Annotated in this window: 53 protein-coding genes, 1 tRNA gene and 4 pseudogenes (1 of these 58 cut by a window edge); 38 read left to right on the top strand and 20 right to left on the bottom strand. The window is 61.9% G+C overall.

Translation table 11 applies throughout. The features are described 5' to 3' along the window. Positions 1–929, top strand: partial view of an MFS transporter gene (locus ASD99_RS09865; RefSeq protein WP_057143450.1) — the 3' portion only. It extends 250 nt beyond the left edge of the window; 929 of the gene's 1179 nt are visible here — the last part of the coding sequence; its start codon lies beyond the left edge, outside the window; its stop codon occupies positions 927–929. Positions 930–1013: 84 nt separating this feature from the next. Then, a complete protein-coding gene (locus tag ASD99_RS09860; RefSeq protein WP_057143510.1) occupies positions 1014–2069 on the top strand; it encodes a succinylglutamate desuccinylase/aspartoacylase family protein in 1056 nt (351 codons plus the stop codon). Between the two features lie 7 nt (positions 2070–2076). Here the strand turns inward: ASD99_RS09860 and ASD99_RS09855 are convergent, their stop codons facing one another. After that, positions 2077–2847 carry an isocitrate lyase/PEP mutase family protein gene (locus ASD99_RS09855; protein WP_057143449.1) on the bottom strand — a complete coding sequence of 257 codons (771 nt, stop codon included), beginning with the start codon at positions 2845–2847 and terminating at the stop codon, positions 2077–2079. Between the two features lie 319 nt (positions 2848–3166). On the opposite strand from ASD99_RS09855, the gene ASD99_RS09850 reads away from it, so the two are divergent. Both ASD99_RS09850 and ASD99_RS09845 read left to right on the top strand, forming a co-directional pair. Continuing rightward, positions 3167–5356 (top strand): anthranilate synthase, encoded by a 2190-nt coding sequence (locus tag ASD99_RS09850; protein ID WP_057143509.1) that lies wholly within the window; start codon positions 3167–3169, stop codon positions 5354–5356. A 5-nt stretch (positions 5357–5361) separates the two neighbouring features. Then, positions 5362–6309 carry a cation diffusion facilitator family transporter gene (locus ASD99_RS09845; protein ID WP_056595824.1) on the top strand — a complete coding sequence of 316 codons (948 nt, stop codon included), beginning with the start codon at positions 5362–5364 and terminating at the stop codon, positions 6307–6309. 156 nt (positions 6310–6465) lie between these two features. On the opposite strand, the gene ASD99_RS09840 is transcribed toward ASD99_RS09845, so the two are convergent. Continuing rightward, positions 6466–7569 carry a hypothetical protein gene (locus ASD99_RS09840; protein ID WP_057143448.1) on the bottom strand — a complete coding sequence of 368 codons (1104 nt, stop codon included), beginning with the start codon at positions 7567–7569 and terminating at the stop codon, positions 6466–6468. A 102-nt stretch (positions 7570–7671) separates the two neighbouring features. Between ASD99_RS09840 and ASD99_RS09835 the strand changes: the two genes are divergently transcribed. The 6 genes from ASD99_RS09835 to ASD99_RS09810 all read left to right on the top strand — a co-directional run bounded on the left by ASD99_RS09835 (position 7672) and on the right by ASD99_RS09810 (position 11308). Further along, positions 7672–8109 carry a DsrE family protein gene (locus ASD99_RS09835; RefSeq protein WP_056595829.1) on the top strand — a complete coding sequence of 146 codons (438 nt, stop codon included), beginning with the start codon at positions 7672–7674 and terminating at the stop codon, positions 8107–8109. A gap of 62 nt (positions 8110–8171) precedes the next feature. Then, positions 8172–8951, top strand: a complete 780-nt coding sequence (locus ASD99_RS09830; RefSeq protein WP_056595832.1) for an SDR family NAD(P)-dependent oxidoreductase — start codon at positions 8172–8174, stop codon at positions 8949–8951. Positions 8952–9013: 62 nt separating this feature from the next. Further along, positions 9014–9322: a putative quinol monooxygenase gene (locus ASD99_RS09825; RefSeq protein ID WP_057143508.1), complete on the top strand. Its 309-nt coding sequence runs from the start codon at positions 9014–9016 to the stop codon at positions 9320–9322. A gap of 161 nt (positions 9323–9483) precedes the next feature. Beyond that, complete coding sequence (locus ASD99_RS09820; protein ID WP_056595839.1) at positions 9484–9729, top strand: type II toxin-antitoxin system Phd/YefM family antitoxin; 246 nt, start codon at positions 9484–9486, stop codon at positions 9727–9729. Next, positions 9726–10112 (top strand): type II toxin-antitoxin system VapC family toxin, encoded by a 387-nt coding sequence (locus tag ASD99_RS09815; protein ID WP_057143447.1) that lies wholly within the window; start codon positions 9726–9728, stop codon positions 10110–10112. Before ASD99_RS09820 ends, ASD99_RS09815 begins: the two co-directional genes overlap by 4 nt. A gap of 95 nt (positions 10113–10207) precedes the next feature. Further along, positions 10208–11308, top strand: a complete 1101-nt coding sequence (locus ASD99_RS09810; protein WP_057143446.1) for an AbrB family transcriptional regulator — start codon at positions 10208–10210, stop codon at positions 11306–11308. A gap of 315 nt (positions 11309–11623) precedes the next feature. On the opposite strand, the gene ASD99_RS09805 is transcribed toward ASD99_RS09810, so the two are convergent. Further along, positions 11624–12400: an esterase family protein gene (locus ASD99_RS09805; RefSeq protein ID WP_057143445.1), complete on the bottom strand. Its 777-nt coding sequence runs from the start codon at positions 12398–12400 to the stop codon at positions 11624–11626. 4 nt (positions 12401–12404) lie between these two features. Continuing rightward, positions 12405–13571 carry an ATP-grasp domain-containing protein gene (locus tag ASD99_RS09800; RefSeq protein ID WP_057143444.1) on the bottom strand — a complete coding sequence of 389 codons (1167 nt, stop codon included), beginning with the start codon at positions 13569–13571 and terminating at the stop codon, positions 12405–12407. A 424-nt stretch (positions 13572–13995) separates the two neighbouring features. On the opposite strand from ASD99_RS09800, the gene leuA reads away from it, so the two are divergent. The 4 genes from leuA to ASD99_RS09780 all read left to right on the top strand — a co-directional run bounded on the left by leuA (position 13996) and on the right by ASD99_RS09780 (position 19397). Further along, positions 13996–15735, top strand: a complete 1740-nt coding sequence (leuA, locus tag ASD99_RS09795) for a 2-isopropylmalate synthase (protein WP_056595855.1) — start codon at positions 13996–13998, stop codon at positions 15733–15735. A gap of 184 nt (positions 15736–15919) precedes the next feature. Beyond that, positions 15920–17671 carry a tetratricopeptide repeat protein gene (locus ASD99_RS09790; protein ID WP_057143442.1) on the top strand — a complete coding sequence of 584 codons (1752 nt, stop codon included), beginning with the start codon at positions 15920–15922 and terminating at the stop codon, positions 17669–17671. A gap of 195 nt (positions 17672–17866) precedes the next feature. Further along, on the top strand, positions 17867–18670 hold the full coding sequence (locus ASD99_RS09785; protein ID WP_056595861.1) for an alpha/beta fold hydrolase: 804 nt from the start codon (positions 17867–17869) through the stop codon (positions 18668–18670). A 109-nt stretch (positions 18671–18779) separates the two neighbouring features. Next, positions 18780–19397 carry a hypothetical protein gene (locus tag ASD99_RS09780; RefSeq protein WP_056595864.1) on the top strand — a complete coding sequence of 206 codons (618 nt, stop codon included), beginning with the start codon at positions 18780–18782 and terminating at the stop codon, positions 19395–19397. Here the strand turns inward: ASD99_RS09780 and ASD99_RS09775 are convergent. Beyond that, positions 19381–20304, bottom strand: coding sequence for a metallophosphoesterase family protein (locus ASD99_RS09775; RefSeq protein ID WP_082583220.1), 924 nt, complete (start codon positions 20302–20304; stop codon positions 19381–19383). The genes ASD99_RS09780 and ASD99_RS09775 overlap by 17 nt on opposite strands. A gap of 71 nt (positions 20305–20375) precedes the next feature. On the opposite strand from ASD99_RS09775, the gene ASD99_RS09770 reads away from it, so the two are divergent. Next, positions 20376–20873: an NUDIX domain-containing protein gene (locus ASD99_RS09770; RefSeq protein ID WP_056595870.1), complete on the top strand. Its 498-nt coding sequence runs from the start codon at positions 20376–20378 to the stop codon at positions 20871–20873. A gap of 1 nt (position 20874) precedes the next feature. Here ASD99_RS09770 and ASD99_RS09765 read toward each other — a convergent pair whose 3' ends face one another. After that, on the bottom strand, positions 20875–21867 hold the full coding sequence (locus ASD99_RS09765) for a glutathione S-transferase family protein (RefSeq protein ID WP_056595873.1): 993 nt from the start codon (positions 21865–21867) through the stop codon (positions 20875–20877). A 272-nt stretch (positions 21868–22139) separates the two neighbouring features. On the opposite strand from ASD99_RS09765, the gene ASD99_RS09760 reads away from it, so the two are divergent. The 6 genes from ASD99_RS09760 to ASD99_RS09735 all read left to right on the top strand — a co-directional run bounded on the left by ASD99_RS09760 (position 22140) and on the right by ASD99_RS09735 (position 27058). Then, positions 22140–22676 carry a GNAT family N-acetyltransferase gene (locus tag ASD99_RS09760; RefSeq protein ID WP_057143440.1) on the top strand — a complete coding sequence of 179 codons (537 nt, stop codon included), beginning with the start codon at positions 22140–22142 and terminating at the stop codon, positions 22674–22676. A gap of 61 nt (positions 22677–22737) precedes the next feature. Next, positions 22738–23499, top strand: coding sequence for a 3-hydroxyacyl-CoA dehydrogenase (locus ASD99_RS09755; protein WP_057143439.1), 762 nt, complete (start codon positions 22738–22740; stop codon positions 23497–23499). 6 nt (positions 23500–23505) lie between these two features. After that, positions 23506–24681 (top strand): CaiB/BaiF CoA transferase family protein, encoded by a 1176-nt coding sequence (locus tag ASD99_RS09750; protein WP_057143438.1) that lies wholly within the window; start codon positions 23506–23508, stop codon positions 24679–24681. A gap of 30 nt (positions 24682–24711) precedes the next feature. Next, the gene (locus ASD99_RS09745) at positions 24712–25500 is read left to right on the top strand and encodes a HugZ family protein (protein ID WP_057143437.1); all 789 of its coding nucleotides are present in this window, start codon (positions 24712–24714) and stop codon (positions 25498–25500) included. A 145-nt stretch (positions 25501–25645) separates the two neighbouring features. Further along, entirely contained in the window at positions 25646–25990 is a 345-nt protein-coding gene (locus ASD99_RS09740) for an ArsR/SmtB family transcription factor (protein WP_056595887.1), read from the top strand. Between the two features lie 264 nt (positions 25991–26254). Continuing rightward, positions 26255–27058 (top strand): TrmH family RNA methyltransferase, encoded by an 804-nt coding sequence (locus ASD99_RS09735; protein WP_057143507.1) that lies wholly within the window; start codon positions 26255–26257, stop codon positions 27056–27058. 2 nt (positions 27059–27060) lie between these two features. Here the strand turns inward: ASD99_RS09735 and ASD99_RS09730 are convergent, their stop codons facing one another. Beyond that, on the bottom strand, positions 27061–28191 hold the full coding sequence (locus ASD99_RS09730; RefSeq protein WP_057143436.1) for a hypothetical protein: 1131 nt from the start codon (positions 28189–28191) through the stop codon (positions 27061–27063). Positions 28192–28442: 251 nt separating this feature from the next. Further along, positions 28443–28979, bottom strand: coding sequence for a DUF1134 domain-containing protein (locus tag ASD99_RS09725; protein WP_244483028.1), 537 nt, complete (start codon positions 28977–28979; stop codon positions 28443–28445). Between the two features lie 389 nt (positions 28980–29368). On the opposite strand from ASD99_RS09725, the gene chpT reads away from it, so the two are divergent. Further along, positions 29369–29998, top strand: a complete 630-nt coding sequence (gene chpT, locus ASD99_RS09720; protein WP_056595897.1) for a histidine phosphotransferase ChpT — start codon at positions 29369–29371, stop codon at positions 29996–29998. A 236-nt stretch (positions 29999–30234) separates the two neighbouring features. Further along, a complete protein-coding gene (locus ASD99_RS09715; protein WP_056595900.1) occupies positions 30235–30639 on the top strand; it encodes a response regulator in 405 nt (134 codons plus the stop codon). Positions 30640–30747: 108 nt separating this feature from the next. Here ASD99_RS09715 and ctrA read toward each other — a convergent pair whose 3' ends face one another. Then, positions 30748–31443: a response regulator transcription factor CtrA gene (gene ctrA, locus ASD99_RS09710; protein ID WP_006203583.1), complete on the bottom strand. Its 696-nt coding sequence runs from the start codon at positions 31441–31443 to the stop codon at positions 30748–30750. A 450-nt stretch (positions 31444–31893) separates the two neighbouring features. Here ctrA and ASD99_RS09705 point away from each other — a divergent pair, with 450 nt between their 5' ends. Then, positions 31894–32271 (top strand): hypothetical protein, encoded by a 378-nt coding sequence (locus ASD99_RS09705; RefSeq protein WP_056595903.1) that lies wholly within the window; start codon positions 31894–31896, stop codon positions 32269–32271. Between the two features lie 95 nt (positions 32272–32366). On the opposite strand, the gene ASD99_RS09700 is transcribed toward ASD99_RS09705, so the two are convergent. Next, positions 32367–32765: a winged helix-turn-helix transcriptional regulator gene (locus ASD99_RS09700; protein ID WP_023809911.1), complete on the bottom strand. Its 399-nt coding sequence runs from the start codon at positions 32763–32765 to the stop codon at positions 32367–32369. Positions 32766–32856: 91 nt separating this feature from the next. Between ASD99_RS09700 and ASD99_RS09695 the strand changes: the two genes are divergently transcribed. Then, on the top strand, positions 32857–33783 hold the full coding sequence (locus ASD99_RS09695; RefSeq protein WP_057143435.1) for an NADP-dependent oxidoreductase: 927 nt from the start codon (positions 32857–32859) through the stop codon (positions 33781–33783). 71 nt (positions 33784–33854) lie between these two features. Here the strand turns inward: ASD99_RS09695 and ASD99_RS09690 are convergent, their stop codons facing one another. Continuing rightward, positions 33855–34130, bottom strand: coding sequence for a DUF1153 domain-containing protein (locus ASD99_RS09690; protein ID WP_013529904.1), 276 nt, complete (start codon positions 34128–34130; stop codon positions 33855–33857). A gap of 287 nt (positions 34131–34417) precedes the next feature. Between ASD99_RS09690 and mnmA the strand changes: the two genes are divergently transcribed. Then, positions 34418–35608, top strand: a complete 1191-nt coding sequence (gene mnmA / locus ASD99_RS09685) for a tRNA 2-thiouridine(34) synthase MnmA (protein ID WP_057143434.1) — start codon at positions 34418–34420, stop codon at positions 35606–35608. Positions 35609–35793: 185 nt separating this feature from the next. Here the strand turns inward: mnmA and ASD99_RS09680 are convergent, their stop codons facing one another. Next, positions 35794–36753, bottom strand: coding sequence for a Gfo/Idh/MocA family protein (locus ASD99_RS09680; protein WP_056595914.1), 960 nt, complete (start codon positions 36751–36753; stop codon positions 35794–35796). Positions 36754–36993: 240 nt separating this feature from the next. Between ASD99_RS09680 and ASD99_RS09675 the strand changes: the two genes are divergently transcribed. Together ASD99_RS09675 and ASD99_RS33230 are read left to right on the top strand one after the other, a co-directional pair. Continuing rightward, positions 36994–37070 (top strand) — tRNA-Met (locus tag ASD99_RS09675). A gap of 218 nt (positions 37071–37288) precedes the next feature. Further along, on the top strand, positions 37289–37813 hold the full coding sequence (locus ASD99_RS33230) for a hypothetical protein (protein ID WP_156388961.1): 525 nt from the start codon (positions 37289–37291) through the stop codon (positions 37811–37813). Here the strand turns inward: ASD99_RS33230 and ASD99_RS09665 are convergent. Next, positions 37788–38938 (bottom strand): annotated as a pseudogene (locus ASD99_RS09665) (IS256 family transposase). The gene ASD99_RS33230 and the pseudogene ASD99_RS09665 sit on opposite strands and share 26 nt — an antisense overlap. A 194-nt stretch (positions 38939–39132) precedes the next feature. On the opposite strand from ASD99_RS09665, the gene ASD99_RS33225 reads away from it, so the two are divergent. From ASD99_RS33225 to ASD99_RS09640, 5 genes and pseudogenes are all read left to right on the top strand, one after another. Then, positions 39133–39846, top strand: coding sequence for a hypothetical protein (locus ASD99_RS33225; RefSeq protein ID WP_156388960.1), 714 nt, complete (start codon positions 39133–39135; stop codon positions 39844–39846). After that, entirely contained in the window at positions 39843–40406 is a 564-nt protein-coding gene (locus ASD99_RS09655) for a hypothetical protein (RefSeq protein ID WP_057143431.1), read from the top strand. The genes ASD99_RS33225 and ASD99_RS09655 overlap by 4 nt, the downstream gene beginning before the upstream one ends. 173 nt (positions 40407–40579) lie before the next feature. Next, positions 40580–41768: pseudogene (locus ASD99_RS09645) on the top strand (IS3 family transposase). A 7-nt stretch (positions 41769–41775) separates the two neighbouring features. Next, positions 41776–41997 carry a hypothetical protein gene (locus ASD99_RS35430; RefSeq protein ID WP_082583213.1) on the top strand — a complete coding sequence of 74 codons (222 nt, stop codon included), beginning with the start codon at positions 41776–41778 and terminating at the stop codon, positions 41995–41997. A 103-nt stretch (positions 41998–42100) separates the two neighbouring features. Continuing rightward, on the top strand, positions 42101–44674 hold the full coding sequence (locus tag ASD99_RS09640) for a membrane-bound PQQ-dependent dehydrogenase, glucose/quinate/shikimate family (protein WP_056596021.1): 2574 nt from the start codon (positions 42101–42103) through the stop codon (positions 44672–44674). Between the two features lie 201 nt (positions 44675–44875). Here ASD99_RS09640 and ASD99_RS35425 read toward each other — a convergent pair. The 3 genes and pseudogenes from ASD99_RS35425 to ASD99_RS09635 all read right to left on the bottom strand — a co-directional run. After that, a pseudogene (locus ASD99_RS35425) lies at positions 44876–45007 on the bottom strand (ubiquinone/menaquinone biosynthesis protein); the annotation flags it as partial. Beyond that, a complete protein-coding gene (locus ASD99_RS35420; RefSeq protein ID WP_413813928.1) occupies positions 44946–45131 on the bottom strand; it encodes a methyltransferase in 186 nt (61 codons plus the stop codon). The pseudogene ASD99_RS35425 and the gene ASD99_RS35420, both read right to left, overlap by 62 nt. A 321-nt stretch (positions 45132–45452) precedes the next feature. Next, positions 45453–46190: a Crp/Fnr family transcriptional regulator gene (locus ASD99_RS09635; protein ID WP_056595934.1), complete on the bottom strand. Its 738-nt coding sequence runs from the start codon at positions 46188–46190 to the stop codon at positions 45453–45455. 232 nt (positions 46191–46422) lie between these two features. On the opposite strand from ASD99_RS09635, the gene ASD99_RS09630 reads away from it, so the two are divergent. The 4 genes from ASD99_RS09630 to ASD99_RS09615 all read left to right on the top strand — a co-directional run bounded on the left by ASD99_RS09630 (position 46423) and on the right by ASD99_RS09615 (position 51368). Beyond that, on the top strand, positions 46423–47775 hold the full coding sequence (locus ASD99_RS09630) for a substrate-binding protein (protein ID WP_057143430.1): 1353 nt from the start codon (positions 46423–46425) through the stop codon (positions 47773–47775). Positions 47776–47952: 177 nt separating this feature from the next. Continuing rightward, positions 47953–48828, top strand: coding sequence for a branched-chain amino acid ABC transporter permease (locus ASD99_RS09625; RefSeq protein WP_056595940.1), 876 nt, complete (start codon positions 47953–47955; stop codon positions 48826–48828). A 12-nt stretch (positions 48829–48840) separates the two neighbouring features. Next, the gene (locus tag ASD99_RS09620; protein ID WP_057143506.1) at positions 48841–50673 is read left to right on the top strand and encodes an ABC transporter permease subunit; all 1833 of its coding nucleotides are present in this window, start codon (positions 48841–48843) and stop codon (positions 50671–50673) included. Continuing rightward, positions 50670–51368 carry an ABC transporter ATP-binding protein gene (locus tag ASD99_RS09615; RefSeq protein ID WP_056595944.1) on the top strand — a complete coding sequence of 233 codons (699 nt, stop codon included), beginning with the start codon at positions 50670–50672 and terminating at the stop codon, positions 51366–51368. Before ASD99_RS09620 ends, ASD99_RS09615 begins: the two co-directional genes overlap by 4 nt. 451 nt (positions 51369–51819) lie before the next feature. Here the strand turns inward: ASD99_RS09615 and ASD99_RS09610 are convergent, their stop codons facing one another. Genes ASD99_RS09610 through ASD99_RS09595 form a run of 4 tightly spaced genes read right to left on the bottom strand, consistent with a single transcriptional unit; the run spans position 51820 to position 55844 of the window. After that, positions 51820–52998, bottom strand: coding sequence for an ABC transporter ATP-binding protein (locus ASD99_RS09610; RefSeq protein WP_082583212.1), 1179 nt, complete (start codon positions 52996–52998; stop codon positions 51820–51822). Then, positions 52991–54133: an ABC transporter substrate-binding protein gene (locus ASD99_RS09605; protein WP_082525772.1), complete on the bottom strand. Its 1143-nt coding sequence runs from the start codon at positions 54131–54133 to the stop codon at positions 52991–52993. Before ASD99_RS09605 ends, ASD99_RS09610 begins: the two co-directional genes overlap by 8 nt. Continuing rightward, a complete protein-coding gene (locus tag ASD99_RS09600; RefSeq protein ID WP_056595947.1) occupies positions 54130–54969 on the bottom strand; it encodes an ABC transporter permease in 840 nt (279 codons plus the stop codon). The genes ASD99_RS09605 and ASD99_RS09600 overlap by 4 nt, the downstream gene beginning before the upstream one ends. After that, positions 54966–55844: an ABC transporter permease gene (locus ASD99_RS09595; protein ID WP_056595950.1), complete on the bottom strand. Its 879-nt coding sequence runs from the start codon at positions 55842–55844 to the stop codon at positions 54966–54968. The genes ASD99_RS09600 and ASD99_RS09595 overlap by 4 nt, the downstream gene beginning before the upstream one ends. A gap of 302 nt (positions 55845–56146) precedes the next feature. Here ASD99_RS09595 and ASD99_RS33210 point away from each other — a divergent pair. Beyond that, a pseudogene (locus ASD99_RS33210) lies at positions 56147–56266 on the top strand (IS481 family transposase); the annotation flags it as partial.

Genomic DNA, 56266 nt, shown 5'->3' with positions numbered 1-56266 from the left:
TCTGCGCCATCGCCCCCAACTACTGGCTCTTGATGGCGGCGCGCGTCTTCACCGCCTTCGGCCACGGCGCCTTCTTCGGCATCGGCTCGGTTGTTGCCGCGAGCCTGGTGCCACGCAACAAGCGCGCCAGCGCCATGGCGATGATGTTCGCCGGCCTGACCCTTTCAAACATCCTGGGCGTTCCCGCCGGCACCGCGCTTGGCGAAGCCTTCGGCTGGCGCTCCACATTCATCGCCGTGGTCGGCATCGGCCTGATCTCGGTCGCGGCCATCGCCTGGCTGGTGCCGTCCGATGTCGCTGAACCGAGCAGCGGCGGCCTGCGCGGCGAGCTGCGCGTGCTGGGCAAACTGCAGGTGTGGCTGGCGATGTTGATCGCAGCCCTTGCGTCGGCCAGCCTGTTTGCCGTCTTCACCTTCATCAAGCCCTACCTCACCGACGTCTCCGGCCTGTCAACCTCTGCGGTCACCTGGGTGCTGCTGCTGTTCGGCGCCGGCATGACCATCGGCAACATCATTGGCGGCAGGCTCGCCGACTGGAAATTGATGCCGACGGTGATCGGCACGCTGATTTCGATGGCGTTCCTATTCGTCGGTTTCATGCAGTTCGGCGCCATCGCGAATGTCGCTGTCGGCATCGTCTTCCTCTGGGGTCTGCTGATCTTCGTCGTCGTCCCGCCGCTGCAAATCCGCGTCGTCGAGGCGGCCTCGGAAGGGCCGAACCTCGCCGCCACGCTGAACCAGGGCGCCTTCAATGTCGGCAATGCCAGCGGCGCCTGGATCGGCGGCGTGGCCCTTTCCGCCGGCGTTTCCTATGCGAATCTGCCGCTGGTCGGCGCAGCACTTGCCCTGTTGGCGGTCACCGTCGCAGTGCTGTCGCAGGCGCTGGACCGGCGCGCGCCGGTCATTCCGGTTCAGGCTCCCGCGGAATAGCTGCGCCCATAGCGCGAGAGGCTGGACCAATCGACATCGGCAGCTTCAAATGGGCATGTCTTCTCGCTCTTGAAGGAGAAAGTCATGCAGAAATCGATCGAGCGCATCGCCGGCCAAAGCGAAGGGGTTTCTTACGAATTCCCGCTGTTCCGCTTCGCGGGCGCGGACAAGGCGGCCCCTTCGGCCTATCTGCAGGCAGCGCTCCATGCCGGTGAGTTGCCGGGCGTCGTCGCCATCGACGCGCTGATGCCGATGCTCGATAAGGCGCAAGCCGAAGGCCGTATCAAGGGTAACCTCACCATCGTGCCCTGGGCCAACCCGATCGGCCGGGCGCAATATCATTTCGGCGAGCATCAGGGCCGCTTTCATCTCGGTACCCGAACCAATTTCAACCGCGGCTTTCCGCTGCTCGCCGCCCCCGACACAGCCCTGTTGCCCGACACCACCCTTGGTACGGTTGACCAGCGGCTCAAGACCCGGCTGGTGCAATTGTCGCTCGGCCATGACATCGTGCTCGACCTGCACTGCGATGACGAAGGCCTCGCCTATCTCTACATCCACACCAGCCTGTGGCCGGCCATGGCCGATTGCGCCGCCGCCATGGGCGTCGACGCGGTCGTGCTGTGGAGCGAAGACACCGACGGCACTTTCGAGGGCGCCTCGATCATGCCCTACCAGAACGTTCCCGATGGCGTGGCCAAGCTTGACCGCCGTGTCGCCACCACGGTCGAATATCGCGGCATCCTCGATGTCGACGGCGCCCTGGCCGCCTCTGATGCCGAAGGCCTCTACCGGCTGCTGGTGGCGCGCGGTGTGATCACCGACAGCGCCGTACCCGCGCCGGGTCCCTTCACCGGCACCGTCGCGCCCCTGGAGAACATCGACATGATGCCGGCGCCCCGGGCGGGTGCTGTGCTCTACGATGTGAAGCCCGGCGACCGCGTCGCCAAGGGCGCGCGCCTCGCCACCATCGTCCATGCACCGGGTGAAACCGATGGCCGCACCGAAGTCTTCGCACCGCAGGACGGCATCATCCTGACCCGGCGCTCCCGCCGCATCATCCGCGCCGGCGAGGATCTTCTGAAGCTGGTCGGCGACAAGAAGAGCACCGACGCTCGATCAGGGACGCTGGAGGACTAACTCCAGCCTATCCGGAAATCGCCAGTCGCGCCTTGGCCTCCAGCCATTCCGCCATCTGCCGGTAAGGCACCGGGCCGTGGCTGATTCGGGCGACACCCAGTTCCGCCAGCCGCCGGCGCGACGGCACATGCGCCAGCGCGATGATGTTGACCGGCAACGCAATTGCCTTGCAGAGCGTCTCGATCAGGCCCTCATCGCCAAGACCCGGCGCAAAGAAGCCGTGCGCACCGGCTTTTTCGAAGGCCTGTGCGCGCTCGATGGCCTGGTCGAGCAGGACGTCATCATGCGCATCCGGTTTCGCCTTGAGGAAGATGTCGGTTCGAGCGTTGATGAACGCCGGTATGCCGGAGGCCTTGACGGCTGCCGCCGCTGCTTCGATGCGTTTTACCTGGACAGCAATGTCATGCAGGCCGCTGCCACCAACAATCTGGTCTTCGAAATTGAAACCAATGGCACCGGCCCGCAGTGCCAACGTTACCGTGCGAGCGACGATTTCCGGATCGACGCCGTAACCACCCTCGAGGTCCATGGTCACCGGCAGGTCGACGGCAGCGACGATGCGCTTGATGTTGTCGAGCGCCAGCTCCAGCGGGATTTTCTCGCCATCAGCGTAGCCGAACGCGGCCGCAACCGGCCAGCTTCCGGTGGCGATCGCCTTGGCGCCCGCCTTCTCGACGATCTTGGCCGAGCCCGGATCCCAGGCATTGTAGAGAACGATCGGATTTCCCTTGACGTGAAGGGAATGGAACGTCCGTGCGCGCTCGATCTGCTCGGTCATGGTTGTTGTCCCGTCTTCCTGTTGTTGAATGTACAATCTAGGCGGGACTGACAACTCTGGCGATGTGCCATGAAGTGCAGAAGGGGCGGCCACCGGACAGACTTTCAAACCTGTTGCGCATCCTCCTTTTCGCAGCTATGGATTTCGCCATGAACATGCGTTCGACCAAGACCATTTGGTGGTGGGCCTGCTGACAGCGGCCTGTTCGAACACGTGCGCGTGAAAAGAGAGGGTGGCCGCAACGGAAAGTCCGGGCGGCCATTTGTTTTTTTCAAGCCATTCCCGGGTCCGTTGCCCCAAGAAGCTGATGGAGACGGCAATGACGATGAAGGTTCTGGAAAACGGGGCGGAAAGTTTCGTGACCGCGGGTGGCATCACCATCACCCGCGAGCGCCACGATCGGCCCTATGCTGGCGCGATCGACTCCTATGTCGACGGCCTGAATTCACGCCGCGGCGCCGTGTTTTCCTCCAACTATGAATATCCCGGCCGCTACACGCGCTGGGACACCGCCATCATCGATCCGCCGCTGGTCATCTCAGCACGTGGCCGCGCCATGCGTATCGAGGCGCTGAACGGCCGTGGCGATGCGCTGTTGCCGGTCATCGGCAAGGCGCTCGCCAGCCTGGCCGATGTCACCATCGCCGAGACGTCGAAAAAACTCATCCGCCTCGACGTCGCCAAGCCTGGTCGCGTCTTCACCGAAGAGGAGCGCAGCCGCGTCCCCTCGGTGTTTACCGTGCTGCGCGCCATCACCGCTCTGTTCAAGACCGAGGAAGACGCCAATCTTGGTCTCTACGGCGCTTTCGGCTACGACCTCGCCTTCCAGTTCGACCCGGTCGACTACAAGCTCGAGCGCAAGCCGAGCCAGCGCGACCTGGTGCTGTTCCTGCCCGACGAGATCCTGGTCGTCGACCACTATTCGGCCAAGGCCTGGACCGACCGCTACGACTATGCCGGCGACGGGTTTTCGACCGAGGGGCTGCCGCGCGACGGAATTTCCGAGCCGTTCAAGAGCCCCGACCGCATCCCGCCGCGCGGGGACCATGAACCTGGCGAATATGCCGATCTGGTTCGCAAGGCGATGGATTCCTTCAAGCGAGGCGACCTGTTCGAGGTCGTGCCCGGCCAGATGTTCTATGAGCGCTGCGAGACGCAGCCATCCGAGATTTCGCGCAAGCTGAAGGCCATCAACCCCTCGCCCTATTCCTTCTTCATCAATCTGGGCGAAGGCGAATATCTGATCGGTGCCTCGCCGGAAATGTTCGTGCGCGTCAACGGCCGCCGCGTCGAGACCTGCCCGATCTCGGGCACCATCAAGCGCGGCGATGATGCCATTTCGGACTCCGAGCAGATCCTGAAACTGCTCAACTCGAAGAAGGACGAATCCGAGCTGACCATGTGCTCGGACGTCGACCGCAACGACAAGTCGCGGGTCTGCGAGCCGGGCTCGGTGCGCGTCATCGGCCGCCGCCAGATCGAGATGTATTCGCGCCTGATCCACACGGTCGATCACATCGAAGGCCGCCTGCGCGAAGGCATGGACGCCTTCGACGCCTTCCTGTCGCACGCCTGGGCGGTCACCGTCACCGGCGCGCCGAAACTGTGGGCCATGCGTTTCATCGAACAGAACGAGAAGAGCCCGCGCGCCTGGTATGGCGGCGCGATCGGCATGGTCAATTTCAACGGTGACATGAACACCGGCCTTACCTTGCGCACCATCCGCATCAAGGACGGCATTGCCGAAGTGCGCGCCGGCGCCACATTGCTCTTCGACAGCATTCCCGAGGAAGAAGAAGCCGAAACCGAACTGAAGGCATCCGCCATGCTCTCCGCCATTCGCGACGCCAAGACGGGCAATTCCGCCAGCACCGAGCGCACCACCGCGCCCGTCGGCGACGGCGTCAACATCCTGCTCGTCGACCACGAGGACAGTTTCGTCCACACGCTGGCCAATTATTTCCGCCAGACCGGCGCCAATGTCTCGACCGTGCGCACGCCGGTTCCGGAGGAAGTGTTCGACCGGCTGAAGCCCGACCTTGTCGTGCTGTCGCCCGGCCCCGGCACGCCGAAGGATTTCGACTGCGCCGCCACCATCAGACGGGCGCGCGCCCGCGACCTGCCTATCTTCGGCGTCTGCCTTGGCCTGCAGGCGCTGGCCGAAGCTTATGGCGGCGAACTGAGGCAGTTGCACATACCGATGCACGGCAAGCCGTCGCGCATCCGCGTCTCCAAGCCGGGCATCATCTTCTCCGGCCTGCCCAAGGAAGTCACCGTCGGCCGCTACCACTCGATCTTCGCCGATCCGGTGCGCCTGCCCGACGATTTCATCGTCACGGCCGAAACCGAGGACGGCGTCATCATGGCCTTTGAGCACCGCAAGGAACCGATCGCCGCGGTCCAGTTCCACCCGGAATCGATCATGACGCTCGGCCACAATGCCGGCATGCGCATCATCGAGAACATCGTCGCCCACCTGCCGCGCAAGGCCAAGGAAAAGGCCGCCTGACGACCATGGCTGGAGCCGAGAATACGATGGCGATCGCCGCCAAGGCGGCCGCGAGGCGCAAGGTCGCCAACCTTGCCTTCTGGTCGATCGTTGTCGCCTTTGTCGTGCTTGCTCTGAAACTTGCCGCCTGGTACGTCACCGGCTCTGTCGCGCTCTATTCGGACGCGCTCGAATCGATCGTCAACGTCATCGCCTCGGTCGCCGCCTTCTGGGCAATCCAGGTCAGCTACAAGCCGGCCGACCAGGATCACCCGTTCGGTCATCACAAGGCCGAGTATTTCTCGGCCGTGCTCGAAGGCGTGCTGATCGTGCTCGCCGCCCTTCTGATCCTCAACGAGGTCTGGCGCTCCTGGCAGACGCCGGCACCCCTCGAACAGCCTTGGAACGGCCTTGCCATCAACGGTGTTGCCACGGTCATCAATGCCTTCTGGGCCTGGACACTGATCCGCGCCGGCAGGGCCGAGAAATCGCCGGCGCTGGTCGCCGACGGCAACCACATCATGACCGACGTGGTGACCTCGATCGGCGTCTTCGGCGGCCTAGTCGGAGCGATCCTGACCGGCTGGCAGATTCTCGATCCGGCGCTTGCCGTCCTCGTGGCGCTGAACATCCTGTGGCAGGGCTGGCATGTCATCGGCTCATCGATGAACGGCCTGATGGACCGCGCCGTCGACACGGCAGAAAACATGCGCATCCGCGACGTCATCTCGGCCAATTGCAAGGGCGCTCTCGAGGTTCATGACCTCAAGACCCGCATCGCCGGCCGCGCCACCTTCATCGAGTTCCACCTAGTCGTCGACGCCGACATGTCGGTCGGCGCCAGCCACGTCATCTGCGATCGCATCGAGGACGCGCTGAAGGCCGAAATCCCCTCGGTGCGCGTCACCATCCATGTCGAACCCGACGACGAAGCCAAGCTGCCGAAGGGCACGACGGCCGTGCCCTTCGCATAGTCTTGCGCTAGCCTGAGGGCTGTCGAGATTCAGGTCAGGCCGAGCCGAGAATGGTGGCATCCGAGAACCGGAGCGGAGCGTACTTAAAGTACGTAAGCACCGGAAGCGCAGGAAGCCGCCGTTCGCAGGCCGGCATCACCTGAATATCGGCAGCCCTCAAGGCGCGCAGGCCGATTGCGGCATCGGCTGCAGCCGATAGACCTTGTCGTCGGATTGCGTCTTGCCGTCGGCGGCCTTCGAGCACAGGTCGACGATCGCCAGGCTGCCGTTGGGATTGGCCAGCATCATCGTGCCGTTGGCGCCGCGCTTGAGGAAAATCTCCTTCTGCGCGATGTCGCAGGAGAAATCGCTCATCTTCGAGCTGGCCGCACAGCGCCACTGGTCGGCCTCGCCCTGGCAGGAATAGGTCTGCGTGACCTTGGTCGATTTCTGCCGCGTGGTGACGGTAACGGCAATGTCGGCGCCGTCTGGCCAGTTGGCGGCGTTGCCGCCCGAGGCGAAGGATGCCAGTTCCACCGATCCGCGGAAGACCCGGATCGACTGCGTCAGCTGGTCGGGGTGCGAGCCGAGATGCGCTGCATCATAATCGCGCCCGTAGCAGAAGGCCTGGTCCGGCTTCAGCCGCTCGCGCAGTGGGCCCCCGAGTGCAGGGGCGATCGGATCGATGCGCGCGAACTCCGCCTTGCAGGTAGCCGCCGGCATCGGGTCGAGGCGGAAATTGTCGTCCTCCGAGCCGAGCGCTTGCCTGTCATATTCCGCCGCACCAAGCTCCTCTTCCGACCCGGCATCGAGATAAAGGTCGGGCTGCACATCGGTGACGATCAGCCTGCCCTTGTCGTCGACTTTCAGCGAAGCCATGGTGCGGTCACAATCCATGCCGCAACGGATCGGGCCGGACGTGCCGTCCTCGGACCCGTGATTGCACCAGCCGCCGGCCCATTCGGGCGCCTTGGCGCCCCGCACCGTGGTGGCGATAAAGCCATTATAGGACGAGTCGGAGTTTGTCGGCGGCTCCTCGTTCGGGCGGCTGACCGGGTCGTGCCCATAGAGGAAGAAGATTCGCGCCACTTTCTGCTTCGGATGCGCCTTGAGGTGCGTGGCGTCATAGACGCGGCCGAAACAGGCATCAGCGCCGTTCGGGCTGAGTTCGATGAGCTTCAGCGCATCGTCGGCGAAGGCGGAACCGGCAAGTGCGCCAAGCAGGGCTGCGCCAAACCCTGCGCCAGCGACTGCCTTGCATTCCCCTACCCTGAACGCCATGTGACCTCTCCTCCGCATCGACAGGACGTAACGTCAATTTATGCTAGTATTGCGGCCGCAGCCACGCAATTCGCGGTGAGCCGCCAAGCGGGGGAGGATGCCATGCGCCGGCGTGATATGTTCCGCGCGGTTCTTGCCGGAACCGGAACGCTTCTTGGCCTGCGGGCGGCGCAGGCCGCGGCGACAGAGCCTGCCAGGCAAAAGGTCGCCTATCACTTGAGCGATGTCGACAAGGTCAATTTCGTGCTCGGCAACATCAAGAACCACTATGACGGCACCGGCGGCAATGTCGACATCGTGCTGGTCGTGCATGGCCCGGCCTTGGCCAGCTTCAAGTCGAAAGGCATATCGGCCGCGATTTCCGGGCGTTTCGCCGGCCTGGTGCAGCAGGGGCTGGCATCCCATGCCTGCGCCAACACCATGCAAGGCATGGACATTACGCTCGCCGACCTGCTCGCCGGTTTCCATGCCGCCGACAAGGGCGGCGTCGTCAAGCTCGCCGAACTGCAAGGCCAGGGTTACGCCTATCTGCGCCCCTGAGGCTTGAACACCGGGGTGGCAAAGGCCTACGAAGGACAGGCAGAAATCCCGGAGGAAGAACCGTGCCAGCCACCCCACTCAGCATACCCGATCTTGCCGGCAAGGCAGTGCTAGTCACCGGTGCGTCGACCGGCATCGGGGCGGCGCTCGCGCTGGCCTATGCAGCGCAGAAATGCAAGGTGGCGCTGCACTATAATTCGAGTCAAGCCGCCGCAGAGAAGCTCGGCATGACGATCGCCGACAAGGGCGGCGAGGTGTTTCTCGTCCAGGGCGATTTCTCCGTTGCCGCCGATGTCGAACGCGTCGTCGAGGACGGCGCGCAGTATTTCGGCCGCCTCGACGGGCTGGTCAACAATGCCGGCGGCATGCTCGGCCGCATCCCCTATGCCGAGCAGACCGAAGCGCATTACGACGCGGTGATGGACCTCAACGCCCGTTCGGTGCTGACCGCCTCGCGCAAGGCGATCCCGTGGCTGAAGAAACAGGGCGGCTTCATCGTCAACACCTCGTCGATCGCCGCGCGCAATGGTGGGGGCGGCGGAGCCGGGCTTTACGGCTCGGCCAAGGCCTTCGTCTCCAATGTGACGCGCGGCATGGCCAAGGAGCTGATCGGCTTCGGCATCCGCGTCAACGCGGTGGCGCCCGGCACCATTCTCACCCCGTTCCACGAGCGCTATTCGACCGACGAGCAGATGAAGGGCATGGTCGCCACCATTCCGCAGGGACGCGCCGGTACGGCTGAGGATTGCGTCGGCGCCTATCTGTTCCTCTCTTCCGATCTTCTGAGCGGCTACATCACCGGCCAGGTTATCGAGGTGAATGGCGGCCAGTTGATGCCTTGAGCGGCTATCGGCATACTGGCGATCTGCATGTTCTTGTCGAAACCTCAGAGGGAGACAACAGAATGTACGGACTGATCGGCAAGATGCGGGCGGCACGCGGCCAGCGCGACGCGGTCATGGATGTGCTGCTGAGCAGCACCGGCGCCATGCCGGGCTGCCTGAGCTACATCATCGCCCGCGACCCCGCGGATGCCGATGCGATCTGGGTCACCGAAGTTTGGACCGACGCCGAAAGCCACAAGACGTCGCTGCAGCTTCCCGAAGTCCAGGCGGCGATCGCCAAGGCACGGCCGTTCGTCGCCGGCTTTGAATTCCAGGTCGAGACCCATCCTGCCGGCGGCGTCGGCCTGGCCGGCGCCAAGACCGGCTGATGCGCACGGACGGCTTGATGCCGAGGCGCGGTTCGCGCGTCGGTACAATATCGACAGGTAGACAATCTCGACCGCGCTGTCGCCAGCTCATTGCGCACCACTTGTAATTCTCTGAAAATGGACTAAGTTCTGTGGACTAAGTCCATCTGGAGCAACCTGCGATGCAGACCGTCAACATCCACAACGCGAAGACCAATCTTTCACGTCTCGTTGACCGAGCTGCCAAAGGTGAGCCGTTCATCATCGCCAAGGCGGGCAAACCATTGGTCAAAGTCGTGCCTATCGATCAGCCGGCCTCGTCGCAGGCGCGAAGGGTCGGTTTTATGGCCGGCCAGTTTTCCGTTCCCGACGATTTCGACCGCATGGGCGGCGAGGAGATTGAACAGCTGTTCGGTGTCAACACTTGAAACTGTTACTCGACACCCATTTGCTGCTGTGGGCGGCTGGTGAACCGGATCGGCTACCACTTGCGGCTCTCGCCGAGATTGAGAACCCAGAGAACGAATTGCTGTTCAGTCCTGCCAGCCTTTGGGAGATCGCAATCAAACGAGGACTTGGACGGGATGATTTCCAAGTCGACCCCCGTTTGCTCCGGCGAGGCCTATTCGACAATGGCTATCACGACTTGCCGATCACCAGTGAACATGCCCTCGCCATCGACGGACTTCCGGCGATCCACAAGGATCCCTTCGATCGAATCCTAATCGCCCAGGCAACCGTGGAAGGGATTGCCTTGCTGACGATGGACGATCTTGTCGCCCGTTATCCTGGTCCTATCCGAAAGCTCTAACACCTTGGTAAACTGCGCGACCTCGCGCGTCACACAGCTTCCTTTTCGGCAAAGCGGGGGTTCGCATCGTCTCGCTTAAAGTCTAAGACCGAAACATGGATTCCTCGGCCGAGCAGCCACCAGACCAGCCCGCCATCGAACGCATGGCGCGGATGCGCAAGCTCTGGCAATGGCTGGCCCTGCTGATCGTCTCCCTGCTGTTTGCCGGCGCGCTGGAACTCGCGGCCCTGCCGGCGGCGCTGCTGATCGGGCCGATGCTGGCGGCCATCGTCGCCGGCACCAATGGCGCCACGGTGCGCGTGCCGCGCCTTCTGTTCGGCGCCGCACAGGCGATCGTCGGCTGCCTCGTCGCCAGCTCGATCTCGGCCGACATCTTTCCGGTCTTCACCCAGGAATGGCCGCTGTTTCTCGGCGTCGTGGTGGCGACCGTCACCGCCTCCAGCCTGCTCGGCTGGCTGATCAGCCGCTGGCGCATCCTGCCCGGCACCACCGCCGTCTGGGGCTCCTCGCCGGGTGCGGCCACCGCCATGGTGCTGATGGCCGGTGCGTTCGGTGCCGATCAGCGTCTCGTCGCCTTCATGCAATATCTGCGCGTCATCCTCGTCTCGATGACGGCGGCACTCGTTGCCAAGATGTGGGTAGACACCTCGGGCGTTGAAATCCCCGCCATCATCTGGTTTCCGCCGATCGACCGCCAAGCCTTCGCCGCCACCATCGGCATCGCGCTTGTCGGCGGCCTGCTGGGGAAGCTGCTGAGGCTGCCCTCGCCCTTCTTCCTCGGCACCTTCGTCTTCGGCACCGTTGTCCATCTCGGCTTGGGCGTGGAAATGCAATTGCCGCAATGGCTGCTGGCCGTCAGCTACGCCATGGTCGGCTGGTCGATCGGCCTGAACTTCACAAGGGCGATCCTGCGCCATGCGACGCGTGCCTTGCCACAAATCATCGCCTCGATCGTGGCGCTGATCGCCTTCTGCGGCGGCCTTGCCTTCATGATCAGCCATCTCTTGGGCATCGACCCGCTGACCGCCTATCTGGCGACCAGCCCCGGCGGCATGGACAGCATCGCCATCATCGCCGCCGCCGCGCAGAACGTCGACATCTCGTTCGTCATGGCGCTGCAGTCGGCCCGCTTCCTGATCGTGCTGCTGGTCGGCCCGAGCGTGGCGCGGCTGGTGGCGAGAAGCTTGAGGCAATAGCCAAAGCTGCCTGCGCAGACTCGCAATCTGGTCGGCGCAATCCTGACTGGCGTTGCTGCTGTGTGACAGCACCCCACAGTCTGTGCAGTGGCCGCAGAAAATACTCGCACGCTCATATTTGAGAGCGCGGAGACGCAATCAGGCATGAGACAGTGGAGACGAGTTGATGCGAACAAGCCCGGCGACATGGCGCCTGGGGATATCATTGCTGGGCGGCGCGGCGATGCTCGGCCAATCCGGCGCTGCACATGCCGAGGACAGCGTCGCCGGCATTGGTGGCCTCGACGAAACGGCGGATTGGATCAGGCGTGGTCATCAGTCAAGCCTGTGCATCAGGTCCTCATCCAGCCAGCGGCCGAAGAAATAGACCAGTTGCTTGTGCCACCACGGCCAGTCGTGGCTGACATCGCCGCCCCAATAGTCGACCCAGGCGGGAATGGATTTGTCGCGCAGGATCTGTTCCAGCTGGCGCGTTTCGACCAGCATCCGCTCTTCCCAGGCGCCCTGCCCGCAGCAGAAGATCAGCCTGAGCGCCTTCAGCCGGGCAAGCAGTTTTGGATCGACGATGCCGGGTAGATAGTCGAGCGGCGAGTTGTAGAAGATGTCGCCTTCAAGCGCCCTGCCGAAAAAGTCGCGGGCCGAATAAACGCCCGACAGCGCGATGACGCCGCTGGCCAGTTCCGGAAAGCGGAAGACGAAGTTCGACGAATGGTAGCCGCCCATCGAACAGCCTGAGAACAGCGGCTTCAGCTTGCGGCCGCCATTGGCTTGCTCTGCTGTCGACAGGAATTCCGGTAGTGCCTCCTCGCGCACATAGCGGAAATAGGCCTCGTGCCGGGCGATGCGGCGGGCGGCGTCGGCATGCTTGTCGAAGAAGGACTCCGAATCGACGCCGTCGACCGTGAACAGCTGGATGCGGCCGGTGTCGATGAATTCGGCAAGGGCGCCCACTCCGCCGGAATCCTCGAACTGGTAGAACCGGCCCTGAGAAGTCGGGAACACCACCACCGGCCGGCCGGCATGGCCGTAGCGCTTGTATTCCATGTCGCGGCCGAGCTTGCCCGAGAAATTCTTGTGATAGGAAACGTCCATCGGCTCACGCCTTTTCCGCGTGGATATAGGCGACCGCCTCACGCAGCGCTGCTTCGTCTTTCGAGCGCATCTGGTAGGCGTAATTTCCCATGGCGCGGCTGAAAACCTCTTCGATGGCCTGATGATGGACGATCTTGTCGCGGTGCGCCGCTAGCACCTCCTCATGGCTGTGCAAATACCCGAGGCGCCGCTTGCGGCTGGCATAGGCGGTGAAATACTTGCCCTCATAAGGGCCGCCAGCGGCATCTTTCACCACCATATCGGCCCATGCCGCATAGACGTCGATGTCGAACGTATAGTTGATCGCATCGGTCATCCAGGCGCCGGGCGGGCGCATGTTGACTTCCAGCGCGATGACCCGGTCGTCCTTGGTCTCGAACAACTCGATGTGGAAGAAGCGCTCGCGCACGTCGAACGCCTTCAGGATCTTGCGGCCGGCCTCCTCGACCGCCGGGCTGATCCTGGGAAAGCAGGTGTAGCTCATGTGGCGGTCCTTGTTGACCACCTCCATCACGCTCTGGTCGTAGCGGTGGCTGGCGGCCAGCACCACCTCGCCGTCACGGTTGACCAGTCCGTCAAACGTCACCACCAGCCCCTCGATGAACTGCTCCATGACGAAGGTCACGTCCTCGGGCTTGTCTTTGAAGAACTGGTCGAGCTCCTTGGCGCTGGAGATCTTGAAGGTGTTCGAGGCGCCGGAGCCTGAATCCGGCTTCACCACCACGGGATAGCCGACGCGGCGGATGAAGGTCATGGCCCCAGCGCGGTCGGAGCATTTGCGCTGTGCGATGGTGTCGACGCCGCTCTTGCGGAAGAAGGCGCGCATGCGGCTCTTGCGCTTCAGATTCTTCACGAAATCAAGCTTGGTGCCGTAGATGTTGAAGTCGGTGCGGATGTTGGCTTCCAGCTCCAGCCAGTGCTCGTTGAGCGATTCAAAGCGGTGGATACGGCCCCATTTGTGGATGAAATGCCCCATCGCCCGAAACACCGGATCGTAGTCCTCCATGTCGGCGACGCGGTAATATTCCGAAAGGGCTGCTTTCAGCTTGGCGTCGAGCGCGTCATAGGGTGCGTCGCCGATGCCAAGCACCCTGGCTCCGGCCTTCTTCAAACGGTCGCAGAAATCCGCGCCATTGGCGGGAAAATGCGGCGAGAAGAACACGAAATTCATGGATGACCCCCCTCCCGGCGACGGACATCGCAACCCGTCGATGCCCAAGTCTGGCGCATTTGCCGCGCCTGGGGAAGAGCACGCACGTTCGGGATAATATTCGACAGACCACGACACCCATGGGGGGCCCCACTTGCCTCTCACAAGCCGCTCCTGTATGAGAACCGCCATGAACACGCGCGCCACCAACGCTTCCCGTCCGACCGGTTTTTCCGGCGAGACCGTGCGCGCGCTGGCTTCGACCCTGCTTCTTCTCGGCCTTATCGGCGATCGCCGGGTTCGCTGAAGGAGCGCCCGGCGGTCGAACCGCCGCGCAAGCGCATGCTCCTTGGCAATCACATCAAGCGAACGAAATTCTGATAAAGGCGCCGCTCGCCATCAATCCACCTGAAGGTGGATCCATGAGCCGCCGGGAGAAACGACGATGAACGCACGAGAAGAGATCCGTTCCGATGCCGCGGTAGCCGGCAAGGATGCGGCTAGAGGGATGCCTGACGCAGCCCGCAAATATCAGCCCTATCCCACCGTCGGCCTCACCGACCGCACCTGGCCCTCGAAGGTCATCGACAAGGCGCCGATCTGGTGCTCGGTCGACCTGCGCGACGGCAACCAGGCGCTGATCGACCCGATGGGCCACGAGCGCAAGGCGCGCATGTTCGGCTTGCTGCTCGACATGGGCTTCAAGGAGATCGAGATCGGCTTCCCGTCGGCCTCGCAGACCGATTTCGACTTTGCCCGCTGGTGCATCGAGGAAGGCAACGTACCCGCCGATGTCTCGCTCCAGGTGCTGGTGCAGTGCCGGCCTGAACTGATCACCCGCACCTTCGAGGCGCTGAAGGGCGCCACCAACCCGATCGTCCATTTCTACAATTCGACCAGCGAATTGCAGCGCCGCGTCGTCTTCGAAAAGGACGTCGGCGGCATCAAGCGCATCGCCACCGACGCGGCCAAGATGATCACCGACATGGCGGCCAAGGCCGGCGGCGGCTTTCGTTTCGAATATTCGCCGGAGAGTTTTACCGGCACCGAGCTCGAAGTGGCGCTGGAGATCTGCAACGCCGTCACCGAAATCGTCAGGCCGACGGCGGACAACAAGCTGATCATCAACCTGCCGTCGACGGTCGAGATGTCGACACCCAACATCTATGCCGACCGCATCGAGTGGATGTGCCGCAACCTCGACAACAGGGAGAACCTGCTGGTCTCGCTGCATCCGCACAATGACCGCGGCACCGGCATCGCCACCACCGAACTCGGCCTGATGGCTGGCGCCGACCGCGTCGAAGGCACGCTGTTCGGCAACGGCGAGCGCACCGGCAATGTCGATATCGTCACGCTGGCGCTCAACATGTACACGCAAGGTGTCGATCCCTTGATCGACTGCTCCGACATCAACCGGATGAAGGACGTCTACGAATATTCCAACCAGTTGAAGATCCCCGAGCGTCACCCCTATGTCGGCGAACTCGTCTACACCGCCTTTTCCGGCTCGCACCAGGATGCCATCAACAAAGGCATGAAGGCGCTGAAAAAGGCCAACACGCCGCACTGGGAGGTGCCCTACCTGCCGATCGATCCGGCCGATGTCGGCCGCAGCTACGAAGCCATCATCCGCATCAACTCGCAGTCCGGCAAGGGCGGCATCGCCTATGTGCTGCAGGCCGATTACGGCCTCAATTTGCCGCGCAATCTGCAGATCGAATTCAGCCAGGAGATCCAGGCGATCACCGACGCCGAGGGCAAGGAAGTGCCGGCCAGGCGCATCTACGAGCGCTTTCTCGAAACCTATGTCGACCAGCCTGCCGCGCGGCTGAAATTCCTCGATCATCACACCTATCCCAGCACCGAAATCAAGGGGCGGCGCGTGGTCGAGGCGGTCATCCTCGACAGCGGCAAGGAAGTGACGATCGCAGGCACAGGCACCGGTCCGATCGACGGCTTCGTCGATGCGCTGTCGCGCCATCTCGGCGTCGAGATGTCGGTGCTCGACTATTCCGAGCACTCGTTGCAGCGCGGCTCGAACGCGTCGGCCATTTCCTATGTCGAGATGGAATATCCCGGCGGCAAGCTGTTCGGCGCCGGCATCAACACCAACATCGTCGCCGCCTCGCTGGAAGCGGTGATGTCCGCCGCCAACCGCATCATTGGCAAGAAAGCCGGCTGACGCACGACCAGAACAAGGATCGGGACCACCCCAATCGGGTGATCGGTTCCGATCTTTCGGGCTATTAACCACCGCGGAATTATCCGGTGGGGTACGTGATCGCATAATGGGTGTATACTTGTGTGGCGGTGCGGGAACTATATGATCGCGCCTCAACCTGTGCCGACTTCGAGAGGATCGACACTTGCAGCATGCCACGCCTGCCGCCCCCGCAGTGCGCGAGACACTGGAGCGACTGCTTGCCAGCCAAACGTTCGGCCGATCCGAACGCGCGCGCAAGCTGCTGCGTTACCTTGTCGAACGCGAACAAGCCGGCGAAGGCGACAGGCTCAAGGGCTTCTCCATTGCCATGGATGTTTTCGGCAAGGACGGCGATTTCGATCCGTCCACCGATGCTGTCGTGCGGGTGCAGGCGGGCAGGCTGCGCGAGCTTCTGCAGCACTATTTTGCCAATGAGGGCATTGCCGAACCCGTCCGCATCGCCATTCCGCGCGGCGGCTATGTCCCTGCCTATGAATTGAACGCGATCCGGCTGCCGGATGTTCCCGAACTCAGTCTGGACGGCGCCGCATCCGCCGATCGGCCCAACGACGTCGGCGCGGGCATGCCGGATGCGGTGTCGCTGGCTTCGCCCACCCCCTCGGTGGCGCGCCATCTCCGTTTCTTCTGGGTGGCGATCGCCCTGGTCATCGCCATGCTGGGGGTGCTGATCCTTCGTCAGGGCAGCAGTGCCTTGCTGGCAGGCGGCGACATGTCGGCGACGATCGAGACCGCCGGCGCGACCGGAAGCATCGCGGCATCGGCCATGGCAGACACCCTGCCGCAAGTCTATATCGGCCTCAAGGCGGAAGGCGCCGATGCCAACCGTGTCGCCGCGTCGCTGCGCGCCGGCCTGAGCGGCTTCGATACGATCGACTTCATCGGCCGCGACACCGCCACCGATCCGGCCGACGATGCCACGAGCTTCATATTCGACATCCTGCCTGGGCCGGACGCGGGCGACATCACTATCGAGCTGCAAAGCATGGCGTCCGGACGGGTGCTTCTTTCACGCAATCTGACCTCCGCCGACAGCGCACCTACCGCGATCGAAGACCGTATTGCCGACATGCTGAGTTCAGCCCTTCCCGCCTCGGGCACGATCTACAACTATATCGAGCAGACCGGCGCGCCGAACGGTCTGACGCAATGCCTGCTGCTCAACGACAAATATTATCTCGACCAGAACGCCAGGACCCATGAGGCAGCCTATCGCTGCCTCGAGAAGCTGGCCAATGGCGGCACGAAATCCTCGCTCGTCTATTCGGAACTTGCCTCCCTGCATCTCGAGGCGGTCTCCGATCACTACGCCTATCCACCCAATGCGACGATTGAAAAGGCCGTGGAGTTTGCCCATCGCGGCGTGCAGATGGGTCCGACCAGTCCTTATGCGCATCGCTCCTACGGCTATGTCAGTTCGCGGCTCGGCAACACGGACGAAGCGATCCGCTGGATGCGCAAAGCCTATGAACTCAATACCTACGATCTCGGCATGGCTGCCGCTTACGGCTACGGGCTGATCTTCGCCGGCCGCTACGCGGAGGGAACGCCGATCCTTGCCCATGCCGCGGAGACCTTCAGCGGGCACTCGACATGGTGGGATTACGGACTGTTCGTCGGCGAGTTCATGCAGGGCGACATGAGCAAGGCCATCGCGGCCAGCACGGCATTGAGGACGACGGCCACGAAATCGCACTATCTGGCGGCGCGGCTGATCGGCGCCAAGGCTGCCGGACAGGACCATCTGGTGAGCACGTTGCTGAATCAACTGACCACCGAATTCCCTAAATTTGCCGCCGATCCACGCGCGACTTTCGTCGAGCGGAAATATCCAGCCGACCTGACCGAACGGCTGGTCCAGGCGCTGCGCGCCGCCGGGCTCGGCAACCCAAGCTGACGCCAATCGAGGCCGGCGGATTGGGCGCGCCGCCGAATGGATTTCCTGTGTTCCGATCGCCGATACAGGGTGGTTGCCAAGCTCTGTCCGCAACCGTACAAATCGCGAAAATTTTACTGGCCATCGCCGTGGACTAGGAGCAATCCAGCCACAATTGGTGTTCCGCATCCTGACAACAGCAAAAACTCAGCTTTCATGACCGCATCGCTTTTTGCCGCCGAACAGGGTGTGGGCTCGAAGGCCATTGTCCTGCTGCATGGTTTCGGCGGCTGCCACGATGTCTGGCGGGAGGTGATTTCCTCCCCGGCGCCTTCCGCGCACACACTGGCCTATGATCTGCCGGGGCATGGGTTGTCACTCGATTTTCCCGCCGCCGGCCCGGCCAAGGTGGCGGCAAGGGCCGTGCTCGCCGATCTCTCCGAGCGTCGCCTGAAGCGCGTTCATCTGGTGGGCCACTCGATGGGCGGTGCGGTGGCGGCGCTGATGGCGCTGGCCGAGCCCGACAAAATAGCCTCGCTGACACTTCTGGCACCGGGCGGTCTTGGCCCAGAGATCAACGGGCCGCTGTTGCGTCGCTATGCCGGCGCAGCCGATCGGTCCGAGATCCGGGCTTGCCTCGCCGCCATGTCGGGGCCAGGGACCCGGCCCCTCGATCGCACCGTGGACGCTCTCTGGGAAATGCGCAGGCGACCCGGCCAGCTGGAAAAATTCGTCGAGATCGCAGCCGCCATGACCGTTGACGACCGGCAAGGCGTCATCCCGCATGATCGTCTCGACGGGCTGAACATGCCGGTGATGGTGGCGTGGGGAACCGACGACGCGGTGCTGCCCTTTACCCAGGCGGATGATCTGCCGGCGCATTTTCACGTGCACCATGTGCTGGAGGCCGGCCATATGCTGGCCGAGGAAGCCCCCGACCTCGTTGCCGAGATCATTCGCCGCAACACCAACCGCCGCGCCAGGCCGCATCGCCAGAAATTCGCCGCCGCGGCCAGCTGACCGTCTCGCGCACAACACTTTCCTGAGCCTCAATCCCGTCCACCTCGCCAGTGCATTTTGCCGGCGGCTGTGTTAACCCCGTGTTAACCAAACACGCGAGGCAACGCCGATGAAGGAAGCAGGCGAGAAGACCATCGACCAGTCGAAGAAACTGTCCGATGCCATCCGTGATGTGAAAAATGCCTTCGCCGACCGCGACGACGTCGTCGTCGATATGCGCGAGGCGCATCGCATGCGCCTCGATATGCTTGCCGCAGAGCTGGCGCCGGTTTTTGCCGATGTTCCCGCCGACATCGATAATTTCGACTTTGTCGTCTCGTCAGGCTTGCAGCCGCGCCTGTGGATCGACGCCGTCAGCCATGTCGCCATGGGACGCGACCGCCGCACCTATCGCTTCCTCAAGGACACCCGCATCGGCCGGGTGGTGCTTGCCGAATCCACCGAGATGAAGCCGGTTGCCGATTCCGTGACGCGCTATGTTGCCGAGCGCATCGTCGAGCGTCAGAGGATGATGGAAGGCGGGGTCGAACCGGCTATCGCCGGCATGAAACGCGCCGATGTCCCGGAAGCCGAACCGCCGCTGCGCGCGATGACGCGCGGCAAGCGCTGGTCGGCCTTTCTGTCCGGGCTTGGCCTGGTTGCCGCCGGCGCACTGGTCGGCCTTGTGGTGTCGGTCGTCTTGTTCTGGGACCGCATCGTGGCCATGGTTGTCAATTTGCGGCCATAGCGGCCTCGGCGCCAAGCTCCAGCGTCTGTAGATCGGATGGCGGTATGGACGGCCCGGTCAGGCCGCGCCGTGTCAGCCGGATTCGCCAATTGCCCTTTTCACCGTCGATGTCGAACAGATTGTACTGCGCCGCCGGGTGCTTGCCGCCCGGCGCCTGGCCGGCGGCAGCGACGCCGACCGCCGGGATCCTGACGCCTCGACCGCCGATGAAGAACAGCGACGGCAAATGCGAATGGCCGTGCAGCACAAGTTCGGCGCCATGGCGGCGAATGATCTTGTGAAAGCGGGCGATGCCGAACAGCCGCTTGTGCTGCGGGACCGCGCCACGCACCGGCGGATGGTGGATCATGATGGCGCGGAACAGTCCCTGTCCGGCGGTATCCCTAAGGATTTTGCCGAGCCGCTCCGCCTGGCCTTCCATGAAGAACCCATTGGCCATGAAGGGTGCTGTGGCGCGTGCCGTCGAGACGCCGATCAGCGCGACATTGCCGCGCACGCGCAGATAGGGGAAGGCGTTGCGGTCGACCGGCGTGTTGACGCCGTCGCCGCTCATCCACGCCGCCCAGGATCGGCAGACCTTGTCGAAGGCGCCGGGCACATAGGCGTCGTGGTTGCCCGGAACGACCGAAACATCGTGCGGCGATCCCAGCGTCTCCAGCCAGTGCTTGGCCATCTCGATCTCGCCGTCGAGCGCCAGGTTGACCAGGTCGCCGCTGACGGCGAGGTGGTCAGGCGTGTTCGCCTTGATGTCGGCGACGATCGTGTCGATGACGGCGTCATGCATATGGCGGCGGCGGTTGCGCTGCCAGTTGACGTAGCCGAGCACACGCTTGGAGGCGAGATCGCGATAGGATACATCGGGGAGCGGCCCCAGATGGACATCGGAAATATGCGCGAGCCTGAACATGCATCCTTCATAGGCGACAGGCGTCCCGCTTTCCACTCAAGCTTTCCTTACCATCCACGGTTTCGCACCTGATGGCGACTGACCCGGAAAAGGCCTTCCGCCAGGCCGGCTGGGCGGGCCTCAGGGCCCGGCTGTTCCATGTCTATTTCGTGTTGCGGCGGCCGATGACGCTTGGCGTGCGCGGCCTGATCCACGACACGGCATCCAATTCCGTCTTCCTCATTCGCCACACCTATGTTCCGGGCTGGCAGCTTCCCGGCGGCGGCGTCGAAGTCGGCGAGACGCTTGACCAGGCGCTGGCACGCGAACTGGCCGAGGAAGGCAACATCGCACTGACTTCACCGCCAACACTGAAGTCGATGCATTTCAATCGCCGTTCCAGCCGGCGCGACCATGTCGGCTTCTACCTGATCGAGCATTTCAGCCAGACGGCGCCGAAGCTGCCAGACCACGAGATCGCCGAAGCCGGCTTCTTCCCGCTCGACCGCTTGCCGCAAGGCACGACGCCGGCAACGCTGCGGCGGATCGCCGAGATTTTTGGCGCCGAGCAGCCTTCGCCCTACTGGTAGATCAGGCCGCCGCTTTCTCGAACCGCGCCCGGTCATGCCGTGCGCCGTAATCCAGTTCCGGCCCGACCGGAACGATCCGCGTCGGATTGATCGTTTCGTGGCTGCCGTAGTAATGCGCCTTGATGTGATGCAGGTTCACGGTCTCGGCGACACCAGGCACCTGATAGAGGTCGCGCAGATAGTTCGACAGGTTCGGATAGTCGGCGATACGGCGCAGATTGCATTTGAAATGGCCGACATAGACCGGGTCGAAGCGCACCAGTGTGGTGAACAGCCGCCAGTCGGCCTCGGTGATACGGTTATCGACGAGATAGCGCTGTTTTGACAGCCGCTCCTCCAGCGTATCCAACGCCGCGAACAATTCACCGAACGCCTCTTCATAGGCGCGTTGCGTGGTGGCGAAGCCGGCGCGGTAGACGCCATTGTTGACCGCGGGATAGACCAGCGCATTGATGCGGTCGATCTCGCGGCGCAGGTCCTGGGGATAGAAGTCGAGGTTGGCGTCACCCCATTCATCGAAGGCTGAATTCAGCATGCGGATGATCTCGGAAGATTCGTTGGAGACGATGGTCTGTTCCTTTTTGTCCCACAGCACCGGTACCGTCACCCGGCCCGAATAGGCGGGATCGGCTCTGGCATAGATCTGGTGCAGGAAGTCGAGGCCGTAGAGCGTGTCGCCGGTAGCGCCGTCCTCAGCCAAAAACGTCCAGCCATTGGCGCCCATGAAATGATGCACCACCGACACCGATATGATGCCTTCCAGCTTCTTCAGCGCACGAAAGATCAACGTCCGATGCGCCCACGGACAGGCAAGCGAGACATAGAGATGATAGCGGCCGGGCTCGGCCTTGAAGCCGCGCGTCCGGCCTTCGGCCGGCGCCCCGTCAACGGTGATCCAGTCGCGCCATTGCGACTGCGTCCGCACGAACCTGCCGCCATTGTCGGCCGTATCATACCAGCGATCCTGCCACCTGCCTTCAACCAGCAATCCCATGCAAATCTCCTTGCGTCCTGTTCCCTTATGTAGGCGCAAGGTTGCCCTGTCGAAGACGTCAGGTACTGAACAGACCGTCACTTGGCCGAAACGGCGGGCAAAAACGTCCGATTGCAGCGGCGGGAAATTGATGCTAGCGGACAATCCGCATGTTCGACTTTGCTTTGATCCGGTTTGACCGACGACGAAAGGGCGCCCGCGCTTGATGAAGCGCTGACTGGCGAATGCTGCCGTTTGCAGCAACCTTTCCTCCTTACCGGAACGCAAAGACCATGAGCCTTGCCGACGTGAAATACCTGCCGGAAACCCCGGCGCATGACCCCCAGATCGAAGCCATCAACGACGAAGCCTTCGGACCAGGCCGCTTTGTGCTGGCCGCCTACAAGATCCGCGAAGCCGGAGGGCACGAACGCTCGTTGTCCTTTGTCGCCGTCGACGGCGACCTTGTCGTCGCCTCGGTGCGCATGACCCGCGTCGCCGCCGGCGCCGGTCGTGCATTGATGCTCGGGCCGCTTGCGGTGCGTCCGGCCTTCAAGAATCTCGGCATTGGCCGCCGGCTGGTGGCGATCGCGCTGGAGGCGGCCGCCAAGGCCGGTGCGCCTGCCGTCATGCTGGTCGGTGACGAACCCTACTATGGTCCGCTCGGTTTCAAGCGGATCCCACGCGGCCAGATTTCAATGCCGCGTCCCGTCGATCTCGACCGGCTGCTGTCACACGAGATCGCGCCGGGCGCGGTCGCCAGGCTCTCGGGCGAAGTCTGCCACGCCGATCAAGCCAGGATTGCCGATCCTACCGCGGCGATGGCTTGACCTTTCCCGTGGATCCGGCGCCTGATCCGTCCCACTGTTCCTGAGATCAAAGGATGTCGGCATGAATCCGAATGGCCAGATCGCGATCATCACCGGCGGCGGCTCCGGTCTTGGCGAGGCAACGGCGCGCGCGCTGGCCGCCAAGGGCGCCCGCGTCGCCATCTTCGACGTCGGTATTGATCGCGCGGCCAAGGTCGCGGCCGAGATCGGCGGCATTGCCGTCCAATGCGACGTCAGCAGCGCCGACAGCGGGATCGCTGCATTCACCGACGTCGCCGCCAAGCTTGGCGACCCGCGTATCCTGGTCAATTGCGCCGGTATCGCCATTGGCGTGAAGACGATCGGCAAAGATGGTCCCCATCCCCTCGATCAGTATCGCAAGGTGATCGAGGTCAATCTGATCGGCACGTTCAACATGATCCGCCTCGTCGCCGAGCGCGCGTCAAAGCTGGAGCCGCTGCAAGGTGGCGAGCGCGGCGTCATCGTCAACACCGCTTCGGTTGCCGCCTATGATGGCCAGATCGGCCAGGCCGCCTATGCGGCGTCCAAGGGCGGCGTCGTCGGTATGACGCTGCCGGTGGCGCGCGACCTTGCCCGTTCCGGTATCCGCGTCTGCACCATCGCCCCCGGCATCTTCAAGACGCCGATGATGGCCGGTATGCCGCAAGAGGTGCAGGATTCTCTGGGCGCCGCCGTGCCCTTCCCGTCGCGCCTGGGCGAGCCATCCGAATATGCCGCTCTCGCCCTGCACATCATCGAGAACCAGATGTTGAATGGCGAGACCATTCGTCTCGACGGTGCCATCCGCATGGCGCCGAAATAGCCGGCCATGAGCACCGGCCTGGTCGCTGCCGGGAAGGTCGGTCCGCTTGCCGGGCTGAAGGTGATCGAGATGGCCGGGCTCGGCCCCGTGCCGCTGGCCGGCCTGTTGCTGTCGGAGATGGGCGCGCAAGTGCTGCGCATCGAACGGGCGGGGACGGGCCAACTCCCGTCGCTGCCGCATGAGTACAACATCGACCGCCACGGTCGCGCCCTCCTGCGCCTCGACCTGAAGCGCCGGGAAGGCACCGATCTGCTGCTGCGCCTGGCGGAAAAAGCCGACATGTTGCTCGAAGGGTTTCGTCCCGATGTCATGGAACGGCTTGGCCTCGGCCCCGAAGCGGTGCTGGCTCGCAATCCGGCGCTGATCTACGGCCGCATGACCGGCTTCGGCCAGGACGGCCCGCTCGCCGGCCGCGCCGGCCATGACATCACCTACCTCGCCCATTGCGGCGTGCTGCATGCAATTGGCCACGCCGACAACCGCCCGATCCCGCCGCTCAACCTTGTCGCCGACTATGGCGGTGGCGCCATGATGCTGATTGCCGGCATGCTGGCCGCCTTGTTCCAACGCTCGCGCACCGGCAAGGGGGAGGTCATCGACGCCGCGATGGTCGAAGGCGCCTCGATGCTGACAGTGCCCCTGCACGCCTTGATGGCCGCTGGGTTGTGGAGCGAAAAGCGCGGCACGAACCTGCTCGATTCCGGCGCCCCCTTCTACGACACCTATGAGACGTCGGACGGGCGCCATATCGCAATCGGCTGCCTCGAGTCGCAATTCTTCGCCGAATTCGCCAATCTGCTGCCGCTTGACGAGCGCTTTGTGTCCGGCCGGTACGACAAGGCATTGTGGCCGCCGATGCGCGCGGCCATTGCCGATCGGGTCCGGCAGAAATCGCGCGACGACTGGGACCTTCTGTTTGCCCAGACCGATGCCTGCGTCGCCCCCGTCCTGTCGTTGCAAGAGGCGAAGCACCACCCGCACAATCGGGCGCGCAACGCCTTTGTGACGGCTGGTGCATTCGAGCGCCCTGCCCCGGCGCCGCGTTTCTCCGGCTCGCAGCCGACACCGGCTACTATGCCCGGCGATGAGGATTTGTCGCCGGCGACAATACTGGCACGTTTCGGCTTTGCGAAAGCCGAGATCGACGACCTTGTCAAATCCGGTTTGCTGACCGACAACTAGACAAGAACATCAACTTATTTCGGTGATACCTTGGTCGAACCGAAGAAGGACGTGATCCGCGAGACGGACGCCGAGGCGATCCGGCTGGCGAAGACGCTTCTGCGCAGCGCCCGCTTTGGCGCGCTGGCGGTGATCGAACCGCAAACCGGCTCGCCGCTGGCCAGCAGGGTCGGCGTGGCCACCGACATCGACGGCGTGCCGCTGATCCTGGTGTCGATGCTCTCGCCGCACACCGGCGCCCTGCTTGCCGATCCGCGCTGCTCCCTGTTGCTTGGCGAACCCGGCAAGGGTGACCCGCTGGCACACCCGCGCCTGACACTGGTCTGCCAGGCGGTAAGGCTTCAGCGCGGCTCAAGCGAACACGCCCGCACCGAGCGCCGTTATCTCAACCGCAATCCCAAGGCGAAACTTTACGCCGGTCTCGGCGACTTTTCGATCTTTCGCCTCGAGCCGCAACGCGCCAGCCTCAACGGTGGCTTCGGCAAGGCCTATCAGCTCGACCAATCGGATCTGCTCACCAGCGGACCGATCGTCGAGGAACTGGCGGCGAGCGAACAATCCGCCATCGACCACATGAACGCCGACCATCTCGACGCGATCGCCGTTTATGCAAAGCATTTCACGAAAGTGTCCGGCAACGGCTGGAGCGTTGCCGGATTCGATGCCGATGGTATGGATCTGGTATGGGGCGACGATGTTTGCCGGGTCTTCTTCCCCCAACCCTTGGCAGCAGCACGCGAATTGCGACACGTTCTGGTCGAAATGGTCAGGGTCGGCCGGGCCTCGGTCGACACCGGGACAGGACTTAATTATATTTGATCAAAAGCAACACTTGAGATTTAAATGAAATGCTCTACCTTTTGCCAGTGACGTTGAATCGCCTGCGCCGATTCACGAGTGAGTTTATGGAATCAGACGCCATTGCCCCCATGGCGTCAGGATGAACAAGAAGCATGGGGGATCGATGGTCTCGACAAAGCTAATCGTCAACGCCGAATCGGCGGCCGAATTTCTCATGCTGATGGGCAATGAGAAACGGCTGTTGATCATGAGCTATCTCGCCGACGGTGAAATGTCGGTCGGCGCCATCGCCGAGAAGGTGATGCTCAGTCAATCCGCCCTGTCCCAGCATCTGGCCAAGTTGCGGGCGCTCGATCTCGTCGACACCCGCCGCGACCGGCAGATGATTTACTATTCCTGCAAATCCGACGCCGTGCGCGAACTGCTCGACATGCTGGACGGCATTTTCGGCAGTGGCAAGGATGACCTGTCCCAGATGGCGCACCGTTTGCGCCGTGCCGGAACCTGACCATCCATAGCCGCTGACCTCGCCGGCGATTTCAAAGCGACATGCGCCTATCCGGGCGCACAGAGGTAGCTGGTCGTTTTCAGAGCGACGTGCGCCCATTCGGGCGCACAGAGGTAGCTGGTCGTTTTCAGAGTGACGTGCGCCCATTCGGGCGCACAGAGGTAGCCGGTCGTCCCGAATTGTCGCATCGTGCTTTCCGAACCAAAGGTGAGCGCCGGCAATCGGCTCGGATTTTCGGGCCGATGCGACGGCCGCGAGGAATGCATGGATCCCATTCGCATCGACGACCCGCAAGATCCGCGCGTCGCTGCCTATCTCGACATCCGCGAGCGTGACCTCGCCGGCCGGCAAGGTCGCTTCGTCGCCGAAGGTAAGGTGGTGTTGGACCTGCTTCTCTCGGCTGGGCGCTTTGCCGCCGAATCGGTACTGGTCCTCGAAAACCGGCTGGCCGGCCTTGAGGATATCCTGCGCAAGGCGCCGGCCGGTCTCCCGGTCTATGTCGCCACCAGCGCGGTGATGGACGCAATCGCCGGGTTTCACATGCATCGCGGCATCCTGGCCATGGGACGCAAGGGGGCGCCGCAGTCAGCAGAGGCTTTGCTCGATGCCTTGCCGGCCCGGGCGCTTGTCGTGGTGCTCGTCGGCATCGCCAATCATGACAATGTGGGCTCGATCTTCCGCAACGCCGCTGCCTTTGGCGCCGACGCGATACTGCTGGATGCGACATGCTGCGATCCGCTCTACCGCAAGGCGATCCGCGTTTCCGTCGGCGCCGCGCTCAAGATCCCGTTCGCTTCGTTCACCGACACCGCCGGCTTCACGACGATGCTCACCCGGCGGGGCTTCGAACAATTCGCGCTGTCGCCACGCGGGCGGACCGTCATCCGCGATGCGCAGCGGAGCGAGCGCCTGGCGCTCTATCTCGGTACCGAGGGCGAAGGCTTGCCGGACAGCCTGCTCACAAGCCTGCACACCGTGCGGATCACCATGTCGGAAGGCTTCGACAGCCTGAACGTCGCAGCCGCCTCAGCCATCGCGCTGCACCATTTTTCCGCAAAAGAGAGCTGATCTCAGCTTGTCGCGTCTGCCTTCTGCAAATCCCGCACGCGGTCGGCAAGACTGCGGTTGCCGGAGCGTGCATCCGAAGGTGACGCCAGCGCCCTGGCGATCGGTGAACCAGGCCCCTCGAGCTTGGCCGTCAGATGGACGACCTCCGCCGCGAGTTCACTCATCTGCTCGCGCAGGGCGGAGCTGCCGTCCGTGGGATTGGACGCGGCCAGCGCGGTGAGATCCGCCTTCAGCCGCTTGTTCTCGCGCGCCAGCGCCGTCAGCCTGGCCTCAAGCCGCTCACGGTCGCTGTCGAGCTTGGCGATTGCCTTGTCGAGGTCGTCGCTCTTGGCCGCTTCGTCGCCTTTGCCGACCAGCCGCAAGGCCGGCGCGCTGTCCCCAGCTTTCGATTTTTCGCGCATGCGCGCCAGTTCCTTTTCACGGCGGTCGAGCTTGTCCTCGCGATCGGCAAGCGTGGCCAGCAGCCGTTCGACCTTCTTGTCGAGCTCGGCGGTCCTTTTCTTCTCGGCTTTCAGCGCGTCGCGCGCTGCCTTGCTTTCGGCCGCGATCTCCTGGCCGCGCCTGTCCGCTTCCTTGCGCTGACCGCGCAGCAGCGCAATGTCACTGGCGAGTTTCTGCATTTCGGATTCACGCGCCACGAGTTCGATCTGCCGGCTGCTGGAGGAAAAACTGGCGTCGTCATACATGCGCTCGAGCTTCTCCAGCTCGAGCGCGCGCTTTTCCAGCTTGCGTTCGGTTTCCTTCAGTCGCTCCGAAAGCTGCTGCAACTCGCCCTCGCGTTGGCGCAACGCTTCGTTCTTGGCGCCGAGTTCGGTCAGCGCATGGTTCTTGTCCATGCGCTCGACCGCCAGCCCCTTCAGGGCCTCGCGACCGCGATTGATCTCGACGAGTTGTTCGGCGGCCTTCTCGCGCAACGCCTTGACGCTGATTTCGAGGCGGCGCGTCGACATGGCGTACTCGGCGCGGATGCGGTCCTTGTCCGCCTGGATCTCGGTTTGCGTCAGGGGGATCGAGCCTTCGATGCGTCTGCGCGTCAGGGCGACGGCGCGGCGCCATATGGCCGGAGCCACCATAAGCGCCAGAAAGCCGGCGCAGAGAAAGCCAAGGACGAAGAACAGGACCGACTGGACCAAGTGACTACCCGTTGTGGACGGCAACCATCAAACCAATGCATGTCGCCCAAAAGTGGGAACCGGTTTTGGGGCAACGACATGCAGCAAGACAAAACAAAAGCGCGTCGAGCGCTTTTGACTGTGCCACGTTGACATGGCGGAAATCCAGCGCTGCGGCAAGGATTTGCCGCAAGGAGACGGGTTTAATGCATGTCGCCCAAAAGTGGTCCCGGTTTTGGGGGAACGACATGCATAAGCCAAAGACCCTTAGCTCAGAACGGATTCCAGGTGGCGCGCTCGGTAAGCTTCAAATAGCCGAGATTGACGCCAAGCCGGGCACCGACACCAGTGCGGATCGGCACCAAAATCACATTGTTGTTCTTCAGCACATTGAAGCCGACACCAGCCACCACATAGGCCGAACCGGCTACGCCGCCATAGCGGTTGTAGAGGCTGCCCACATCGTCGAGATTGTAGACTAGCATCATCACCCGCGACCCTTCGCCGCCGAAATCCCAGCCGAGCGACGGGCCTTGCCAGAACACTTTGTGATCGCCGGCATTCTTGGTGTAGAGCGTGCCTTCGCCGTAGGTCAGGCCGCCGATCAGCGCGCCCGAGCCCTCTTCGCCCAGCAGATAGCCGTTGGGCAGGCCGTAGGAAGCAAAGATCTTCTCGACGACGGTGGCGAGCCCGCCTGATGTCGCGCCGAAGAACTTGTGACCGGAATCGACAATCTCCTGAGCGGTGTATTCCTGGGCCCGCAGGGCTGAAGTCGAGAAGACGAGAACGCCCAGGAGCGCGACCGCCATTGAGAAGACACGGAGAAAGCTCCGGTCGTAGTATCGGGAAAACATGCTTCCAATCTCCGTCAGGGAGCACCTTCGCCGGCGCCTCGCACCCCGTACGGCTCTTTTAGCCGGCCGTTAAGGGTAACTGTTACGGGCAAACTATGCCGTAATCCTTTTTCAACCATTAAGCTCCCACATGAACATGGCGGTTCGAAGGCTGTTTGGGGTCGCACAAGTGGGGTCGGGGCCTGCGTGAACACGCCATTTGCCACATCCACAATTTTGGATTTGTTGCTGCACGCACGGGTGCTGTGTATTCAGAAAGCCCGAGGAGAGAGCGTGATTCGTGTGGGCAGGCGACGATCGATCGCTCGGCCATGACTAGTGAAATTTTGCAGGGATTTTCGCCGATGGCCGATTTGTTCACCCTTTCCGCACCCGATCTGGCAGCGCTTTTGTGCAGCCGGGTCTGCCACGACATCATCTCGCCGGTCGGCGCGATCAACAACGGGCTCGAACTGCTCGATGAAGGCGGCGCCGACGAAGACGCCATGAAGCTGATCCGTCAGAGCGCCCGCAACGCTTCGGCCCGCCTGCAGTTCGCCCGCATCGCCTTCGGCGCCGCCGGCTCGGCCGGCATGCTGATCGATACCGGCGATGCCGAAGCGGTCGCCATCGCCTTCCTCAAGAACGAAAAGCCGGAACTGATCTGGAACGGGACCCGCGCGCTGCTGCCCAAGAACAAGGTCAAGCTGCTGCTCAACCTGATCCTCGTCGCCAACGCCGCCATTCCGCGCGGCGGCAAGCTTTCGGTGACGTTGGAAAACCTCGAGACCGAACCGCGTTTCGCGCTTGCAGCGGCTGGCCCGATGCTGCGTGTGCCGCCGAAATTCCTCGAACTGCATTCCGGCCACAAGCCGGAGGAACCGATCGACGCGCATTCCGTGCAGCCCTATTACACGCTGCTTCTGGCGCGCGAAGCCGGCATGACGATATCGATCCACGCGACGCCGGAAGAAATCGTGCTTTCGGCAGCCTGATATCGCAGTCGAGAAGCCGAAGTATTTTTGCATCGAAATCTGTAATTGCGGCCCATCGACATGAAATGCGTTTGGTCGCCCAGGCAGCGTTGAAGCATTCGCGAATAAAGCAAGCAGCCGCCATCTTTGTAAAAATTTTACCTAACGCCTTTTCGGCTTCTTTACCAGATTGGCCTATGGTGCGACTGGATGCCCCCGACGCTACCGGATTGCCAGACGGCAAAGAGGACCCGGAAATGAAACGCTGCATGTTCGTCGACGATTCAAGCGTCATCAGGAAGGTTGCAAAACGCATCCTGGGCGGCTCCGAAATGATTGTCATAGAGGCAGCCAGCGGACTTGACGCGCTGGAGATGTGCGCCGCCGACATGCCCGACATCATCGTCGTCGACGGCGCCTTGCCTGATGTGCCGGCTGTCGATCTCATCCGTCGCGTGCGCGCCATGGAGAGCCCGATAAGGCCGCAGATCCTGGTTTCACTGGTCGAGCTCGATATCGCTTCGATCATGCGGGCCAAGCGCGCCGGCGCCCAGGGCTATCTCTTGAAGCCGTTCAACCGGCCGCAACTGCTCGAACGTTTTCGCGCCTTGAAGATAGCAACCGATTCGGCGGCGTTGAGCAATTCCAGGAAAAGCGCATGACGGTCTACCGTCCGGAATTGCGTAAAAAAGATAGTTACCAGCCCATCATGCAAAAAACCCGGCCAGAGCCGGGTTTTTATTGAAAAAAGTTCTGACGATGTCCGTCGCTCAGGCGCTGACGCGGATGTCTTCCGGTTCGCGCAGCACATAGCCGCGACCCCAGACCGTCTCGATGTAATTCTGGCCGCCGGATGCCGCGTCGAGCTTCTTGCGCAGCTTGCAGATGAAAACGTCGATGATCTTCAGCTCAGGCTCGTCCATGCCGCCATAAAGGTGGTTGAGGAACATTTCCTTGGTCAGCGTCGTGCCCTTGCGCAGCGAGAGCAGCTCCAGCATCTGGTATTCCTTGCCGGTCAGATGCACGCGCTGGCCGCCGACTTCGACGGTCTTGGCATCGAGGTTAACCACCAGGTCGCCGGTGGTGATGACCGACTGGGCGTGCCCCTTGGAGCGCCGCACGATGGCATGAATGCGGGCAACCAGCTCATCCTTGTGGAACGGCTTGGTCATGTAGTCGTCGGCGCCGAAGCCGAGGCCGCGCACCTTGTCCTCGATGCCGGCCATGCCGGAGAGGATAAGGATCGGCGTCTTTACCTTGGAAAGGCGAAGCGTTCTCAAGACCTCGTAACCCGACATGTCAGGCAGGTTGAGATCGAGAAGGATGATGTCGTAATCGTAGAGCTTGCCTAGATCGACGCCCTCTTCACCGAGATCGGTCGTGTAGACATTGAAACTTTCCGATTTCAGCATCAGCTCGATGCTTTGTGCGGTTGCACTGTCATCTTCTATCAGCAGAACACGCATTTCATTCCCCTTTTCTGCTGCCGGACCATTTCACGACCCGTCCGGACCCGGAGCAGTGGTTGCCTTGTACAGAGGCTGCCATCAAATGGTTAACAAAACCTAATTTCCCGTCCATGACGGTACCAGATTTTTTAACCTCTTTCTACACCCTCTTGAATCTAATAACGAATCTCAGAACCAAATCCTAATGTAACACATCAACAATCTGGACTAAGTGACTCCAGAGACTCATCGACGTCGCTTCCGCATCGGCGGCCGGAATTTTTACCCGGCCTTAAGTCCTGACCCGTATGATTAACAATGCCCGTAAACGAATGGTTACCGCCGGCAAAAAACTTTAGGGTTTTGTTTCCCATAGTTCGGGGAAAGCCGGTGGACACGGGTGCGGCCTGGGCTCTTCCAGGTGGTTTGGACGATAAGTGCGGGTGTGCGTTTCCGGGAGTACGAATCATGAAGTCACGTGAAAACCTCGTTCGGCTGAAACAGTTTCAGGTGAATGAGAAGCGGCGGCAGTTGCTGCAGCTCGACATGATGATCGCCGAGTTCGAACGCATGGCCGTCGAGCTGGAGCTTCAGATCACCGCTGAAGAAAAGAAGGCCGGCATCACCGACATCAACCATTTCGCCTATCCGACCTTCGCCAAGGCGGCGCGTTTGCGCCGCGACAACCTCAGAAATTCGCAAAGCGACCTCGCGCAGCAGCGAAGCACTGCCGAATCATTACTCGGCGAAGCTGAAGCGGAGCTTTCCAAGGCGGAAATGCTGGAATCGCGCGACACCAAGATCCGCGAAGCCGAAGTCGGCGGCCGTAGCGCCATGATCGGCTGAAGCCGGCCTGTCCGCGACATTGGCGCTTGTCACCCGGCGAGTGCATGATCTCGGCCGGCCTTGGTGGAAGGCCGCCAAGAAAACTGAGAGCCGCCCTAGGCGGCCCAATCCCCTTCACTTTCGGCAATTGCCCTTGCACGGGCATCCTTGATGTCCGGTGCATGCTGCTCCGCCCATGATCTGATCTGGGTAAGCAGTCCCGCCAGGTTCTGGCCGAGTTCGGTCAATTCGTATTCGACACGCGGCGGGATGACCGGAAAGATCTCGCGCCGCACCAATCCGTCGCGCTCGAGCACGCGCAGCGTCTGCGTCAGCATCTTCGGTGTGATGCCTTCGAGCTTGCGGGCAAGCTCGCCATTGCGCAGACGGCCTTTGCGCAACGCGCAAACCACCAGATAGACCCATTTGCTGGCCAGCATCTCCAGCACGGTGTGCGAGGGGCACGTCCGCCGGAAAGCATCATAGCCGAAACCACAGTCGTCTTCACTATCCATAAGGTGTGTATATATCATAAAGGTACATACTGGACAAGAAACTATTACTATCCAAATGATAGTGGCACCCAACCCAGCAGGAGATATCCCAATGCGTGCCGCTATTCAGAATTCCGTCGGCGGACCCGACGTCCTTGTCATTGCCAATCGGCCCGACCCAACGCCAAAGGCCAGCGAAGTGCTGGTCCGCGTCAAGGCGGCCGGCATCAATCCGGTCGATGGCGCCGTCCGAGCCGGTTATTACCCATTGCTCGGCGAGCCGCCTTTCATACTGGGTTGGGATATCTCGGGAACTGTCGAAGCGCTGGGCGCCGGAGTTTCCGGCTTCCGGGTCGGCGACGAGGTGTTCGGCATGCCGCGCTTTCCCAAACAGGCGGCGGCCTATGCCGAACTAACTGCGGTTCCTGCCGATGAAATCGTACTGAAGCCGAAGGGTGCGGGCCACCTCGAGGCAGGCGCCTTGCCGCTGGCCGGCCTCACCGCCTGGCAAGGGCTTGTTCGCCACGGCGGGTTGAAATCGGGCCAGCGCGTGCTGATTCACGCCGCAGCCGGCGGCGTCGGCCATCTCGCGGTACAGATCGCCAAGGCGCACGGCGCTTACGTCGTCGCCACAGCCAGCCCGGCCAAGCTCGATTTCGTCCGCAACCTCGGCGCCGACGAGGTCATCGACTACACCAAGGGCGATTTTACCGACCAGGTTCGCGACATCGATCTGGTGCTGGAGCCACTGGGCGGCGAGCATGCAGAACGCTCACTGAAGGTGCTCAAGCGCGGTGGCGTGCTGGTGTCATTGCTCAATGTCAGCGACGCTACCAGGGGGCGGGCCAGCGCGCAGGGCATCCGGGTCGAGCGCATGTCCGTCGTACCCGACAGGGAGGGCCTGCTGGAACTGGCTAAGTTGATCGATGCGAAAAAGCTCGCCGTCCATGTGGCGAAGAGCTTCCCGCTCGACCAGGCGGGGGCTGCTCACGCTTTCCTCGCCACCAAGCCAGTCGGCAAGGTTGTGCTGTCGGTCTGAGCGCTGGAACAGTGACTGTGAAAGCAGAAGGGCGCGGGGTTACCCGCGCCCTTCGACTAGATTCGCAACGGTCAGTGCCGATATTGCTGGATGCGCGTCGTGCGCAGCCCGGCAAGGCCATATTCGTCGATCGACGCCTGCCAGGACAGGAATTCCTCGGTGGTGAGCTTGTAGCGTTGGCATGCCTCGTCCAGGCTCAAAAGCCCGCCGCGCACGGCCGCAACCACTTCCGCCTTGCGCCGGATAACCCAGCGACGCGTATTCGTCGGCGGCAGATCGGCAATCGTAAGAGGGCTGCCGTCAGGCCCGATAACATATTTGACTCTCGGTCTAACAAGATCGGTCATCGTACTCTCTACAAAAAACTCAAAGACCCAATCCCCGCCACGTTACCGCCACAGCTTTAAAAATTGCCTAAGCAGACCCTAATGACTAGGTAAGGATCATGAACGCCGCGTTAGTCTTTTCACCGGCATTTGAAACATCCGCCTGGAAGCGGCAGCGACGCGCGGAAAATCCGCCCATTCACGGACCGGTCGCTGCCTGTCGATCGGCCCTGCAAGCTGGCGTAGCCGCAAAGCTTGACCTATATTCGCCTCATTGGCATTCAGTCGCCGTGCAGAACGAAAGAACCATGAACAGCCTCGATCTTCCCGGACGTCCCGAAAACACCCGCATCGTCGTCGCCATGTCGGGCGGTGTCGATTCATCGGTCGTCGCTGGCCTGCTGAAGCGCGAAGGCTATGATGTCGTCGGCGTCACCTTGCAGCTGTACGATCATGGCGCGGCGACGCACCGGGCCGGCTCATGCTGCGCCGGGCAGGACATCGACGATGCCCGCCGCGTCTCCGAGACGCTCGGCATCCCCCATTATGTGCTCGACTACGAGGAGCGCTTCCGCAAGGCGGTCATCGATCCCTTTGCCGAGAGCTACGTCGCCGGCGAAACGCCGATCCCGTGCGTTTCCTGCAACCAGACGGTAAAGTTCGCCGACCTCCTGGCTACCGCCAAGGAACTCGGCGCCGACGCGCTGGCCACCGGCCACTATATCCGCTCCGGCGCTAACGGCGCCCACCGCGCGCTCTACCGGCCGGTCGACGCCGACCGTGACCAGAGCTATTTCCTGTTCGCCACCACACAGGCGCAGATCGATTATCTGCGCTTTCCGCTTGGCGGCCTGTCGAAGCCGCAGGTTCGCGCCATCGCCGAGGAGATGGGGCTGACGGTTGCCGCCAAGCAGGACAGCCAGGACATCTGCTTCGTACCGCAGGGCAAGTATTCCGACGTCATCGCCAAGCTGAAGCCGACCGCCGCCAATCCGGGCGACATCGTCCACATCGACGGCCGCGTGCTCGGCCGCCATGAGGGCATACTGCGCTATACGATCGGCCAGCGCCGCGGCATCGGCATCGCTTCCGGCGAGCCGCTTTATGTCGTCCATCTCGATGCCGACCGCGCTCGCGTCGTGGTCGGCCCGCGCGAGGCGCTGGAGACGCACAAGATCTATCTGCGCAACATGAACTGGCTGGGCGACGGATCGCTCACAGACGTCCCTGCTGGCGGCCTGGAGCTGTTCGCCAAGGTCCGCTCGACGCGACCGCCGCGTCCGGCCGTGCTGCATCACGGCAATGGCGCCACATGGGTGGAACTGGTCGACGGCGAGTCCGGCATCGCGCCCGGGCAAGCCTGCGTGCTCTACTCCGACGACGGCAACGAAGCCCGTGTGTTTGGCGGCGGCTTCATCGAGCGTTCGGAGCGTGGCGCCGAGGCCGAGGCCATGCTGACCCGGCTTGCCGCAAGGCCGGCGCAGATTCCCGCCGAATAGGGGCTCCGCCCTCTCGGAGACCGTTTCGAAATTCGCTCTGGCGAGTCATATAGTGGTGTTTTCGAGAACCGGAACGGAGCGGACATTTGGGTCCGTGAGCACAGTTCGACTGCGTCGACGCAGTAGAACGGGGAAGCACAGAAAACGCCACAAGATGGCCGCCGGAGTAGAATTTCCAAACAGTCTCAGGATTTGGTGTGGGTGACCGTGCCGGCGGTCAGGATGCGCAGCACCCTGATCGCTTCCTCGCCGCTGGTGCGCGGCTCGGCGCGCGTCTCGATGCACTGGATAAAATGCTCCAACTCGCGCGTCAGCGGCATGCCCTGCGCAACCGAGACATAGGACGGCTCATTGGTGGTGAAGGCCCATTGGCCGCTGTCCTGCCAGACCGCGTGGCGGTAGACGGCAAGCTTGCGTTCCCATGGCTCGACATCGTCGAACACCGCCATCGCCTTGGTGCCGACCACGGTCAGCCGCCGCTCGCGATAGGGATTGAGCCGCGAGGTGAAAAGATGGCTGCGCAGGCCGTTGGGAAAGCGCATATGCAGATGTGCGAAGTCGCTGAGATTGTCGAGGAGCGCTGCACCCTCGCCGCGCACCTCGATCGGCTCTGTGCCGGTGATCGCCAGGATCATCGACAGATCGTGCGGCGCCAAGTCCCACAGCGCGTCGTTCTCGGTGTGGAACTTGCCGAGGCCGAGCCGGTGCGAGTGGATGTAGCGGACTTCGCCGAGTTCGCCCTTGTCGATCAGCCCTTTCAGCGTCTCGAAGGCAGGATGGAACCGCAGGACATGGCCGACCATGAAGACGCGGCCGTTGTCCTTGGCCGCCTGCACCGCACGCTCGGCGTCGGCAACCGTCAGCGCGATCGGCTTTTCCACCAGCACGTCCTTGCCTGCCTCGACGGCGCGCACGGCAAGGTCGGCATGGAATTGCGGCGGCAGTGCCATGACGATGGCGTCGATATCGTCACGGACGAACAACTGGTCCGGCTCGATCGCCAGGCAGTCCTGCTCGCTGGCGAAGCCTTCGGCACGGGCCCGGTTGGTGTCGGAGACCGCGTGCAGCGCGCCGAGCGCCTTGAGGGTACGGATGTGGTTGCTGCCCCAGTATCCGCAACCGAGGACTGCAATGCGCGGCTTCATCTGTTTCAAACTCTAAAAACTCGTGGCCGAGACATAGCGACGTGCCCCCTCGAACTCAACCCCGGCGGCAACAACCAAATGTCCGCGCGGCAAAGCTTTTCGATAGTGACGATAAGCCGGCAAGCCGGTTGCTTCGAAGCTTGACAGGCTCACCCTCCCAACCTTATATCCGCGCGACCTTGGCGAACGCCCCCGACATGCCTTTCGATTTGAGGCGGATTTCGGACCTTTCGCCGCCCTGGCGGGGTAGCTCAGTTGGTTAGAGCACGGGAATCATAATCCTGGGGTCGGGGGTTCAAGTCCCTCTCCCGCTACCACTTCCCACCTAAGGGATTGAACTGATTATAAGAGATTGATTTCCAAAAGATTCCGTTCTCGCAACCGGTACCTTTTCCCGGTACATTTCGAGAATGGAAGATATGTCGAAACCCCGCTATCTGATCGGCACTGGCTCGACCCAAAGGCTGAAACGCAACGTTCCGAGCTACCTCAAAGGACTTGCAAGAAAAGACGTCTGGGGGAGCGCATTGCGCATTTGCCCGCCAAAGAAGCCAAGCAGCGCGCGCACCTTTTTGCCGTTAGAACCGATGCCGAACTCAGAAAGCTGGAGGCTCAGTTCGAGCAAGGCGGCGGTAGTGCTTCCAGCGATACCCTGTCCGTTCTCAATTTTGACCCGACAAGAGCAAGGCAGATCGCACTTTCCTATTTCCACAATCGCGACCAAGCGAACCTTGAAACCGGCGCATATTTCCTGAGCCAAGACGATCCCGACTATGACGAATTGCTTGAAGTGGCGAATGCCGATTTCCGAGAAGCCCTCGACGAGGCATCAGGACACAAGCGTACGACCGATCCCCGAGCGCTCGAATTGTTGGTGGAACATGGAGTGCTGTCCCGGTCGAAAGCAGATCAACTAAATGCGTCCGGTTGGCCGGACGAGCTTGCGAGCCATCGAGCGTTTCAAGGATCGTGTCCCGCTGCGTGGTGTAGCTGGCGGCGTTGGTCGCCGTGCTCTCCGGCATGGGCCGGGCTGATCAGCGCGCCACGGCTGGCAGGCTGATCAGGGGATCATCGCTCATCTGGCTGATCGTTTCCAGAGTCATATATCTGGCCCGCTGCACTGCCCATTCATCGTTCTGTTCGAGCAGGATTGCGCCGACGAGGCGCACGATCGCATCGTCGTGACGCTCGATCGGATTCGTCGAGTGGAGCTTGGCGCGATGTTCCTTCGGGAAGGTCATGTAGGCCAGCACGTCGGGCTCGGCGTCGTCCATGATTGTCGCCAGCTTCGGCACCTTCGGCCGGATCTGGTCGGCGACGGCGCGCCATTGTACGGACGCGGCCTCGGGCGTCTCCTGGGCGAAAGCGGTGGCGATGAAGGCTGAGACGACCCTGCGGCCACTCTTGCCGGCATGGGCCAGCACGTTCCTCATGAAGTGGACGCGGCACCTTTGCCATGTCGCGCACAGCACCTTGGTGACGGCCGCCTTGATGCCTTCGTGGGCATCGGAGACGACGAGCTTAACGCCGCGCAGGCCGCGACGTGTCAGCTTGCGCAGGAACTCCGTCCAGATCGGCTCGGCCTCCGAGGTGCCAATCTCCATGCCCAGGACCTCGCGCCGGCCGTCTGCGTTGACGCCGACGGCGATGATGACAGCGACCGAGACGATCCGCCCACCGCGGCGGACCTTCAGGTAAGTGGCGTCGATCCACAGGTATGGCCAATCGCCCTCGATCGGCCGCTCGAGGAAGGCCTTCACCTGCCGTCGATCTCCTCGCACAGGCGCGAGACCTGACTCTTGGAGATGCCGCTCATGCCCATGGCCTTGACCAGGTCGTCAACCGACCGGGTCGAGATGCCTTGCACATAAGCTTCCTGGATGACGGCGGTCAGCGCCTTCTCGGCCATGCGGCGCGGTTCGAGGAAACCCGGGAAGTAGCTTCCCTTCCTGAGCTTCGGGATGCGCAGCTCGACCGTGCCGGCCCGCGTCTCCCAGTCCCGGTCGCGGTAGCCATTGCGCTGGGCAAGCCGCAGCGGGTTCTTCTCGCCATAGGAGGCGCCGGTGGCCGCGCCCACCTCCATTTCCATCAGCCGCTCGGCGGCAAAGCCGATCATCTCGCGCAGCAGATCGGCATCCGGGGTCTTCTCCACGAGCGTGCGCAGGTTCATCATGTCGTCGGTCATCGGTGGTCCTTCCGAAACAGGTTGGCGTCAACAACCAAACCCTACCGGAAAGCCCCGATGACCACCGACACGCCGCCCACTCGCTCCACCGCTACTAACGGCGCGCTCGCCAGCGGCTTCGTAACCGCCGAGCTACACCACCTGATGGGACACGACCGTTTCAAGGGTTCTGTCGGCTGTTGGAGCGAGCCGATTTGGAACTTGCGAAGCGCCGTTACAGATCGTGGGAAACGGGCTCACTCGCTATAATCGATTCTAGCATTTTCGGCAGGGTTACCGGCGGCGAAATCTCGCATTCCAGCGCCACATCCGCAGGCCAAGGGAAAACCATTGCGGACCTGAAATCGGCGTTTCTCAAACAGCATGTATCGAAGGTCACCAAGTCCAGAGCGGCGCAGTACCGAATTCCGTTTCGCGTGCTGGAGGAACGGTTGGGGCCAAACATGGCATTGGGCAGCTTAACCCGCGACGATGCCAGAAACCTTGCCGGATTTCTTCCCCGCATTCCCCCCTACGCAACTTGGCATCACAAAGGCCATAGCTTGGCCGACGCGGCGGCCCGGCACGAGGCGGCCACCGGTGCACCGGCCAACAGATCAAAAGAAGCCAAAAACCTTCTGCAGGTCATCACGCAGGCATTCGATTTTGCGGTCAACGAGCAATGGCTGACGAGCAATCCGTTCCGAGGGATAGGCGTCGACGTTCCTCGAGACCAACGCAAAAAATACCTGTCTAAGAAGGACACCTACGAGCCGCTTTCAATTGCGGAATCAACAACCTTTTCGCGCTGCCGCTTTTCGTCGGTTGCGCCAATGACGGAAACGGATGCCACACGCCAGGTCCGAACATTGTCAGGCGCCATCGCTATTGGGCTCCGATCATCGCGCTATGGACCGGCATGCGAATGAACGAAATTCTACAGTTGGAAAAAGCCGATTTCCGAAAGACGGACGGCGGGGTCAACTTCGTTCGAGTGACCGATGAGGAGCACGGCAACTACACGGGAACGAACTTCGCAAAGCGCGTCAAAACTGAAAACGCTATTCGCGACATACCGCTTCATCCTATTTTCGGAAAGATCGGATTTCTCGAATGGGTCCAGGAGAGGCCAGATGGGAGATTGTTTCCAGAAGCTGCGATTGGAGCGGCGGAGAAGCCGTCAGACCTGTATTCGAAGCGCTTTCGCTCCAATCTCAAATTTGCCAATGTCTGGAAACCGCGCAGATTGGTATTTCACAGCTTCCGGAACAATTTTAACGACGCTTTGCGCCACGCCGGCGTCCCGGAGGAACTTCGCAAGGCAATCAACGGATGGCAGGAACAACGATCAATGGATCAGCGATATGGTCGCGGGCAGACGGTCGAGACGTTATTCGAGCACGTCAAGAAGGTTGAGTATCCCGGCCTTTCGCTTGAATTCCTCAAGATAGCTGCCGAGGTCGTTCCCGGTCGCGCCAGCAGCCGATGAGGTGTGAAGGCTACCATTTCCCCACCAAACCCTAACGCGCGCTTCCTACAGTCGCGGAAGTGGCGATATTTGAAGTTTTCGTCGGATCAGCCTACGCAGGGTTCCAGTGACCTGCCACTGAGAATTTCCTCCATCTGAGATTAGAGTCCGGCCCTTGATCGAAGGACGGACTGATGAAGAGAAAGCGGTTCACGGAAGAGCAGATCATTGCGGTTCTGCGCGAGCACGAGGCGGGAGCGAAGGCTGGCGATTTGGCTCGCAAGCACGGGGTCTCGGAGGCGACGCTGTATAATTGGAAGGCGAAGTATGGCGGGATGGACGTGTCCGACGCCAAGCGGCTGAAGGCGCTGGAAGACGAGAACGCCAAGCTGAAGAAGCTGCTCGCCGATCAGATGCTGGAAGCCTCGGCGCTGCGCGAGCTTCTGTCAAAAAAATGGTAGGGCCCGCCGTTAAGCGCGAAGCCGTCGCGCATCTGCAGGCCGTCATGGGCTTGTCGCAGCGTCGGGCCTGTTCCTTCGTCGGCGCCGATCGCAAGATGATCCGCTACCAGTCCCGGCGTCCGCCCGAGACGGAGCTGCGTGGCAGGTTGCGCGACCTCGCCAACGAGCGCCGACGCTTTGGCTACAGGCGGCTGTTCATCCTGCTCAGGCGCGAGGGCGAGGCATCTGGGGTCAACCGCATCTATCGTCTCTACCGCGAGGAAGGCCTGACGGTGCGCAAGCGTCGGGCAAGGCGGCGAGCGGTCGGCACGCGGGCGCCGATCCTGGTCGAGGCAAAGCCGAACGCGCGCTGGTCGTTGGATTTCGTGCATGACCAGTTCGCCTGCGGCCGGAGGTTCCGCGTGCTCAACATCGTCGACGACGTGACGCGCGAATGCCTGGCCGCGATCCGGACACCTCGATCTCCGGCCGTCGGGTTGCCCGTGAACTGACGGAACTGATCACCCACCGCGGCAAGCCGGGCATGATCGTCTCCGACCACGGCACCGAGTTTACCTCGAACGCCATCCTCGCCTGGTCGAAGGATTGCAGGATCGAATGGCACTACATCGCGCCGGGCAAGCCGATGCAAAACGGTTACGTCGAGAGTTTCAACGGCCGGATGCGCGACGAACTGTTGAACGAGAGCCTGTTCTTCGGTCTCGACCACGCCCGAAGCGCCATCGCCGAATGGAGAGAGGACTTCAACACCGCCAGGCCACATTCCTCGCTCGGCTACCAGACCCCGGCAGCCTATGCCGAGGTCATCACCGCAACCGGCTCCGACGCTGTGCTGATGGAAGGCTCCGCGCCTCCGCCGGTTGCTCAACCCGCGCCACAAGGCGTAACAAAAACGCTCGAGGCTCTAATCGCAGCTGGATGACAGTTCAGTGGCAGGTCACGATCCGCGCGACCTTATGAAGCCCTCTCCGTCAGAGTTGATGACGATGCCGATCGACAGCAAGGTTGGCAGCCCCGGTGAAAAACAATTCTCAGTGCGCTCGTCTCGAAATGAGGCACCAGGCAGTGCGGTCAAGAGCCATATTGGCTTCAAAGAATGCCCACTGGATGATGAACGGACGGTCGAGTTTTTTGACATGACAAATTGTTGATATCTGTCTTGGGAACGTTATCAGGCGGCGTCAGTTCCAGAGAGGTTTTAGAACAGCAACCCGCGCCCGACGATCCATGCGGCAAGCAGCCATGGTGAACTTCATGTATCGGATAGTCCTCTCCATCGCGATCTTTGTTATCGGCGCCGCGCTGCTAGCTGGCGGCGTCTGGCTCGCACTGCTCGGCGGATCGTGGTTCTACATTGTGCTCGGCGCTGCCCTTGTGGTTTCGGCAGCGCTAACCTTCTGGCGCAACTCTGCCGGGCTGGCGCTATACGGCGCAACGCTGCTGGTGACCCTCGGCTGGTCGATATGGGAAGTTGGCTTCGACTGGTGGGCGCTTTCCGCGCGAGGCAGCCTGCTCATCTTGCTCGGCGTCCTCCTGCTACTGCCGCCGATGGTGCGGTCACTTCACAGAATTGACATGGGCTCCGCCCGATACAACGGCCGCAGCGGGCTTTTGGCCGGCTCCCTCGTAGTCGCGGTGCTTGCCGGTGTCTATGCGATGTTCCAGATCCCGCACGATCTCGCCGGCACGTTCGCCGACGACCGCATGGCCGCGTCGCGCGAGTTGAACAGCTCGATGCCGGACGGAGAATGGCAGGCCTACGGCCGAACCGCCGCCGGGGACCGCTATTCGCCGCTCAGCCAGATCACGCCGAAGAACGTCAGTAATCTGAAAGTTGCCTGGACTTACCACACCGGCGACATACGCGGTCCAAACGATCCCGGCGAGGCGACCTATGAGGTGACGCCACTGATGATCGACAGCACCGTGTACGTCTGCACGCCGCACAATCTGGTGATTGCGCTTGATGCGGTGTCCGGCAAGGAGAAGTGGCGCTTCGATCCGCACCTCAAACAAACAGTAAAGCAAACAACCCAACACCTCACCTGCCGTGGTGTCGCCTATTTCGACGGTTCAGCGGTTGCGAGCCCGCCCGCCGGCGGTGCAGAACAGCCGGCTGGGGCTGCGAACGGCCCCGCAACCGGCGCGCCACAGGCGGCATCGACCGAAGAACAGCGCCTCGCGGCAAGTGTGGCCGAAGTGACCACACAAGCGGCAGGCGTGCCTCAAAACGTGGTGACCGGCCAGGCGAAGCGCGGCGACCCCAATCCCGAAATTGACCGCAAAGATCCCACGACCACAGCCTCGATCGAACCATCCTGCGTCAAACGGCTCATTGCGCCGACGTCCGATGGTCGGCTGATCTCGATCAGCGCTGAGACCGGCAAAATCTGCCCCGGTTTCGGCGGCGACGATGGCACCTTAAATCTGTGGGCCAACATGCCCAACGTCACGCCCGGTTCGGTCTATTCAACATCCCCGCCTGTCGTTACCGACCATCTGGTGATTGTCGGCGGCGCCGTCAACGACAACGCGTCGACCACCTCACCATCTGGCGTCATCCGGGCCTTCGACGTCAACACTGGGGCGCTTGTCTGGAACTTCGATTCCAAGAAGCCCGATGCAACCGCACCAATTGCCAACGGCCAGACCTATTCGGAAAACGCGCCGAATTCTTGGAGCGTTTCGAGTTACGACCCAAAGCTCGGGCTGATCTATCTTCCGATGGGTAACCAATCGCCTGATCAGTATGGCGTCAACCGCAGCGCGGAAGTCGAGAAGTTCTCCTCCTCGATCCTCGCGCTGGACGTGAACACGGGCAAGGTCGCCTGGGTCTTCCAGGGCGTGCACCACGACCTATGGGACATGGACGTGCCGGCGCAGCCGAGCCTTGTCGATCTGACGATTGGCGGCAAGGTCGTGCCGGCGCTGGTAGCGCCCACCAAGCAAGGCGAGGTCTATGTGCTGAACCGCAAGACCGGCGTGCCGGTTCTGCCGGTTACCGAGGAACCCGCCCCGAGCGGTGCTGTCAAAGGAGATACCACCGCGCCGACACAACCAGTCTCGGCGATTTCGTTCAAGCCTGAGCCGCTTACCGAAAAGGATATGTGGGGCGCAACGCCGCTTGACCAGCTCGCCTGCCGCATTGAATTCCGCAGTCTCGACTACAGGGGCCGCTACACGCCGCCTACGGAAAAGGGCTCGATCATCTATCCCGGGAATTTCGGCACGTTCAACTGGGGCGCGGTGGCCGTAGACCCGGACCGTCAAGTGATGTTCGCCATGCCGGTCTATCTCGCCTTCACATCCAAGCTTGTACCGCGCCCTGATCAGTATGCCCGCGTCGTCAGCAAGGATGGGGAGGACGTTTTCAATGAGAATTTTGGGGCGCCTTACGCGGCGAAAATGGGCGCCTTCCTGTCTCCGCTCGGCCTGCCATGCCAGTCGCCGCCCTGGGGCTACGTCGCCGGCGTCGACCTGACCACCGGCAAGGTCGTCTACAAGCACGTCAATGGCACCGTGCGCGACCTGTCGCCGCTCCCCCTGCCATTCAAAATGGGGGTGCCCGGTATCGGCGGGCCGATCATCACCAAGGGCGGCGTAGCCTTTCTCAGCGGCACTCTCGACTATTATATCCGCGGCTATGACCTAAAGACCGGTGCGGAAATTTGGCGCGATCGGTTGCCGGCGGGCGGACAGGCGACCCCCTCCACCTACAAGGGCGCCGACGGACGGCAGTACCTCGTCGTGGTTGCCGGCGGCCACGGATCGACGGGAACAGAGGCTGGCGACTCGATCATCGCCTACGCCCTGCCGAACGCGAGTTAACAAGAAGGAACAGTCCCTTCGGACTGGTATACAAGCAGAGTGTTTGACGGTCGCTATAGGGTGGAAAGCGGAAATGCTGTGCTCGTTTTGACGTTTACCGCTTTTGACCCGAAGCTGAAGTAATCGGAGGGCAACGGGTGAAGCCTCGATAACGCTGAACGGCGATTTGGCCACGACTACGCGTTCGAGTCGAAAGCCGGCGCGGGTGAGCAACTGGCCGTATTGCGGCTCACTGCGTTCGATGCCGCCTGTCATCACCATCATGTTCAGATCAATTGGCGGCCCGACATGCGGCTCGTTTCCGAGCGGGAGGACGATCTCGACGACGACAGACGACCCCCAGGTGCGCGATTGCCCTGCGGACGTTCGCGAGGATCGGTGCGGCGCGCTCGTCGTCCCAATCGTGCATAATAAATTTGAGTAGGTAGAGATCGGCGCCCCCGGCACGTCCAGAAATCCCCCCTCATAATGCGGATGCGATCCCGCCTTCCGGCAACGAATGCGTCGTTGTCGGCGTTATCGATCACCTCCGCGACGCTTTTATCGAAGCAGCGCGGGAGGCACGCATATTGGTGGAGCGAGTAGCGCGTGGGACAGGAGGATGTATCGGGTCCCAACGGCCGGGACCTCGGTCCGGTCATGCCTATGAAGCGCTGCGCAACTACAACCGAAGCGACTACGATCGGCAACCAAAAGGACCGAATGGCGCCGAAGGCTTCCCGAAGGTCCTGTACGCAATCGCTCCGCGTTCGGTTACGGCATGATCAAGATCACGTGATTACTCCCGGTGCTTTGGCACGGGGATTGGGGCGAGATCCATCGGCTGGTACTGAGCCAGTTTCCGCAGGCCCGCAAGGTCGGTCAACTCGATGAGGCGCGAGTTGCTGGTGATGAGCTGTTCGGCGCGCAGCTGCTGAATTACGCGATTGAGATGTGGCACGCTCAACCCAAGCACGTCCGCTATGACTTCCTGCGAAAACGGCAGATTGAAACTTGTCTCGTCCGCCCGTTCCACCTCCAAAAGACGCGCGTGAATCTCAAGCAAAAGGTGCGCCAGCCTTTCGATCGGCGTGCGCCGACCGAGATTGACAATGTGTTCCGCATAAGTCGCTGCCTCTTGGGCGGCCAGCCAGCTTAACACCAAACCAAATTGTGGCTGCTCATAGCAAAGACGAATATAGGAATCGAACGAGCAAACTGCGTAAGTCAGTTCGGTCACAGCAACGACCGCGTAGGTCGACCGATCGAAAAAGCTGACTGGAAATCCAATAACATCGCCAGGTAGGATGACCTTCAGAATCTGCCGCTTGCCGCTGCGAAGCAATCTGTAGCGAATGGCGAAGCCATCTTTGACAAAGCACAGGTTTCGGAACTCCGAGCCTTGAACAATAAGTTCCTCCCGCTTCCGGACGGATAGATCGCGTTCGAAGATTGCCTCGAGGCTTTTGACATCGACCGCACTCAGCTTCATCACACGGGTCAACCGGGCCACGATCGGATGGCCGGTCAGCGGCATACCGCGTTCCCAACGTTCATGAACTCTATCTCCGACGAACTTGCGTACGCTTATTAACTTAGATCAATGAATAGAATCATCAAACGAAAGTTGTATTGACTAGACTCTTTATACGGCCGCGAATGCACATAGAAGCAGGCGTGCTTCCAATGTCCCGCTCGGAAAACCAGTCAAATCCGGGCAAAACAACGAGAGCCACCAGAGGGCTCCAACCCCAAGGAGGAACTGCTGAATGCCGCTCGATTATCAAAAGCATGCTGCTATTTCCCGCCGCACCTTGCTGCATGCGGGCGCCGGTTTTTTCGGCAGTGCGGTTCTGCCCTGGTTCAGCCTTGAGGCCTTTGCGGCCGATGACAAGCCCCCGATAGGCACCTGGCCGGCCGGATCAGAAGGCCAAACCGTCTATATCGGGGCTGCAGTGCCGCTTACGGGCGCCTATGCAGTGCAGGGTGCGGATGAACTTAAGGGGTGGCAGCTCGCGGTCGAGCACATCAACAACGGGCACGACTTGATGAAGGCGTTGGCGCCGAAGGTCGACAAAGGCCTGCTTGGCAAAAAAGTGGAGCTGTTATCCGCCGACAGCGCTGCGAAGCCGAACCAGGCCGTCGAGCTCGAGCAGAATTTCATAAACCAGAACAAGATCATCCTGATGACTGGTTCGACTTCGTCGGCGGTCGCGGTGGCGCTCAACAAGTTCGCGCAGCGCGAGAAGATCCTCTATGTCGCGGGGATCTCTGGTTCAAACGACACCACAGGAAAGGACTGCGTGCGATACGGCTTCCGCCAGAACTTCTATGGCCAGACCGCAGCGAACGCGATCGGCCCAATCCTGGTCAAGACCTACGGCAAGGGAAAGAAGGCGGCATTCATGACGCCGGACTACACTTACGGCCACACCGTCACCAAGTCGGTGAACGACTACCTGACCTCACAGGGCGGCTGGGAGATGGTGACGGACCAGGTCTCGCCGCTGGGCACCCAGGATTTCAGCCAGTATCTGACGAACATCGCCAATTCGGGCGCCGAGTTCATCGTCAATGTCAACTGGGGCCGTGACGCGGTGCTGTCGATCCAGCAGGCCAAGCAGTTCGGCCTGACACCGGGCATGAAGATGGTCGTGCCCTACCAGATCCCCTTCCTTGCCAAGGAAGTCGGTCCAGAACTGACAGCCGGTGTTTTCGCGGCCACCGATTTCTGGTGGACCCTGCAGGACAAGTATCCCCTCGCCAAGCAGTTCGTGGATGCGTTCCAGCAGAAATTCGGCTACCGGCCGGAATGGGGTGCTGAAAACGCCTATATCAGTGTCGCTCACTGGGCGCGCATGGTTTCGACGGCAGGTAGCTTCTATCCGCCGGACGTGATCAAGCAGTACGAGAAGGGCGAGACCATCCCATCGCTGGTTGGTGATGTTCACTACCGGCCGGAAGACCACCAGTGCGTGCGCCCAGTCGTACTCGTCCAAGGCAAGGACCCCAAAGACATGAAGAGCGATGACGACTACTGGAATGTCGTCGAGGTGGTCGACGGCGCGCCAATGATGCAGAAGCCCGATGAGTTCGGCTGCGGCCTCGGTAGCTACACCTGAAACCCCGACTTTCGCCTTTTCCACCGGCCACGGCCGGGGAAGGCGTCGCATGCCGGTTTGACCGGCGGGGCGCAGACGGGTTCGCCTGCGCGTCGGTCACTGGATGTCGATTGTTCACGACCTGTTGGCGGAGCGGACGGCGGGGCACATCCTTCATTTTCAAGGGCGGGCGGCAGAGTGATTAACTGGGCAAATTTTATTTCGCAGTGCTTCAACGGGCTCGTGCTCGGCGCGCTCTTGGCGCTGATCTCTTCGGGGCTGACGATCATCTACGGCACGCTCGGCGTCCTGAACCTCGCCCATGGAGCGATGTTCATGCTCGGCGGCTATGCCGGCTGGCTCGCTTACACCTACACAGATTCATTCCTGGCCGCGGTGGTGGCCGGATCGCTGTTCGTGATGATCGTCGGGGTGGTGATCGAGCGGTTGATCATTCGCCATTTCTACGCGCGCCCGCAAGAGGACCAGCTTCTCGTCACGTTCGGGCTGGGCATCGTCTTCGTCGAGACGGTCCGCTTCTTCTTCGGCAGCCTGTCGCGAACGGTGCCGCCGCCCGCCTCGCTTGTCGGCATCACCCATCTGGGTTTCATGGTCTACCCCACCTACCGGTTGGCCCTGCTCGGCATCGTTGCCGTTGCGCTGCTACTGCTCTATTTCGTGCTCTATCGCACCCGCATCGGGATGATCGTTCGAGCAGGCATCGAGGATTCGGCGATGGTCGATTCGCTCGGTATCGACGTCTACAAGATTTTCATGCTTGTCTTCGGCATCGGCGCGATGGCGGCGGGCTTCGCCGGCATCGTCAACGCTCCAGTGGTGTCGATCGCGCCCGATGTTGGCGAGGCCATACTGGTCCAGACCTTCGTGGTCGTGGTGATCGGCGGGGTTGGTTCGTTTCCCGGCGCGATCATCGGTGGGCTCATCGCCGGCGAGATCATCAGCATTACTTCGATGTTCAATCCCGGTTATTCCTATATCATGCTGTTCGTGGCGATGACGCTGGTGCTGGTGCTTCGCCCGCATGGGCTGCTCGGCACTGCCGCACGCGAGTAGATGCGGTCGGCCATGAACATCAATCGTCCCTTCCTCGTCGAGCTTGTGACGGCGGCTGCGCTCATTTTAGCACCGTTCTTGCTGCCCTATCTCGGCTTCTCGCCCAGCACGATCAATCGCATCCTCATCTGGGGCCTGTTCGGAATCGGCTTCGACATCCTGTTCGGCTATACGGGCCTGCTGTCCTTCGGCCAGTCGGCCTTTTACGGCACCGGCGGTATGGTCGCCGCCTATCTCCTCACTGAAACGAGCTTCTCTTATGTCATGGCCGCCATCGTCATTGGCGCGACGGTGGCGGGTGTGGTCGGCTATGTGATTGGCCAAATCGCACTTCGGCGCACCGGCATCTATTTTGCCATGATCACGGTGGCGATCGCCGAAGTCTTTTTCTTCGTCGAGTTCAATCCGTTGTCGGCATTCACGGGCGGTGAGAACGGCTTACCCGGGGTGCCAACCCCGGTATTCGATCTCGGCTTCAAGGTGTTGGAATTCAACACCGACTGGACGATGTATACCTTCCTGGCGTTCTGGTATTTCGTCGGCATTGTCATCGCGCTGCGCATCGTACGCTCGCCTGTGGGCGCGATCCTTGCGGCGATCCGCGACAATCCGCTCCGCGCCGCCGCACTTGGCCACAATATTCACGGCTACAAGCTCACGGCCTTCGTGGTGGCGGCTGTCTATGCCGGCTTTGCCGGCGGCCTGTTAGGCGTCATGCAGGGCTTCATGCCGCCAGAGGCCTTCATGTTCGACACGTCCGGCCAGGTCCTCATGCAGACGGCCATCGGCGGCGCCGGCACGCTCTTCGGGCCTCTGGTGGGCGCTACGGTGTGGCTCTATCTGAGCGACTTCTTCCAGAACACATTGCATCTCGGCGCGACTTGGAAGCTGGTGCTCGGCGTCGTCTTCGTGCTTCTGGTGTGCTTCCTGCGACGCGGCATGGTCGGCGCGATCGTCGACCTCTATAGGCTGACAGGCAGCCGCAGCAACGAGCCAATCGAAACCGCGGTGGAGAGCGCGCTCCTCAACCCGGCCGCCATCGAGCCGATGCCGGCGCGCCAGCGTGGTGGCACGCTAGCGCCCGGACCGATCCTGCAGGCGCATGGCCTCACCAAGCGCTACGGCGGTCTCGCAGCCAACAGCGACATCGACTTCGCGGTCAATCCGGGTGAGATACGCGGCATCATCGGGCCGAACGGCGCGGGGAAAAGCACTTTCTTCAAAATGCTCACCTGCGAGATCGCGCCGAGCTCCGGCCGAATCATGTTCGAGGGTCGCGACATCACCCGCATGGGTGTGTCCGAGGTGTGCCAGCTCGGGCTGACCAAGAGCTACCAGATCAACCAGTTGTTCGACCGCCTGACCGTCAGACGGAACCTGACCATCGCCGCGCTAGGCGACGCGCGCGGCACGTTCAGGCTCGATCTGTTCAAAAGCCTTCACAGCGTTCCCGGTCTCAATGAGCAGGTCGAGCGAACGGCGGCACTGGTGAACCTCACGACGCGGCTTGATCGGCCGGTTTCGGAACTGGCCTATGGTGAGAAGCGCAGGCTGGAAATCGGTCTGGCCCTGGCGACGTCGCCGAGTCTTTTGCTGCTTGACGAGCCACTTGCCGGCATGAGCCCGCGCGAGCGCGTCGAAACCGTGGCGCTACTCAAGTCGATCGCGCGCGGGCGCACGATGATTGTCATCGACCACGACATGGATTCGCTTTTCGAACTGGTCGAGAAAGTGACCGTCCTGCAGGAGGGCAGGGTTTTGGTCGAAGGCATACCCAGGGAGATCAAGACCAATGCGAAGGTGCAGGAAGCTTACCTCGGCGGTGTGCATGGAGAAATGGCATGAGCCTGCTCGAAGTCAGCGGATTGAATAGCTATTATGGGGACAGTCACATCCTGTTCGACGTGGGACTTAGGATCGAAAGGAATGAGGTCGTTGCGCTGCTCGGACGCAACGGCGCAGGCAAATCCACGACCCTCAAGAGTTTGATGGGCGTGGTGGCGCCGCGTACCGGTTCGATCAAGCTCGACGGGGTAGAATTGGTCGGCTGGAAGTCGCACAGCATCGCCCGGCAGGGCATGCAACTCGTGCATGAGAATCGACGCATCTTTGGCAGTCTAAGCGTGGAGGAAAACATCATTCTGGCCGGATTGACCGCCAAGAACCGTTGGCCGCTGGAGCGGATCTACACGATGTTCCCTCGGCTGAAGGAACGACGCACGGGCCGCGGTACCGACCTGTCAGGCGGCGAGCAGCAAATGCTGGCCATAGCTCGTGCGTTGGTTCGCGACCCGAAGATCATCCTGCTCGATGAGCCCTTCGAAGGGCTTGCCCCCGTTATCGTGCACGACCTGGTGCGTGCCTGCCGGGAACTGGCGCAGGCAGGGCAGACGATCATATTGGTGGAGCAGAACCTCGCCGCGGTGCTCGCGCTGGCGAGCCGCGTCTATATCATTAACAACGGCCATATCGCCCATGAGGGGGCGGTCGCCGAACTCAAAGCACAGCCAGGACTGCTGCTGCACCATCTCGGCGTCTAGGTCAAATGCGCCGCGCTTAAATCCCGATACAAGGCGATCTCAACACTCAAGTTCGGCATAGCAGTTTAGCCGTCGATCCGCCTATTTGCGCGCCGTTCAAAAAGCGGCCGCTAAGCCGGGGGACGAGCAGTCGCTTCTAAAGGAGCATGGTATCATCTGAGCGCAAATTTGCGCTGCGATAGAGTTTGGAGCAGCGGACACGCAGTTCCATAAACTTCTAGTTTGCTACTGGCATGTCGGATCGGAGGCGCTGGCTTGGACAGTTTCCACCGCCGGTACCCAATCAAGACCACTATTGGGCCCCATAGCCCGAGGCATCCTGCAGCTGAAATAGTAGCGTTGGACGGCAGCTTTTATCGTGTGACCGGCAGAAGCGGAGAGGCCGTTGTCTCACCAATCTCGGTCCTTCCGCATTCATGAGTTCACGGTCCGATTCCCTCAGTACCTTTCTTCACGAAATCCGCTCACCGTCCTCGTCGAGAAGAACGCAGCCCTCGGGATCGAAGCCGAGGTCGATCGCCTCACCTTCGCGAAGGACGCGACCAGTGATCGGCGCGTTGGCGCGGATGCTGGTCTTGCCGCCGATGTCGATCTCGTAGATGGCGCTACCGCCCAGATACGAGGCCGAGACGACGCGGCCCGACAGACGGTTGGCGCTGGCTGCCGCGCCGACCGACAGTTTCTGCGGCCGCACCACGACAGTGACTTTGCTGCCGTCGGCAAGCGCCTTTGGAGAGGCCACGTTGATCGTCTGGCCGGTGGCAAGCACCACCGCTGTTGCTTGGCCGGATCTCCTCACAGTCCCGGCAAGCATGTTGGCCTTGCCGAGGAAGTCGGCGACGAAGGCCGTGGCTGGTGCCTCGTAGACCTCCTGGGGGGTTCCAATCTGCTCCACTGCGCCGGCGTTCATCACCACGATGCGATCCGACATCGAGAGCGCTTCTTCCTGGTCGTGCGTGACGAAGATAGCGGTGATGCCGGTTTGCTTCTGGATCTTCTTGATCTCGACGCGCATTTCCTCGCGCATGTTCGCATCCAGCGCCGACAGCGGCTCGTCGAGCAGCAGTACCTGCGGCTCGAAGACGATGGCGCGGGCGAGCGCGATGCGCTGTTGCTGCCCGCCCGACAGCTGCGACGGCAGCTTTTTCTCACTGCCCGGGAGCCGCACCATTTCCAGCGCCTGGCCGACCTTGCGCGCGATCTCGGGCTTCGGCACGTTGCGGTACTTCAGGCCGAAGGCGACATTGTCGAACACGTTCTTGTGCGGGAAGAGCGCATAGCTCTGGAAGACCAGCCCGATATTACGCTTGTAGATCGGCACGTCGTCGACCCGCCGCCCGTCGATCATGATCTGGCCGCCCGAAATGTCGACCAGGCCTGCGATGGAACGCAGGATCGTGGTCTTGCCGCAGCCCGAAGGCCCGAGCAGGGTGACGAAGCTCCCCTTGCGGATCGACAGCGAGAAATCGCGCACCGCCACGAACTTGCCATAGGCAATGTCGATGTCGCGGAACTCGACCGCCGGCTGGCTCGTCTCGGCGCCGCCCGGAGCGGGTCCGCCCGAACCGAGCCTTGCCACCCCGGCCGCGGCCGGCCGGGGCGCCTCTGAAAGGTCGTGGCTGTCAGGCACCTTTCGAGATCCTGTGCCACTGCTTGTTCCAGGCGTCCTCATTGCTCGCCCAGTAAACCGGGTCGGCGAAGGTCAGCGCCTTCATCGTGCCCGTTTTGTCGAAGGCCGGCAGCTTCTCGATCTTCTCGGTCAACTTGACCTTTGTCGGGTCGAGCGACGGCGGATAGCTCTGGCCTTCGGCCACCGCGATGGCGGTCGCCGGGTCAAGCATGAAGTTGATCAACTCCTCGCACTCGGCCATCGGCGAGCCTTTCAGGATCAGCATGTCCTCCATCCAGGCATAGGAACCCGCGGGATCGAGGTAGCCGATCGGATGGCCCTGGTCCTGCAATGCGGCAACGCGGCCCGACCATGCGTCGGTTACCACGATCTCGCCCTTGGAAAGCAGGTCCATCAGTTCCGCGCCGGAACTCCAGAACTTCTTGGCGAGGTCGCGCGTCTCGCGCACCTTGGCCCAGATCGCATCCATGTCCTTGAGGTTGTTGGGGTCCTGTCCGGTGGCGAGTGCGGCATACCAGACGCGCGTGGTCATGTCGTCATAGCCTCCGACCTTGCCCGCGTATTTCTTGTCGAGCAGGAGTGCGGCACCTTTTTCCTTGGCTTCCTCGGGCGAGATCACCTTGGTGTTGTAGGCGATGCCTGTCGTGCCGTAGTCGTAAGGCACGGCCGAGAGTTTCGGAGTCAGCTTGCGGAACGGTTCGATCATCGGCTGCAGCACATTCGCCATGTTGGGAATGTTGGCCTCGTTGATCTCCGAGGTCAGGCCGCCGTTCACATATTTGATGTAGTAGTTCACGCCGGAGGAATGAATGACCTGGTAGTCGCCGGGCTTGGCGGTCTTGATCTTGGTGATGATCTCGTCCTCGTCGCCGAACGTGCCCTGGACCACCTTGATCTTGGTCTTGGCGGTGTAGGGCTTGAAGGCATATTTGTCGATCGCGTCCTGCACCGTGCCGCCCCAGCCATCGAAGCGGACCTCTTCGACCGCGGCAAGCGCCTGCCTCATCCAGGGCATGTCGAGGCCCACCGCGGCCGCCGCGGCGGCGGTCAGCGTCAGGAAAGTGCGGCGGCTCAGATCGCCGTTTTGATACCTATCGTGCAGCCGTTCAAGCCGCTTGCCGTTGGACAGTTTCATCGTGCTTCCTCCTTTGGTTGGCCGCGTCTTTTCAATCTGGTCAGGCTTTGCAGGACCAGGCCGCCGAGCAGCGGGATGCCGACGGTCACCAGGATCATCACGGTGCCGAGCGCGTTGATCTCCGGGCTGATCGAGATCTTGAGCATCGAAAGGATCTGGGTGGGCATGGTCTCGACGCCTGCCGGCCGCCAGAACAGGCTGGCCGACGTGTTGTCGAACGAGATGGTAAAGGCGAGCAGCGCGCCACCGACGACGGCAGGGATGAGCAGCGGCAGCGTGATCTCGCGGAAGGAGGAAAAGCGCGAGGCGCCGAGCGAGAGTGCCGCCTCCTCATAGACGCGCCGGATGCCCACCATGCGCGCCTGCGCGATCAGCACCACATAGGGCACGGCGAGCAGGATATGACCGAGCACCAGGAGAAGCATGGTCCTCGGCTGGTCGACCGCCTTGATCAGCACCAGAAGGCCGACGCCGAGGATGGTCTCCGGCACCAGCGCCGGCAGGATCACCAGCGTGCTCAGCGCCTGCTTGCCACGGAATTCGAAGCGCACCAGCGCAAACGCCGTGACGACGCCTATTGCCGTGGTGGTGGCGGCAGTGACCAGCGCAATCCACAGAGATGTGCGGAAGGCGGCCAGCACCTGCTCATTGGCCATCAGCTTGCCGTACCATTGCAGGCTGAAGCCCGTCATCGGGAAGCCGCCGAACATCGAAGCGTTGAACGACAGGATCACTGTCGCCACGATCGGCGCGAACATGAAGATGTAGACACAGAGCGTGACGAAGCCAGTCAGCCGCCAGGCCCATCTGCCTTCTTCTTTCCGCCGCGCCCTCATCCGCCTAACCCTTTGACGATCTGCGACATGCCCATGTAGCGGGTATAGAGGGCGGCGAAGAAGCCCAGCACGACGAACAGCACGATCGAAAGCGTGGCGCCCATCGGCCAGTTCAGCTCGCCCATGATGGTGTCGTAGATCAGGTTGCCAAACAGCGCGTCGCGGCCGGAGCCGAGAAGCTGCGGCGTCACATAGCTGCCGGCGGCCAGCACGAAGCACAGCAGCAGGCCCGCGGCCAGCCCGGGCAGCGAAAGCGGAAGCGTGACCTCGCGGAACGCCTGCGCGCTGGTGCAGCCCATCGAGCGGGCCGCGGAGATCAACGTGCGGTCGATGCCCTCGAGACTCACATAGACGTTGAGGATCATGTACGGCAGCAGGAAGTGCAGCAGCCCGAGGATCACAGCACCCTCGTTGTAGAGCATCGGCAACGGCTCGTTGATGATGCCTACTTTCAGCAGCGCAACGTTGATGACGCCCTGTTCGCCCAGGATGTTGATCCAGGAAAAGGTGCGGATGGTGAAGCTGATCCAGAACGGCACGATGAGCAAAAGCAGAAGCAGCCACTTGTGCTTGAATGTCGTCGCCCAGATGAAATAGGCGGGAAAATAGCCCAGCACGCCGCAAAGCAGCGCCGTCATCGCGCCGACCCTCAGCGTCTTCAGAAGGAAGCCGTGGTAGTAGCTGTCAGTCAGGAACTCGTGCCAGTTCGCGGTCGTCAGCGCGCTGGTTTCCACACCAGCGGTGACGAAGGTGAAGAAGGTGTAGGCGGCCATCACCGCGATCGGCAGCACCAGGAAGAAGATCAGCAGCAGGAGCACCGGCGCGACCAGCATCCAGGCCAGCCGCGGGTCATACAATGTCCATCGTCGTTTCATGGCACCCGGCCGTCCGCGCCTTCTTTGAAGCGCTTATTTTGTTCCCACAGCCAAGATTGAGTGATTGAAGGCCCGATGTCTACAGTCGGCGATTGAGCCAGCGGACTTCAGCGGACATCGGCGCGTCGCCAACTGCGATAGCGCCGAAGGCATGACGCCGTTCAGCACGAACGTTCACCGATCGAGAACCACATCTGTGAGCATCTTGGGTGAGACAGGCGCGCCGTTCAGGTTTGCCAGACTAGATGTTTGATCCCGAGCTTTGATGGTGCATTATTTTCCTTGGCATGGAGGGATGCACTGTGGGACAGATTCTACATGGGAGCGCCACGACGACAGAGGCAGTCCGTCGAGCAATACAGAATAGTGAAGAGAGCCTGAGAGCGCTTTCGAAGCGCTACGGCATCAATCAGAAGACCGTT

The sequence above is a fragment of the Mesorhizobium sp. Root695 genome (assembly GCF_001428185.1).
Lineage (GTDB): Bacteria > Pseudomonadota > Alphaproteobacteria > Rhizobiales > Rhizobiaceae > Mesorhizobium.
This window is presented reverse-complemented; position numbering and strand designations above follow the sequence as displayed.

What these genes read in the sequence shown, in the direction of transcription:
- ASD99_RS09860 (WP_057143510.1), top strand. Translation starts at nt 1,014, where the DNA reads ATGCAGAAATCGATCGAGCGCATCGCCGGCCAAAGCGAAGGGGTTTCT.
- ASD99_RS09855 (WP_057143449.1), bottom strand. Translation starts at nt 2,847, where the DNA reads ATGACCGAGCAGATCGAGCGCGCACGGACGTTCCATTCCCTTCACGTC.
- ASD99_RS09850 (WP_057143509.1), top strand. Translation starts at nt 3,167, where the DNA reads ATGACGATGAAGGTTCTGGAAAACGGGGCGGAAAGTTTCGTGACCGCG.
- ASD99_RS09845 (WP_056595824.1), top strand. Translation starts at nt 5,362, where the DNA reads ATGGCTGGAGCCGAGAATACGATGGCGATCGCCGCCAAGGCGGCCGCG.
- ASD99_RS09840 (WP_057143448.1), bottom strand. Translation starts at nt 7,569, where the DNA reads ATGGCGTTCAGGGTAGGGGAATGCAAGGCAGTCGCTGGCGCAGGGTTT.
- ASD99_RS09835 (WP_056595829.1), top strand. Translation starts at nt 7,672, where the DNA reads ATGCGCCGGCGTGATATGTTCCGCGCGGTTCTTGCCGGAACCGGAACG.
- ASD99_RS09825 (WP_057143508.1), top strand. Translation starts at nt 9,014, where the DNA reads ATGTACGGACTGATCGGCAAGATGCGGGCGGCACGCGGCCAGCGCGAC.
- ASD99_RS09820 (WP_056595839.1), top strand. Translation starts at nt 9,484, where the DNA reads ATGCAGACCGTCAACATCCACAACGCGAAGACCAATCTTTCACGTCTC.
- ASD99_RS09810 (WP_057143446.1), top strand. Translation starts at nt 10,208, where the DNA reads ATGGATTCCTCGGCCGAGCAGCCACCAGACCAGCCCGCCATCGAACGC.
- ASD99_RS09805 (WP_057143445.1), bottom strand. Translation starts at nt 12,400, where the DNA reads ATGGACGTTTCCTATCACAAGAATTTCTCGGGCAAGCTCGGCCGCGAC.
- ASD99_RS09800 (WP_057143444.1), bottom strand. Translation starts at nt 13,571, where the DNA reads ATGAATTTCGTGTTCTTCTCGCCGCATTTTCCCGCCAATGGCGCGGAT.
- leuA (WP_056595855.1), top strand. Translation starts at nt 13,996, where the DNA reads ATGAACGCACGAGAAGAGATCCGTTCCGATGCCGCGGTAGCCGGCAAG.
- ASD99_RS09785 (WP_056595861.1), top strand. Translation starts at nt 17,867, where the DNA reads ATGACCGCATCGCTTTTTGCCGCCGAACAGGGTGTGGGCTCGAAGGCC.
- ASD99_RS09780 (WP_056595864.1), top strand. Translation starts at nt 18,780, where the DNA reads ATGAAGGAAGCAGGCGAGAAGACCATCGACCAGTCGAAGAAACTGTCC.
- ASD99_RS09775 (WP_082583220.1), bottom strand. Translation starts at nt 20,304, where the DNA reads ATGTTCAGGCTCGCGCATATTTCCGATGTCCATCTGGGGCCGCTCCCC.
- ASD99_RS09770 (WP_056595870.1), top strand. Translation starts at nt 20,376, where the DNA reads ATGGCGACTGACCCGGAAAAGGCCTTCCGCCAGGCCGGCTGGGCGGGC.
- ASD99_RS09765 (WP_056595873.1), bottom strand. Translation starts at nt 21,867, where the DNA reads ATGGGATTGCTGGTTGAAGGCAGGTGGCAGGATCGCTGGTATGATACG.
- ASD99_RS09760 (WP_057143440.1), top strand. Translation starts at nt 22,140, where the DNA reads ATGAGCCTTGCCGACGTGAAATACCTGCCGGAAACCCCGGCGCATGAC.
- ASD99_RS09755 (WP_057143439.1), top strand. Translation starts at nt 22,738, where the DNA reads ATGAATCCGAATGGCCAGATCGCGATCATCACCGGCGGCGGCTCCGGT.
- ASD99_RS09750 (WP_057143438.1), top strand. Translation starts at nt 23,506, where the DNA reads ATGAGCACCGGCCTGGTCGCTGCCGGGAAGGTCGGTCCGCTTGCCGGG.
- ASD99_RS09740 (WP_056595887.1), top strand. Translation starts at nt 25,646, where the DNA reads ATGGTCTCGACAAAGCTAATCGTCAACGCCGAATCGGCGGCCGAATTT.
- ASD99_RS09735 (WP_057143507.1), top strand. Translation starts at nt 26,255, where the DNA reads ATGGATCCCATTCGCATCGACGACCCGCAAGATCCGCGCGTCGCTGCC.
- ASD99_RS09725 (WP_244483028.1), bottom strand. Translation starts at nt 28,979, where the DNA reads ATGGCGGTCGCGCTCCTGGGCGTTCTCGTCTTCTCGACTTCAGCCCTG.
- chpT (WP_056595897.1), top strand. Translation starts at nt 29,369, where the DNA reads ATGGCCGATTTGTTCACCCTTTCCGCACCCGATCTGGCAGCGCTTTTG.
- ASD99_RS09715 (WP_056595900.1), top strand. Translation starts at nt 30,235, where the DNA reads ATGAAACGCTGCATGTTCGTCGACGATTCAAGCGTCATCAGGAAGGTT.
- ctrA (WP_006203583.1), bottom strand. Translation starts at nt 31,443, where the DNA reads ATGCGTGTTCTGCTGATAGAAGATGACAGTGCAACCGCACAAAGCATC.
- ASD99_RS09705 (WP_056595903.1), top strand. Translation starts at nt 31,894, where the DNA reads ATGAAGTCACGTGAAAACCTCGTTCGGCTGAAACAGTTTCAGGTGAAT.
- ASD99_RS09700 (WP_023809911.1), bottom strand. Translation starts at nt 32,765, where the DNA reads ATGGATAGTGAAGACGACTGTGGTTTCGGCTATGATGCTTTCCGGCGG.
- ASD99_RS09695 (WP_057143435.1), top strand. Translation starts at nt 32,857, where the DNA reads ATGCGTGCCGCTATTCAGAATTCCGTCGGCGGACCCGACGTCCTTGTC.
- ASD99_RS09690 (WP_013529904.1), bottom strand. Translation starts at nt 34,130, where the DNA reads ATGACCGATCTTGTTAGACCGAGAGTCAAATATGTTATCGGGCCTGAC.
- mnmA (WP_057143434.1), top strand. Translation starts at nt 34,418, where the DNA reads ATGAACAGCCTCGATCTTCCCGGACGTCCCGAAAACACCCGCATCGTC.
- ASD99_RS09680 (WP_056595914.1), bottom strand. Translation starts at nt 36,753, where the DNA reads ATGAAGCCGCGCATTGCAGTCCTCGGTTGCGGATACTGGGGCAGCAAC.
- ASD99_RS09655 (WP_057143431.1), top strand. Translation starts at nt 39,843, where the DNA reads ATGAACGAAATTCTACAGTTGGAAAAAGCCGATTTCCGAAAGACGGAC.
- ASD99_RS09640 (WP_056596021.1), top strand. Translation starts at nt 42,101, where the DNA reads ATGTATCGGATAGTCCTCTCCATCGCGATCTTTGTTATCGGCGCCGCG.
- ASD99_RS09635 (WP_056595934.1), bottom strand. Translation starts at nt 46,190, where the DNA reads ATGCCGCTGACCGGCCATCCGATCGTGGCCCGGTTGACCCGTGTGATG.
- ASD99_RS09630 (WP_057143430.1), top strand. Translation starts at nt 46,423, where the DNA reads ATGCCGCTCGATTATCAAAAGCATGCTGCTATTTCCCGCCGCACCTTG.
- ASD99_RS09620 (WP_057143506.1), top strand. Translation starts at nt 48,841, where the DNA reads ATGAACATCAATCGTCCCTTCCTCGTCGAGCTTGTGACGGCGGCTGCG.
- ASD99_RS09615 (WP_056595944.1), top strand. Translation starts at nt 50,670, where the DNA reads ATGAGCCTGCTCGAAGTCAGCGGATTGAATAGCTATTATGGGGACAGT.
- ASD99_RS09605 (WP_082525772.1), bottom strand. Translation starts at nt 54,133, where the DNA reads ATGAAACTGTCCAACGGCAAGCGGCTTGAACGGCTGCACGATAGGTAT.
- ASD99_RS09600 (WP_056595947.1), bottom strand. Translation starts at nt 54,969, where the DNA reads ATGAGGGCGCGGCGGAAAGAAGAAGGCAGATGGGCCTGGCGGCTGACT.
- ASD99_RS09595 (WP_056595950.1), bottom strand. Translation starts at nt 55,844, where the DNA reads ATGAAACGACGATGGACATTGTATGACCCGCGGCTGGCCTGGATGCTG.